This is a genomic window from Plastoroseomonas hellenica (genome assembly GCF_018129085.1).
Taxonomy (GTDB): domain Bacteria; phylum Pseudomonadota; class Alphaproteobacteria; order Acetobacterales; family Acetobacteraceae; genus Plastoroseomonas; species Plastoroseomonas hellenica.
Genome location: NZ_JAAGBB010000027.1, coordinates 1 through 56,766, shown reverse-complemented (window position 1 = coordinate 56,766; position 56,766 = coordinate 1). Strand labels below are relative to the sequence as shown.

Below are 56,766 nucleotides of genomic sequence, written 5' to 3'. Positions count from 1 at the left end.
GATGCGCTCGACATCCTGGGGTGTCGCCTGGTCGCCGGCGATCACCGCGGCCGGATCGCCCGGCGCGAGATAGAGCAGCGAGAACACGAAGAGAGCCACGATCGCCATGACAGGGATCGTGGCCAGCACACGACGGACGGTATAAGCGAACATCAGATCAGGACTTCGTCACGCCCCAGAAGAAGGGCAGCGGCCCCTTCTGGATGCCGGAGACGTTGCGCCGCCAGGCGGTGTAGCCAAGGAAGAAGCCAGTCGGTGCATAGACCACGTGTTCGATCGCCTCTCTATTGATCTTGTCCATCGCTATCTTTTCGGCGTCCGGGTTCGGTGCGTCAAACCACTCCGTGACGCCGGCTTCCACCGAGGGGATGTTCGGCCAGCCGAACCAGGCACCGTCGCCATTGGCACGCACCGCGTTGTAGGCGGCGGGATTCACGCAATCCGCGCCGGCATGCCAGGTGTGGAACATGCTCCAGCCGCCCTGGCCCGGCGGGTTCTTCATGGCGCGGCGCTGGCCCGTCGTGCCCCAGTCGGTGGCGACGAAATCGACGTTCATGCCGAGCCGCCGCAGCAGGTCGGCCGTGACGTCGCCCTGCGCCTTGGTGATCGGCTGGTCCTGCGCCACGATGCAGGTCACCGGCTGGCCGGAATAGCCGCCTTCGGTCAGCATGCGCTTCGCGGCATCGAGGTTGCGCGGCCCCTTCAGGATATCCCCGCCCGCCTCCGTATAGGCCGGCGTCCCCGGCGTGAAGAAGCCGGGCAGCGGCTTCCACAGGGCATCCTCATTGCCGACCAGGGCGCGCATGTAATCTTCCTGGCTCATCGCCATGAGGATCGCCTGCCGCACCTTCTGCGAGTTGAACGGCGCATGCAGGTGGTTCATGCGGAAGCTGCCGATGTTGCCGAGCGGATCGGCGATGTCGACCGCGATGTTCCGGTTGCGCCGCATCAGCGGAATGAGGTCGGAGATCGGGTTCTCCCACCAGTCCACCTCGCCATTCTGCAGCGCCGCCGCCGCGGTCGCCGCATCCGGCATCACCACCCATTCAACGCGGTCGACCGAAACATGCTTGCCGCCGGCGAGCCAGCTCGCGGCACCCTGGCGCGGCACGTAGCGGTCGAACTTCTGGAACACCGCCTTGGCACCCGGCACCCATTCGTTGCGCACGAAGCTCAGCGGGCCGGAGCCGACATAGTCGGTGATCTGGGTGAAGGGATCGGTGCGGGCGATGCGCTCCGGCATGATGAAGCAGATCGGCGTGTTGGTCTTGCCGAGCGCGTATTTCAGCTTGGGATAGGGGCGGCGGAGCACCCAGCGGAAGCTGCGGTCATCGACGGCGACGAGTTCCTGCTGGATCGCGCGCACCATCTGCCCCATCGGGTCGCGCGGCATCCAGCGGGTGATCGAGGCGACGACATCCTTCGCGAGCACCGGCTCCCCGTCATGGAAGCGCAGCCCCTCACGCAGCCGGAAGGTCCAGGTGAGACCATCCTGCGACACCGTCTCGCCTTCGACCATCTGCGGCTGCGGATCGAGCTTGTCGTCCACGCCATAGAGCGTGTCCCACACCATGGCGGCGGCATTGCGCACGACATACTGCGTGCCCCAGATGGGATCGAAATTCGCCAGATTGGCCTGCGGGACGAAGCGCAGGGTACGCGCCGCCCCCTGCGACAGCGCCGGCGCGGCAACGCCGCCCGCGCCGAGGACGGCACCCGAGGCGGCTGTCGCCTTCAGGAAGCTCCTGCGGTCCATCATCTAGTCCCCCTCTCCCCGCGGACCGTGCCGCCTTGATTGATGACAGGCTGCCCGATTTTTAGGCGCCACGCCAACCCTTCGCAGCGCCGGCTCACGATTGCCGCCGCGCCAGGGCCATCCCGCGGCCATGTTTGCACGTGCCGTGCCAGGGCGACGGCGGCACCTGGATGCGAATCCCGGCTCAGGTCCGGCGCACACCCCAGAACAATGCGGGCCCGCCCTTCACGATGCCGGTCAGCGTGCGGCGATAGGCCATGGGCGGCAGCACTTGCCCCAGCGGAATGAAGGGCACCTCCTCCCATACCAGCCGCTGCATCTCCCGCGCGATGCGCTGCTCGGTGGCGAGATCCGGCGCCTCGAACCAGGCGTCGCGGAGCGCTTCGAGGCGCGGCGAAGTCGGCCAGCCGGACCAGGCATTGGCGCCATTGCCGCGGAGCGGCTGATGGCTGCCCGGCACCGAAACGTCGAGCCCTTCCCAGGTCGTGCAGAAGGCGCTCCAGCCGCCCTGGTCCGTCGGGTTGCGGCTGGTGCGGCGCTGGATCTGGGTGCCCCAGTCCATGGCCTGGAAATCGAGGTTGAAGCCCATGCGCCGCATCAGGTCCGCCGCCACTTCCGCCAGGTTCTGCAGCACCGGCAGGTCGGTCGACGACATCATCACCACCCGCTCCCCCCGATAGCCGGAGGAAGCAAGCGCGGCGCGCGCCGCGTCGAGGCTGCGGGAGCCCGAGAGCACCGAGAGGCCTTCGTCATTCGCCAGCGGCGATCCCGGCGTGAAGGCGCCCGCCGGCACCGCCGAGAGCACGCGGTCGGTGCCGATCGCCGCATCCATGAAGGCGCGCTGATCGATCGCCGGCAGCAGGGCGCGCCGCACCGCCGGATTGTCGAAGGGCGGGTGCAGGAAGTTGAACCGCAGCACGCCGAGATTGCCGAAACCATTGACCCGCTCAACCAGGATGTCGCGGTTGCGCCGCAGCACCGGCAGCAGGTCCGGCAGCGGGTTCTCCCACCAATCCGCCTCGTTGTTCTGCAGCGCAGCGGCGGCGGTGCCGGGATCCGGCATCACCCGCCATTCGACGCGGTCGAAATGCACGGGCTTGCCGCCGGCCAGGAAGTCGGAGGGCTCGTCCCGGCTCTGATAGGCCTCGAAGCGCTCATAGACTGCGACATCGCCTGGCCGGAACAGGTCGCGGCGGAAGCGGAAGGGACCGGAGCCCACGGGATCGGCGATCTGGGTGAAGGGGTCGGTGCGCGCCACGCGCTCCGGCATGATGGCGCACATGTTGGCCGAAGGCTTGCCGAGCGCCCAGGCGAGGCCCGCCCAGGGCCGCTTCAGCCGGATGGTGAAGCGCTGGTCGTCCTCGGCGCGCATCTCCTCCAGCAAGGCGTCGAGGCGCTGGCCGAGCACGTCCCGCTTCGACCAGCGCGCGATGGAGGCGATGCAGTCGCGCGCCCGCACCGGCTCCCCGTCATGGAACTTCAGCCCTGGCCGCAAGGCGATGGTCCAGAGCAGCCCATCCGCGGAGACCTCATGCCCGGCCGCCATCTGATGCCGGGGCGCAAGCCCGGCATCCAGGCCGAACAGCATGTCGTAGATCATCAGCCCGTGGTTGCGGACAATGACCGCCGTGCTCCAGACCGGATCGAGGCTCGCGAGGTTCGACTGCGGCACGAAGCGCAGCAGCCGCGCCGCCGCCTGGGCCGATGCCAGGCGCGGCGCGGCGAGCGCTGCGGCGGCGGAACCCAAGGGGATGCCCAAGGCGGCGCGGCGGGTGATCATGCCTTGCCGATGTTCCAGAACACCGTCGCCGGCGCGCGGAACACGCCCGTGAGGTTGCGGCGCCAGGCGCTCGGCTGCCAGTAGTAGCCGAGCGGGACATAGGCCATGACCTCCATCGCGCGGCGGTTCAGCGCCTGCGCGATCCGCACTCGGTCGGGCTCCTCCGCCGCTTCCACCCACTCGCCGCGCAACCGCTCGATCTCCGGGTCATCCGGCCAGCCGAACCAGGCATTGGGGCCGTTGGCGCGCAGGAACAGGTGGAAGACCGGCATGGTCAGCGACTGGCCGGAGGAGGTGGTGTGCACGATGCTCCAGCCGCCGCGCTCCACCGGCTCCTTGCTCGCACGGCGCTGGATCACGGTACCCCAGTCGGCCGAGACGAGCTCGAGATTCATCCCCAGCCGCTGCAGGATGTCGGCGGTCACCAGCGACAGCGCGTTGATCTGCGGATAGTCGCTCGGCGCGATCAGCACCACCTTTCCCCCGGCATAGCCGGCCTCGCGCAGCGCGGCACGGGCGCGGTCGATGCTGTGGGTCTTCAGGATCTCGCTGCCCACCTCATTCGCCATTGGGGTGCCGCAGGTGAAGACGCCTTCGCAGACGCCCCAGCCATCCCGTTCATTGCCGGCGACCGCGCGCAGGTAGTCGCGCTGGTCCACGGCCATGGCAACCGCCCGGCGGATCGCCGGATTGTTGAAGGGCGGCTGCAGCGTGTTGAAGCGGCAGACGCCATAGGTGCCGTCGAGCAGCCGCTGCTCCACCACCACCTCGCGGTTCCGGCGCATCAGCGGCAGCAGGTCGTGCAGCGGATATTCCCAGTAATCCTGCTCGCCCTGGTTCATGGCGTTGGCGCTGGTCGCGGGGTCGCTGATGATGGTCCATTCGACGCGGTCGATCCGCGGCGCGCGGCCACCGGCGAGCCCGTCCACCGGCTCGCCCCGCGGCACGTAGCGCTCATTCTTCGCCCAGACCGCACGCTGGCCAGGGTTCCATTCGTTCGGGACGAAGCGGAAGGGCCCGCTGCCCACCGCGTCGCGGATCTGCGTGAAGGCATCGGTGCTGGCGATCCGTTCCGGCATCACGAAGCAGGGGAATTGCGTCTGGCCGAGCGCCTGCAGCAGCAGCGGCACCGGGCGATGCAGCCGGAAGCGGAAGCGGCGGTCATCCATCGCCTCGACATCGGCGACGCTCGGCCACAGCACTTGCATGAAGGGATCGCGCCGCGCCCAGCGCTTGATCGAGGCGACGACGTCCTTGGACAGGACCCGTTCCCCGTCATGGAAGGCGAGCCCTTCGCGGAGTGTGAAGGTCCAGCTCAGGCGGTCATCCGCCATGGTCCAGCCTTCCGCCATCTGCGGCCTGATCTCGCCCGCCGCGTTCTGGGCGCAGATCTGGTCGTAGATCATGAAGGCGTGGTTGCGGGTCACCACCGCCGTCGTCCAGACCGGGTCGAGGCTGGTGAGGTTCGCCTGCGGGATGACGCGCAGGCTGCGGGCGGCGGCTCCCTGCGCGAAGGCCGGCGCGGAGAGCGAAGCCGCGGCGGCGACGCCCCCCTTCAAGATCGTGCGTCGCTGCATGGCAGCCTCCCCTATGATGGCCGCTTCAGGCGCGGCGCAGGTTCCAGAACAATGCCATGCCCTTCACGCGGCCAGTGAGGTCGCGGCGGATGGCGGTCAGCGACTTGTAGGCGCCGACCGGGATGTAGGGCAGCTCATCCATGGCGATGGTCTGCATCTCGCGCGCGATGACCTGCTGAGCCGCCAGATCGGGCGCCAGGAACCAGGCGTCGCGCAGTTCCTCGAGGCGCGGGATGGTCGGCCAGCCCGGCCAGGCCTGCGTGCCATTGCCGCGCAGCGGGAAATGCGCGGCGGGATCGACGAAATCGAAGGAGGAGAAGCTGGTGAACAGCATGCTCCAGCCGCCGCGCTCCACCGGCTCGCGCGAGGTGCGACGCTGCACCACGGTACCCCAATCGGCGAAGACGGCATCCGTGTTGAAGCCGAGCCGCTGCACCAGATCGGCACCGACCTGGCTCATCGCCGAAGGGGCCAGGATGTCAGTCGGCGCGATCAGGCGCATCGGCTGGTTGGTGTAGCCCGCCTCCCGCATCAGCGCCTTGGCGCGGTCGAGGCTGCGCGGCCCACGCAGCGGCGCCAGCCCGGCATCGTTCGCGAGCGGCGTGCCCGGCGTGAAGAGGCCGACATCCACCCCATAGACGCTGGGGTCGGGACCGACCACCGCGCTCATGAAATCCGCCTGGGAGATGGCCGGCAGCAGCGCCTGGCGTAGTTTCTTGTCGTTGAAGGGCGGGTGCAGGTGGTTGAAGCGCAGGATGCCAGTCAGCGGCAGCGGATCGATCTCCTCGATCACGAGTTGCCGGTTGCGGCGCAGCATGGTCTGGATCTCGGGGTTGGGCTGCTCGTACCAGTCGATCTCACCGGTCTGCAGGGCGGCGGCGGCGGTCGCCGCATCCACGATGATCTCCCATTCGACGCGGTCGAAATGCGGCGTCTTCGGGCCGGCCGTCAGGCTCGGCGTGCCGGAGGCGACCGGCACGTAGTTCGCATTCTTCTCGTAGACGACGCGGCTGCCGGAATTGAACTCATCCGCCTTGAAGCGGAAGGGACCGCTGCCGATCGCCTCCCGGATCTGGGTGAAGGCGTCGGTGTTGGCCAGCCGCTCCGGCATGATGAAGGGCGGACTGTTGCTGACCTGCGCCAGCGCCTGGATCAGCATCGGGAAGGCGCGCTTCAGCCGGAAGCGCAGGCGGCGGTCATCCACGGCCTCCACGGCGTCGGTGAAGGTTTCGAGCTTCTGCCCGATCGGGCTGCGCTTCATCCAGCGCTTGACGGAGGCCGCGCAATCGGCGGCGCGCACCGGCTCCCCGTCATGGAAGCGCAGGTTCGGGCGCAGCGTGATGGTGACCGACTTGCCGTCATCCTCGATCACATGGCCTTCGGCCATCTGTGGCGTCGCCTGGAAATCGGCAGTCATGCCATAGAGCGTGTCGAACACCATGTAGCCGTGGTTGCGGGTGATGTTCGCGGTGGTCCAAATCGGGTCCAGGCTGGTGAGATTGGCCTGCGGCACGAATTTCACGACGCGGTTGCCGGCCGGCTGCGCGATCGCGAATCGCGGCAATGCAGCAGCTGCGGCGCCAATCGCCGCACTCTTCATCAGATCCCGTCGTTGCATGGCCCAGCCCCCTTGGTTGGGCGGGATGGGATCATCGGCCCGCCCTTCCCGCAACCCGAAAAAGCCCTGCCATCGTCTCGCCGGCGCCCAACCTGCCCAGCCGGGAAGCGCCCTGCCTGCGCGACGGCCATCAAAGGAGAAAGGCCACGCGCCCGACCTCGCCGATGTCGTAGCCGCCCATCGCGGCGGCGCGGCGCCGGAAGGCCTCGCCCTGCGCGAAACGGAGCAGGGCCTGGAAGGCAGGCCCGAAATAGCTCCTGAGCCCCATGACGAGATCGAAGCGCTCCCGCAGCAGGGGCACGAAGTCGAGCCCGCGCCGCGCGGCTTCGGCCAGGATGCCGAAGCCCGCATCGGCCCGCCCTTCGGCGACCGCGGCCGCCACCTCATCCTCCGCCATCGCCGGGTCCGGCAGCAGGTTGATCTGGTCGAGGCGGAGGCCCGCCTCGGTCAGCAGATGGACCATCAGCACATGGCTGCCGGCGCGCGGCTGGCGGCCGATCACCCGGATATCGCCGGCCACGAGGTCTTCGACGCGCGCCAGCCGCCGCGGATTGCCGGCCGGCAGGATCATGCCCTGGTCGCGCCAGGCCCAGACGATGCCGACCGTAGGCCGCGCACCCAGGGCATCGCGCGCCGCGGCTTCGTTGAATCCGCCGCTGTCGGGGTCCAGCACATGGGTCGCTGCGATGATCGCGCGGCCTTCGGCCAGCGCCTCCAGCCCCGCGAGGCTGCCGCCGCTCAGGACCGCCAGCCGGCTGCCCGATTCGCGCACCGCCCAGTCCAGCAGGGGATCATGGCTGCCGGCCACGATCGGCGGCGGCGCCAATGGCGCGCCCGCGGCCGGCTCTGCCTGCAGCGCCAGCCAGCGCGCCAGCGACGCGCGCGGGAAGATCCATTTGCCGCCGACCTGCGCGGCGGGGATCCGGCCGGCACGGGCCAGCGCATAGAGGGCACGCTCCGAAAGCCGCAGCCAGAGGGCGGCTTCCGCCAGGGTCAGGTTGTCCGTCATGCCTGGCAAATTTCGGCAAATGCTGCCCGTCATGCAAGGTCAAACGCGTTGACGCCCCTCAGCACGCTCCCGCAGGGTCCCCCGGAGGGAGAACCGCGTGTCCGATCTGAGCCTTGCCTTCGACGCCGCGCTGACGCTCGTCGCGACGGGCGACGAGACGCTCAGCCGCATCATCCTGCTGTCACTCCAGGTCAGCATCAGCGCGGTCCTGGTCGCGGCCCTGGTGGGGCTGCCGCTCGGCGCCCTGCTGGCCGTCGCGCGCTTCCCGGGGCGGCACGGCATCATCATCACGCTGAACGCCTTGATGGGCCTGCCCCCGGTGGTGGCGGGGCTGGTCATCTACCTGCTGCTCTCGCGCTCAGGGCCGCTGGGCAGTCTTGGGCTGCTCTTCACGCCCGGCGCCATGGTGATCGCCCAGGCGCTGCTGATCGCGCCGATCCTGGCCGCCCTCTCCCGCCAGGTGCTGGAAGGGCTCTGGGAGGAATATGCCGAGCAGCTCCGCTCCTTCGGTGCCGGCACATGGCGCGCGGTTCCGACCTTGCTCTGGGACGGGCGCTTCGCGCTGCTGACGGTGCTGCTGGCCGGCTTCGGGCGGGCAAGCGCCGAGGTGGGTGCCGTGATGATCGTCGGCGGCAACATCGAAGGCTTCACGCGGGTCATGACCACGGCGATCGCGCTGGAGACCAGCAAGGGCGACCTGCCGCTGGCGCTCGCACTCGGCCTGGTGCTGATGGCGATCGTGCTGGCCGTGAATGCCGCGGCACAGGTGGCGCGCGATGCCGCGGTGCGCCGGGCCGGCTGATGCGCGCACCCGTCAGCCATCTGCCCCTGGTCGCGACGCAGCTTCGCTACGCCGCCGGCGGCGTCGCGATTCTGCACGGCCTCGACCTGGCCATCGAGGCCGGGCCGCCGCTCGTCATCCTCGGCCCCAACGGCGCCGGCAAGAGCGTGCTGCTGCGCCTGCTGCATGGCCTGATCGTGCCGACCGGCGGCAACGTCACCTGGAGCGGCGAGCCTGGCCGGCCGCGGGGCGCGATGGTGTTCCAGCGCCCGGTCATGCTGCGGCGTTCCGTCCTCGCCAATGCCGCCTATCCGCTGAAGCTCGCGGGCCAGCCGCGTGCGGCGCGACACGCGGCTGCCATGGCCGCGCTGGACCGCGTCGGCCTGGCGGGGCTCGCGACCCGCGCCGCGCGGCGCCTGTCCGGCGGTGAGCAGCAGCGCCTGGCGCTGGCGCGCGCGGAGGCGACGGGGCCGGAGGTGGTGTTCCTCGACGAGCCCTGCGCCAGCCTCGACCCCGCCGCGGCGCGGGCGGTGGAGGCGATCATCGCCGGCATCGCCGGGCGCGGCGCCAAGGTCGTCATGACCACGCACGACCTCGCCCAGGCCCGCCGCCTGGCGGGCGAGATCGCCTTCCTGCATCGCGGCAGGCTGCTGGAACAGGCGCCGGCCGCCACCTTCTTCTCCGCCCCCAGCACGCCCGAAGCCGCCGCCTTCCTGCGTGGCGAGCTGCTTGCCTGAACCACAAGGACCAAGCCGATGATCCGCCGGATCCTCATCCTCCTCATCATGCTGCTGCCGGCGATGCCGCTCCAGGCGCAGGAGCGCAGCATCACCATCGCCAGCACCACCAGCACGGAGCAGTCCGGCCTCTTTGGCCACATCCTGCCGGAGTTCGCCCGCGCCACCGGCATCGCGGTGCGCGTGGTCGCACTCGGCACCGGCCAGGCGCTCGATGTCGGCCGGCGCGGCGATGCCGATGTGGTCTTCGTGCATGACCGCGCCGCCGAGCTGCGCTTCCTGGCCGACGGCTTCGCCACCCGCCGCGACCATGTGATGTTCAACGACTTCGTGCTGGTCGGCCCCGCCGCCGATCCGGCCGGCATCGATGGGCTGCGCGACACGGTGGAGGCGCTGCGCCGCATCGCCGCGGCGGGGGCGCCCTTCGTCAGCCGCGGCGACCGCAGCGGCACCCATGCGGCGGAGCTGCGCCTCTGGCAGCAGGCCGGCATCGACCCCGCGGCCGGCCGCGGCGCCTGGTACCGCGAGATCGGCCAGGGCATGGGGCCGGCGCTGAACACCTCGGCCGCGCAGGGCGCCTATGTGTTGACCGACCGCGGCACCTGGCTTTCCTTCCGCAACCGCCAGGAGCTCAGGATCCTGGTCGAGGGCGATGCGCGGCTGTTCAACCAGTATGGCGTGATGCTGGTCAATCCGCAGCGCCACCCGCATGTGAAGGCCGCCGACGGCCAGCGCTTCATCGACTGGATCCTGTCCGAGGCCGGGCAGCGCAGCATCGCCGGCTACCGGATCAACGGCGAGCAGCTCTTCTTCCCGAACGCGACCCAGCCCGAGCCGGTCTCCTGATTCAACGCCCCAGGAAAACCGGCTTGCGCTTCTCCCGCCGCGCCACACGCCCTTCGACGTAGTCGGCGCTGGCATAGCAGCGATCGGCGGCCTCCTGTGCGCGGGCCAGGTCGGCCGGTCCATCACGGCGCGTGACTTCCTGAAAGGCGATTTTCGCCGCCATCAGGCTGAGCGGCGCATTCCCCGCCAGCTCCCGCGCCATGTCCTCCACTGCCGCGGCCAGCGCCGCGTGATCGGCGACCAGGCGCTGCACCAGGCCGAGCTGCAGGATCTCCTCGCCGCCATACTGACGCCCGAGCAGCACCATCTCCCGCGCCCGCGCCGGGCCGACGACATCGACCACCTTGATGATGTCCTCGAGACGGTAGGGCAGGCCGAGCTTCACCGCCGGCACGCCCATGCGGGCATCGGCGGTGCAGATGCGGATGTCGGACATCAGGGCGAATTCGAAGCCGGCGCCCAGGCAATAGCCATGGATCGCCGCCACCACGGGCTTAAGCATGCCCTGCAGGGCCTCGGCCACCGCGCGCTGCCAGGCATTGTAGCGCGCGGCGGCTTCGGGGTGGGCGCGGATCGTGTCGAATTCGCTGATGTCATTGCCGGTGCAAAAGGCGCGCTCGCCCTCGCCGGCCAGGACCAGCACCCGGATCGCCGGATCCTCCGCCACCCGCGCCAGCAGACCCGGCAGCGCCTGCCACATCTCGGCGTTGACAGCGTTCAGGCGCCGCGGGTTGTCGAAGACGAGGCGCGCGACCCCGTCCGCGACACCGAACCGGATGAGCTCCGTCACAGCGCCTTCACCGCCCGCAGCGAGGCGATTTCATCCGCCGAAAAGCCGAACTCGGCGAGCACGGCGTCGGTGTGTTCGCCGCGTTCCGGCGTCGGGCGGGCCGGCGGCGTCACACCCGGCATCTGGATTGGCGAGCGGACCAGGTCGATGCTGCCGAGCTGCGGGTGCTGCACCGGGAAGGCAAGCTGCAGGTGCTTCACCTGCTCGTCGGCGAAGACCTGGTCCATGGCATAGACCGGCCCGGTCGGCACGCCGGCGCGGTTCAGCCGCTCCACCCAATTGGCGCTGGTATCGTGCAGCAGCTTCGCCTGCAGGGTCGCGTTGACCTTGGCGCGGTTGGCCGAGCGCGCCTTCTCGGTCGCGAGCTCCGGCGCCTTCGCCTCCTCCGCGATATCGAGTGTTTCGACGATGCGGCGCCACATCTCGTCGCCGCCGGCCGCCAGGTTGATGACGCCGTCCGCGGTGTGGAAGAGACCGGTCGGCACCGTGGTCGGGTGGTCATTGCCGACCTGCTGCGGCACATCGCCCTTCATGGTCCAGCGCGTCGCCTGGAAATCCATCATGGCGATCATGGATTCGAGCAGCGAGGTATGGACCCAGCGGCCCTTGCCCGTCCGTTCCCGCTCATAGAGCGCGATCAGTATCCCGATGGCGCAGAACATGCCGGTGGTGAGATCGGCGACCGGGATGCCGGCCCGCACCGGCCCCTGGCCCGGCAGGCCGGTCACGCTCATCAGCCCGCCCATGCCCTGCGCGATCTGGTCGAAGCCGGGGCGCTTGGCATAGGGTCCGTCCTGCCCGAACCCTGAGATCGACCCCAGGATGATGCGGGGATTGATGGCGCTCAGCGCCTCGTAGTCGATGCCGAGACGCGTCTTCACGTCGGGGCGGTAATTCTCCACCACCACATCCGCCTGCGCCACCAGGCGGCGGAAGGCGGCGAGCCCGTCCGGATGCTTCAGGTTCAGCGTGATGCCGCGCTTGTTGCGATGCACATGCTGGAAATCCGGGCCATGCCGGGCGCCGCCCATGCCCTTGCCGGTATCGATCTCGTCGGGCGCTTCGATCTTGATGCAGTCGGCGCCCCAGTCGGCAAGCTGGCGGACACAGGTCGGGCCCGAGCGCACGCGCGTCAGGTCCAGCACCTTGAGGGAGGACAGAGGAAGCATCAGGCCGTCTCCTTGACCGTCTCGACAGCGCCTGCGATCAGCGCCCCGAGGGTGATGACGATATTGCCGCTGGCATCCACGATCGCCTCCGCGCCGGGCGGCACCAGCAGCGTCGACATGGTCTCTTCGATAATCGCCGGCCCGGCGATCGCGCTGCCGGCGGCGAGCCGGCGGCGATCCAGGACCGGGGTATCCAACCATTGCCCGCCGAAGCGCGCCGGGCGCCGCCCGGTCTCGGCGCTTCCGGCCGCGACGGCCGGCATGTCCGGCCGCAGCACGCCGTCATCGCCGGCACCGGTGACCGAGACGCGGATATTGATCACCTCGACGATCGCCGCCGGCGGCCGACGCGCGAAGATCCGCTCATACCCGGCCTCGAAAGCGGCGCGAATGGCCGGTGCCAGGGCGGCATCGAAGGGGCCGGGCGGCAAGGTGGTGATCAGCTCGTAGCCCTGCCCCACGAAGCGCATATCGGCTGCCCGCGTCACGGTGACGCGTGCATCCGGGCCGAGCGTCGCCGCAATCACCGACCGCGCTTCGGATTCGAGGGCCTGGAACTGCCCTTCGAAGGCATCCCAATCGAGGCGGTCGATCCGCTGCGCGACAGTGCTCACCCGGTCGACGCGCGCCGGCGCCAGCAACAGGCCGAGCGCCGAGGCGACGCCCGCACCCGGCGGGCAGATCACCCTGTTGATGCCGAGCCGACGCGCCAGCTCGCAGCCATGCAGCGGCCCGCCGCCGCCGGTGACCAGCAGCGCGAAGTCGCGGGGGTCATGACCCTGCTCCGCGATATGCACGCGCGCCGCGGCGGCCATGGTCTCGTTCACCACGGCATGGATGCCGGACGCGGCCGCGTCGCGGTCGAGGTCCGCCGCCCGTGCCAGCCCATCCACCGCACGCTCGGCGGCGCCGGTATCGAGCCGCATGGTCCCGCCGGCGAAGGTCTCGGCATCCAGGTAGCCCAGCAGCAGATTGCCGTCGGTGACGGTCGGTTCGGCGCCGCCGCGTGCATAGCAGGCCGGCCCCGGCGCCGAGCCCGCGCTGCGCGGGCCGACCTTGAGCAGGCCCAGCGCATCGAAGGCCGCGATGCTGCCGCCGCCGGCGCCGATCTCGATCAGCTCGACGGTCGAGATGGTCAGCGGCAGGCCGCTGCCGGTGGTGAAGCGCCGCTCGCGGCTCGCCTCGAAGCGATGCACCACCTGCGGCTGGCCATCCTGCACCATGGCGAGCTTGGCGGTGGTGCCGCCCATGTCGAAGGCGAGCAGGTCGGGCGCCCCGGACCGCTCCCCGAAGAAGGCGGCGGAGAGCGCGCCGGCCGCCGGGCCGCTTTCCAGCAACTGCACCGGCACCCGCTTCGCTTCGTCCAGATGCGTCAGCCCGCCATTGGAGAGCATCATGAACAGCGGCGCGGCGAGGCCGAGCGCCGCCAGATCGGCCGAGAGCCGCCCGAGATACCTCTCGGCGAGCGGCTTCACATAGGCATTGGCGACAGTCGTCGAGCTGCGCTCGAACTCCCGGATCTGCGGCGAGACCTCGCTCGAAAGAGACAGCGGAATGGCGGGATGCGCTTCGGCGATGATGCGCGCCGCCTCCCGCTCATGCGCCGGGTTCGCATAGGCGTGCAGGAACACGATGGCGATGGAGCAGACGCCCTGCGCCACCAGCCGTTCCGCGGCCTTGCGCACGCTCCTTGGATCCAGCGCAATCTCCACCGTGCCATCGGGCGCCAGGCGCTCGATCGCTTCCGCCCGCAGCGCGCGGCGCACCAGAGGGCGCGGCAGCGGCAGATGCAGGTCGTAGAGCTCGTACTTCCGCTCGTGCCCGATCTCCAGCGTGTCGCGGAAGCCCTCCGTCGTGATCAGGCCGGTGCGGGCGCCGCGGCGCTCGATCAGCGCGTTGGTGAAGAGCGTGGTCGCATGCACGACGCGGCCCACATCGGCATAGGCCAAGCCCTCGCGCTCGAAGAGGTGGCGCACGCCGGCCACCACGCCGCGCGCCGGATCGTCCGGCGTCGTCAGCTCCTTATGCGCGGTGTAGCGGCCCTGGGCAGGGTCGTAGACGACGACGTCGGTGAAGGTGCCGCCGATATCGATGGCGAGCCCGAGCGTCGCGCTCATGCCGCATCTCCTTCCAGCAATCCGTCTTCCCGGTCCGTGGCCTCGGCCGCCGCATCGCGCGCCGCGGGCGGGCCGAAGCCGCCGCCCCCGGGCGTGCGCAGCGCCACCCGGCTGCCGGGCTCCAGGATGTGCTGGCGCTTCGGATCGACGAGCACGCCATCGATCAGCACCGCCCCCGGCGCGCCCGCCTCCCCGCCGGCCAGGCCCGGTGCCGCGGCTTCCAGCTTGGTGCGTTCCGCCATGAAGGTGATCGCGACCGGCCGGGCCGAGCGGTTCTCGAACAGCCATTCCTGGCCGGTGCCGCCGCGATGCGCCCCGCGCCCGCCGCTGCCGCTGCGCAGCCGCCGGTGATGCACGCGGAAGCCGGAATTCTGCTCGATCATCTCGATCGGCGCGGCGGACACGTTGGACGGCCAGCTCAGCACGTTCGGCCCGTCCCGCTCCGCGCTCGCGCCGTAGCCGCCATTCATGAAAAAGTGGTCGGCGACCGACGATCCGTCGTCGCGCGTGCCGGCATAGTTTAGGCTCCAGAGCGGGGAGCCGACGCCCGCGATCACCTTCCGGGGGATCGCCTGCGCGAGCGCCGAGAGGATCAGCGGCGGCAGGAAGTGGCCGGTGAGCGCGCGGTTCGCGCCCGCGGCCGGCGGCGTCGAGTTCAGAATGCAGCCCAGTGGCGCGTCGACGGTGATCGGCCGGAAGGCGCCTTCGTTGTTCGGCACCTCCGGGCAGAGCGCCGCCTTCAGGGCGAAGGCGGTATAGGCGAAGGTGTAGGAGAAGCAGACATTGATGCCGCGCGGCACCTGCGGATCGGTGCCGGCATAGTCGGCGTGGATCGCGTCCCCTTCCTTGCGCAGCGCCACCATCAGCCGGATCGGCTCCGCCAGCCCGTCGGTCAGCACCTCCGCGCGATAGAGCCCGTCCGGCACCTGCCGGATCGCTGCCCGCGTCGCGCGCTCGGAGCGTCCCTGGATCTCGTCGGCCAGCGCTTCGATGCTGTCGAGGCCGTGCTCGGCCATCAAGGCCAGCAACCGCCGCTCCATCAGGTCGAGCGCGGTGAACTGGGCGAAGAGGTCGCCCATCACCTGGTCTGGCACCCGTGTGTTCTTGCGCAGGAAGCGCGCGAAGGTGTCGTCCAGCACGCCCGCCCGCATCACCTTCATCGGCGGGATCTGCAGACCCTCCTCGAACACCTCGCGCGATTCGGCGGTGCGGATGCGCCCGCCGATATCCGGCGCATGCGCGGCCGATCCCGCGAAGCCGACCAGTCGGCCATGGAGGAAGATCGGCTTGGCGACGGTGATGTCCGGCAGGTGGCCGGTACCCATCCAGATGTCGTTGGTCGCCAGGATATCGCCCGGCGCCAGCGTCTCCGGCGGATATTCGTCGAGGAAGTGCCGGATGGTACGCGGCACGGTGCATAGGAAGGACGGCACGCCATCCGTCGCCTGCACCAGCGAATGCCCGCGAGCATCGGCCAGCACGCAAGCGAAGTCGTGCGATTCCCGGACGATGGTGGAGAACGACGTCCTGAGCAGCGCCGCCGCCGCCTCATCCACCACGGAAATGAGACGCGTCCAGAGCAGCTCCAGCGTCACAGCATCGAACGTCGTTCGCATGGTTCAGTTCACCCGGATATCGGCGGCGCTGATCACCGCGTTCCATTTGGTCGTCTCGGCGGCAAAGAAGCGCCGGCTCTCCTCGACGGTGCCGCCGACCGGAATGGCGCCGAGGGAGGCGAAGCGGGCGCGCACTGCGGGGTCGGCGAGCACCGCCCGGGCATCGGCGTTCAACCGCTCCAGCAGCGGCGCGGGAACCGAGGCGGGGGCCGCCAGCGTCATCCAGGCGGTCGCCACGTAGCCCGGGGCCCCGGCCTCCTGCGCCGCCGGCACGTCCAGCACGCTGACGCGCTCGCTGGAGGTCACCGCCAGCACCCGCACCACATTGGCCTGGGCCAGAGGCGGCACGGTCGGCACGTTCTCGAACATCACCTGGATATTGCCGGCGGCCAAGTCGTTCAGCGCCGCGGCGCTGCCGCGATAGGGCACATGGGTCATGCGCAGGCCGGTCGAAAGCAGGAAGAGCTCGCCGGCGAGATGGGTGGAGCTGCCGTTGCCCGCCGAGCCGAAGGTGAGCTCGCCCGGCTTTTGCCGCGCAAATGCGATCAGCTCCTGCAGCGTGCGCGCCGGCACCGAGGGATGCACGATGATGGCGTTCGGCATGTCCGCCAGCACCGTAATCGGTGCCAGATCGGTGGACGGGCTATAGGGCAGGTTCGCGTAGATCGCGCTGGCCGCGTGGATGCCGATGGTGCCGAGCAGCAGTGTGTGCCCATCCCCCGCCGCGCGGGCGACGACCTCGGCGCCGATATTACCGCCGGCGCCAGGACGATTCTCCACCACCACCTGCTGACCCCACCGCGGCGTCAGGCGCTCGGCCATGATGCGCGCCAGCACATCGGCCGTGCCGCCGGCGGCGAAAGGCACGATGAGGCGGATGGGGCGCGTCGCCCAGGGGGTCTGCGATCGTGCCGCGCGGGATGCGGTCCATGCGCCGGCGAGGGCGATCACCCCGAGATCACGACGTTTCATACGGGTCTCTCCTGAAGCCGATGGGGCCGTGTGTCTTTGGCGAGGGTCGTCCCGTTCTGGGCAGCGTCTTCGAAAGGACGCTTGCATAGATGTCGCGGCCGGCGGCGATGTGCCGCCGCATGGCCCGCTCGGCGGCCGCGGCGTCGCCCGCTTCGATCGCCGCCACCACGGCGGCATGCTCCGCGAGGACGTGCTCCGGCCGCTCGGCGGCGCCACGGGCGAGATGGCGGTAGCGTTCGAAGGCGAGCAGCACCTGCTGGTGGCAGGCCGCCGCGGCGCGGTTGTCGGCGAGGCGCCGCAGCGCTTCATGGAAGTCTAGCCCGGCGGCGAGCGTCAGGTCGGCATCGGCGATTCGCATCACGCGCGCCAGGCGGTCATGCGCGGCGCGGAGCGGCGCAGCATCGGCTTCCCCGGCCGCGACCCGGCGCGCCGCCTGGGCGGCGAGGAGCCCTTCCAGCACCTCCCGCGTCGCGGAAAGCTGGGCCATCTCGTCGAGGTCGAGGGGCGGAACGCGAAGCCCGCGCGCCGGCTCCCGCACCAGGAGGCCGAGCGCTTCCAGGCGCTGCACGGCGTCGCGCAGCGGCGTGCGGCTGATGGACAGCCCCGCTGCCAGCCCTTCTTCGGTGACCAGCTCGCCGGGCGCGATCGCGCCCTGGCTGATCGCGCGCCAGACATGGCGGAAGGCGCGCTCCGCCGCGCTGAGGCCGGCATCGGAGCCGTCGAACGGAAAAGGCCGCTCTATCATGCATCCATGTATACATGGATTCGTGAGGATGCAACACCGCTTCCACGGTGCTGCATCGCGCCCTGCCTACCCCAGGTAGCCCGCGGCACGATCGGCGCCGATCGCGGCTTCGGCCCGTTCCGCCGCCGGCCCATGCCCACCGCCGCCCGGGGTCGCCAGCGACACCGTGTCGCCCCGCTGCAGCACGTATTGCCGCTTGGGATCGACCTTCTCGCCGTTGATCTTGAGCACACCCGGCGCGCCCGCCTCGCCGCCTTCGATGCCGAAGGCCGGGAAGATGGTGCGCTCCGCGAGGAAGGAGACGGCGATCGGCGTCTCCGACCGGCTCTCGATCAGCACTTCCTGCCCGAGGCCGCCACGATGCCGCCCCGGCCCGCCGCTACCTGGCCGCAGTCGCTTGTGGTGGACGCGGATGGGCGCGATGTGCTCGCTGATCTCGATCGGCGTCGAGGAGACATTGGACGGCCAGGACAGGCAGGAGATGCCGTCGCCGCGCATGTTGGCGCCCATGCCGCCATTGAAGAAGAACATGTTGGCATAGGGCTTTCCCGCCGCGTTCACGCCCGACTGGTTCATGCCCCACATCGGCGATCCGCAGGCGGCCATCACCCGCTCCGGCACCACCTGGCCGAGGCAGCCGAAGACCAGCATTGGCAAATAGTGGCCGATCAGCATGCGCGACCCGCCGGAGGCCGGGAAGACCGGGTTCACGATGCAGCCCGGCGGCGCCACCACCGAGATGGGGCGCCAGGCGCCCTCATTGTTCGGCAGGTTGGGGCTGGTGCAGACCTTCACCCCGTACATCACCATGGCATAGGTGTAGCAGAGCGCGCAGTTGATGGCCCGATCGACCTGCGCATCGGTCCCGGTGAAGTCGGCGGTGAGCTGATCGCCCGCGATGGTCAGGGACAGTCGGATGGTGATCGGCTTGTCCATCAGCCCGTCGGTCTGCAGCTCGCTGCGGTAGACGCCGTCCGGCAACGCCGTGATCGCGGCGCGCATGGCGGTCTCGCAGCGGCTGTGGATCTCGGCGGCGAGGTCGCGCAGATGGTCGAGCGAGGCCTGCTCCATCAGGATCAGCAGCCGCTCCTCCATCAGGTCGAGCGCCACCACCTGGGCCCAGAGATCGCCCAGCGTCTGCTCCGGCGTGCGCACGTTCTGGCGGATCATCGCGAGCAGCGTCTCGTCCGGCTTGCCGGCGCGCAGCAGCTTCAGCGGCGGGATCTGCAACCCCTCCTCGAACACCTCGCGCGGCTCGGGGCTGCGGATCTTGCCGCCGATATCCGGCGCATGCGCGGTCGAGGCGCTGAAGGCGACGAGCTTACCGTTGCGGAAGATCGGCTTGGCCACGGTGATGTCGGGCAGATGCCCGGTGCCGAGCCAGAGGTCGTTGGTGATCAGCACGTCACCGGGCTGCAGCGTCTCCTCCGGGAAGAAGCGCAGGAAATGCTTCACCGTCTCCGGCAGGGTGCCGATGAAGCTCGGGATGCTCTCGGTCGCCTGCACCAGGGACTGGCCGGTCGCGTCGGTGACGACGCAGGAGAAGTCGTAGCTCTCGCGGACCAGGGTCGAGAAGCTGGTGCGCACCAGCGCCGCCGCCGCCTCGTCGACGAGGGAGATCAGGCGCCGCCACAGCAGCTCGATCTCGACGGCATCGAAGCGCCGCGGCGCGGTTTCATTCGCGGTCATCGCCTATATTCCTTGTCAGTGGGGCGTCCGATTCAGACCTCCGGGCCTTTTCGGCCCTCCGGTCATCGGACGCTCAGATCACGCGTTCGGCGAGGATGGAGCCGTCGGGCAGCACGGTGATGCGCGCACCCGGCCCGACGACGAAGGTGCTCTCATTCTCCTCGAAGACCGCCGGGCCTTCGAGGGTGGCGCCCGGCGCCAGGGCGTAGCGGTCATAGACCGGTGTCTCGACCTCACCCCCGGCATCCGGGAAATGCACCCGCCGCCGGCCTTTCAGTGCCGCCGCCCCCGCCTTGCCGCTGGCGATGCGGAGCGTCCCGCCGGCGCCCGGCATCGGTGCCGCGACGGAGAGCCGCAGCGCCACGAACTGCGCGGCCGCACCGGGCGGCGTGCGGCCGAACAGCACGCGATAGGCGGCCTCGAAGGCGCCGAGCACGCTCGCCGCATCCAGCGTCTCCGGCAGCGCCACGGTGATCTCCGACCCCTGCCCCACGTAGCGCATGTCGGCGAGCCGGCGGACACTGCGCCGTGCGAGGTCGGCGCCGGTGTCGCGCACCACGGCCAGCGCATCCTTCTCCAGCGCCTCGAACATGCCGGAGACCTCGGGCCAGGCCACGGATGCGAGCGGTCTGTTGAAGGAGGTGACGCGGTCGATGCGCGCCGGCGCCATCAGCATGCCGATCGTGCTGCCCGCGCCCGCGCCCGGGGGGCAGACGACGCGGGAGACACCGAGCTTGCTACCGACATGCCAGGCATGGACCGGCGCCGCACCGCCGGTCGCGAGCAGCGCATAGTCGCGCGGCACGCGGCCCCGCTCCGCGATCGCGACGCGCGCGGCGCCGGCCATGTTCTCGTTCACGACGTCATGGACACCGAAGGCGCCGCGCTCGCCGTCGAGGCCAAGTGTGGCGGCCAAGCTTGCCAGCGCTGCCTTCGCGGGCCCGGTGTCGATCTGCATCGCGCCGCCCAGGAAGAAATCCGCGTTGAGGTAGCCGAGCGCCAGATCGGCATCGGTCACCGTCGGCTCGCTGCCGCCACGGCCGTAGCAGACGGGCCCGGGCTGCGCGCCCGCGCTCTCCGGCCCCACTTGCAGCGTGCCGAGCTCGCTCCGCCGGGCGATGGAACCGCCGCCGGCGCCGATCTCGATCAGCTCCACGGTCGCGATCTGCACCGGTAGGCCGGAGCCGCGCAGGAAGCGCTTGGTACGCGCCGCTTCAAAGCCCCAGGCGACCAGCGGTTCCCCGTCATCGACGAGCGCGAGCTTTGCGGTGGTGCCGCCCATGTCGAAGGCGAGCACGCGGTCGAGGCCGGCATGCCGCCCGAACCAGGCGCCGGCCAGCGCACCCGCCGCGGGCCCGCTCTCCAGCAACTGCACCGGCGCGCGCTTGGCCTCGGCGACATGGGTCAGGCCACCATTGGAGAGCATCAGGAACAGCCCGCCTGGTACGCCGGCGCGCTTCAGCGCGGCTTCCAGCGTGTCGAGATAGGTCTCCGCGATCGGACGCACATAGGCATTGGCGACCGTCGTCACCGCCCGCGGATATTCCCGGATCTCCGGTGCGATGTCGCAGGAGAGCGAGAGCGAGAGCTTCGGGAAGCGCCGCGCCACCGCTTCCGCCACCGCGCGCTCATGCGCCGGATTGGCATAGGCATGCAGGAAGCAGATGGCGAGGCTGGTGACGCCCTCGCCGACCAGGGCCGCCACCTCCGCCAGCGCGCCCTCGACATCGACCGGCACCTCCACGCTGCCGTCCGGCGCCAGGCGTTCGCGCACCTCGCGCCGCCAGGGACGCGGCACCAGCGGCTTCGGCATCTCCAGGAACAGGTCGTAGAGCTCGTATTTCCGCTCCCGCCCGATCTCCAACACATCGGCGAAGCCGGCGGTGGTGAGCAGGCCGGTTGCCGCACCCTTGCGTTCGATCAGCGCATTGGTGAAGAGCGTCGTCGCATGCACGACGCGGCCGATCGACCCCGCCGCGATGCCGCTCTGGTCGAGCAGCCGCGCCAGGCCCTGCATGGCACCGCGGGACGGATCGTCCGGCGTGGTGCTTTCCTTCCAGATGGCCGCACCCCCATCGGCGGGATCGAGGATGACGAGATCGGTGAAGGTGCCGCCGATATCGATGCCGAGAGAGAGGGACGCCGTCATGATGGTCCTTGCCTGAGCGTCCGATGACCGGAGGGCCGAAGGGCCCGGAGGTCTGAAGCGGACGCGCCACTTAAAGGGCTGCTTGCGGTCAGCCGGATGGGAAGGGGAAGGTCAGTCGCCGCGGATGTTGTTCGCCTGGACGACCTGCGCCCACCGCGCGCGGTCACGGCGGATGCGCTCCGCGAAGGCGGCGCCGCCCTCGCCGATCGGGATCAGGCCGCGCTCCATCAGGATGCGCGCGGTCTGCGGATCGCGCACCGCCGCGGCGAAGATCTCGGCGAGCCCGTCGCGGACCTCGGCCGGCAGGCCGGCCGGACCCGCGACGCCAAACCAGTTGTTGATCTCGAGTGCCGGGATGCGTGCCGCGAGCGGCGGCAGTTCCGGCATCAGCGGCGTCGGTTCCGCCGCGGTGACGCCGAGGCCCTTGAGCTGCCCGCCGCGGATCTGCGGCGCCACCTCCGCTACGTTGGCGACCATGATGTCGATCCGCCCGGCCGAGACATCGAGCGTCGCCGGCGCGCCGCCGCGGTAGGAGACATGGGTCATGGTCACGCCGACCGCCCCGCAGAACAGCGCCGCACCGAGATGGTTGATGGAGCCGTTGCCAGAGGAGGCGTAGGTCGCGGCACCGCCGCGCTGCCGCGCATAGGCGATCAGCCCTTCGACGTCGTTGAAGGGCGCGGCAGGCCGCGCGACCAGCGCCATCGGGGTGCCGGCGAGGACGGAGACCGGCGTCAGCTCCCGGTCGAGGTCGAGCGGCACCGGGATGCCGGGGATCGCCGGCAGCACCGACATCAGGCCCATGATGGCACTGGCCAAGGTATAGCCATCGGGCGCCGAGCGGGCGGCCGCCTGGGCGGCGATGAAGCCATAGGCGCCGCTGCGTACCTCCGCCACCACGGCGACGCCGCGCACGCGCTGCATGCCCTCGGCGACCACGCGCACCAGGATGTCCACGGCGCCGCCGGGCGGATAGCCGATCAGGATCCGGATCGGCTGCTGCGGCACCCAGGCCGCCTGCGCGGCAGGCGCCAAGGCGGCAGTCGCGGCGCCGGCCAACAAGGCACGACGGGGCATGCGGAACACGGTCATCTTTCACCTCCTGGCTTGGCCGGGGTGGCTGCGATCATCCCTGTGCCGCCGGGTGCACGGCCCGCACAGCGTCTTCAACCACCCCAGATCATGCGCACAATGCATGGTCTGAGGCAGATCGCGCTACCGTGAGCATCGACAATCCAGAGGTTCCCTGGAAACAGAGGGACTCGCAACTGAAACTCCCTCATGCCTTCATGATGGTTCGGAATGAAGTTCGGGTCCCGACCATGCGCCGCCACGTGCCTGCCACCGCCGCCCTCCAGGCCTTCGAGGCCTGCGCCCGCCATCTCAGCGTCTCCCGCGCGGCGGAGGAGCTGCGGCTGACCCAGAGTGCGGTCAGCCGTCAGCTCGCGGGGCTCGAGGCGCAGCTCGGCCTCCGGCTGTTCCAGCGGGTGCGGCAGCGCCTGGTGTTGACCCCGGCCGGCGCCGCCTATGCGCCGCAGGTGCGCGGCAGCCTGGCGCGCATCGAGGGTGCGACGCTGGAACTGCTGGCGCATCGCGGCGGCGGCGGCACGCTGACGCTCGCGATCTCGCCGACCTTCGGCGCGCGGTGGTTGATGCCGCGCCTGCCGGGGTTCCGGAAGATGCACCCAGCCGTGATGCTGAACTTCCGGAACTACACGACGCGCCTCACGCGGCTCGATTTCGCCGCTGAGGATGTCGATGCCGCGCTCTTTCTCGGCGAGGAGGATCGGCCCGGCATCGTCACCCATCGCTTGATCGAGGATGCACGGGTGCCGGTTTGCGCGCCTTCTCTGCTGGCGGAGCTGCGCATGCCCCGCGACCTCGCGCGGCAGACGCTGCTGCAACAGACCACGCGGCCGCGCGGCTGGGTGGAGTGGTTCGCCGCCGCCGGCCTTCCCGGCATCGACGGGCTGCGCGGCCCGCAATTCCACCATATGGCGATGGTGGCGGAGGCCGCCGCGGCCGGGCTTGGCATCGCGCTGCTGCCGCGTTTTTTGATCGCCGCCGATATTGCCGCCGGCAGGCTCGCCACGCCCTTCGATGTGCCCTTGCACGGACGCGAGGCCTATCTTCTCGCCTATCCGGAAGCCGCGGCCGAGGTGCCGGCGCTGCGCGGCTTCCGCGATTGGCTGCTGGAGCAGATCGCCGCAGGGCGAGACCGCCCGGAGGCGTGAATCTGCTCACAGTACACGGTGTTCTAATGGAGGCGCCGCCGCCGCTGGCCATCGCCGCCAGCCAGGTCTAGGATTCTGCCAGTACCCGCGCCGGAGAGCGCGCGAGCAGGAGGAAGCATGGGCCAAGGCCTGCGCGCGATCGATTGCGATCTGCATCCCTGGGTGCCCGGCATGCAGGCGCTCGCGCCTTATCTCGATGAATTCTGGCGCGACCAGATCACCGAGCGCGGCATCACGCAGCTCGACAGCCAGAGCTATCCGTTGAACGCGCCGCTCACCACCCGCGCCGATTGGCGCGGCGCACGGGGCGAGGCGCCGCACAGCATCGAGGCGCTGCGCGCCCAGGCGCTCGATCCCTGGGGCACCGAGATCGGCATCCTGAATTGCCTCTACGGCGTCCAGCTCGTGCTCAACGAGGACATGGCGGTCGCCTTCACCCGGGCGCTGAACGACTGGGTGCGCGCCGAATGGCTGGACCGCGATCCACGGCTGCGGGCCTCCATCGTGCTGCCGCTGCAATCGGTGGAGCGTGCGGTCGAGGAGATCGAGCGCCTGGCCGATGATCGGCGCTTCGTGCAGGTGCTGACGCTCGCGATGGGCGAGCAGCCGCTCGGCCGCCGCCAGTACTGGCCGGTCTGGGAGGCCTGCGTGAAGCATGGGCTGCCGCTCGCGATCCATGCCGGCAGTGCCTATCGCAATCCGGTCACCTCGATCGGCTGGCCGTCCTGGTATCTGGAGGACTATGTCGCCCAGGCCCAGGGCTTCCAGAGCCAGCTCGCGAGCCTGATCACCGAAGGCGCGCTGACGAAGTTTCCAGAACTGAAGGTGGTGCTGCTGGAATCCGGCGTCTCCTGGCTGCCGGGCTTCCTCTGGCGGCTGCAGAAGACCTGGAAGGGCGTGCGCTTCGAGGTGCCCTGGGTGAACCGCCCGCCGGCCGAGATCGTGCGCGACCAGGTGCGCCTCAGCGTGCAGCCCTTCGACGTGCCGGAGGATGCCGCGACGGTCGCGCGCCTGCTCGATCACCTGCGGTCCGACGCCATGCTGCTCTGGGCGAGCGACTGGCCGCATGCGCAGTTCGAAGGCGATGCGCGCATCCCGGCCGGCCTGCCGCCGGCGCTGCTGCCGAAGCTGATGTGGGACAATCCGCTCGCCACCTATGGCCGCATCCGGGCCACCGTCACGGAAGGGGTATCGGCATGAACATCCTGGTCTCCCCCGGTCATACCGAGGGCCTGGCGCCGGGCCGCCCGCCGCAGGCGGTGCTCGGGTTGATCGATGTCGACATCCATCCGCGGGCGCATTCGCTGACGGCCTTCAAACCCTATCTGTCGCAGCGCTGGTGGGACTACCTCCTAACCTACGGCCTGCGGGCGCGGCACGGCTTCGCCGGCGGCCAGCCGCCCTTCCCCAAGGCGCAGCCCATGGCCTCCCGCCGCGACGCCTGGCCGCCTGGGGGTTCGCCCGCCTCCGATCTCGGCTTCGTTCGCGCCCAGCATCTCGACCACTACGGCATCGATGCCGGCGTGCTGAACCCGCTGCAGCCTTCCGGCCAGGGCGACCAGAACAACCTGTTCTCGGCCGCCATGGCGCGCGCGGTGAATGAGTGGCAGGTCGAGGAATGGACGCGGCCGGAGCCGCGCCTGCATGCCAGCATCGTCGTGCCCTATGAGGATGGCGAAGCCTCCGCTGCCGAGATCCGCCACTGGGCAGGCCACAAGGATTTCTGCCAGGTGCTGATGATGAGCCGCACCGCGGAGCCGGTCGGCAAGCAGCGTTACTGGCCGATCTACGAGGCGGCGCAGGAGGTGGGGCTGCCGGTCGCCTTCCACGCCTTTGGCTATAGCGGCTGGCCGATGACCAATGCCGGCTGGCCGAGCTTCTATATCGAGGAGGTGTCGGAGCACGCCACCTCCTGCCAGCCGCAGATGACGAGCCTGGTCGTGGAAGGCGTCTTCGAGCGCTTCCCGAAGCTGAAGATCATCCTGATCGAATGCGGCTTCGGCTGGCTGCCGGCGCTGGCCTGGCGGCTCGACAGGCATTGGAAGACTTTGAAGGCGGAGGTGCCGCACCTGAAGCGCGCGCCGTCCGAGTATCTGCGCGAGCATGTCTGGGTCTCGACCCAACCGATGGAGGATCCGGAGAAGCCCGAGCATCTGCTCGACATCATCGAATGGATCGGGCCGGACCGCATCCTCTTTGCCAGCGACTACCCGCACTGGGATTTCGACGACCCGCGCCTCGCCATCCCCTCGATCATCCCACTGGAGCAGCGCCAGGCGATCTGGGGCGGCAATGCCCGCCGGGCCTACGGGTTCTGACATGGCGAAGCATGTCGTGGCGCCGCTCGGGGAGATCCCGCCGGGCGGGCGCAAGCTGGTGGAAGCGTCTGGCCGGCGGATCGCGGTCTTCAACCTGGACGGCGAGTTCTTCGCGCTGCTCGACCGCTGCCCGCACCAGGGCGGCTCGCTCTGCGGCGGCATCGTTACCGGCCATGTCGAGAGCAGCACGCCCGGCGAGTACCGCTATTCCCGCCGCGGCGAGATGATCCGCTGTCCCTGGCACGCCTGGGAATTCGACATCCGCACCGGCAAATCTTGGTTCGACCCGCGCCGGATGAAGGTGCGCAGCTTCCCCGCCGCGGTCGCGAAGGGTGCCGAGCTGGTGGAGGGCCCCTTCGTCGCGGAGACCTTCCCGGTGCGCGTGGAGGATGACTACGTGGTCGTGGAGGCCTGAGCGCGGCACCACGCGCAAAGGCAGGGAGGAGAACGGGATGATGGCGCGTCACCCGATCGGCCGGCGAGCCCTGCTGGCCGCTTCGGCGGGGCTCGCGGCGCCGCGGCTGGCGCGGGCGCAGGCCTGGCCGGAGCGGCCGGTGCGCATGCTGATGGGCTTCCCGCCCGGCGGCCCCACCGATGCCGTCGGCCGCCTGATCGCGGCCGGCCTGCAGGCGGCGATCGGCCAGCCGGTGGTCTTCGAGAACCGGCCGGGCGCCAATTCCGTCCTCGCCGCCGAGGCCGTCGCCCGGGCGGCGCCGGATGGCTACACGCTGCTCTTCGCGTCCAATGCGCTGGTCATGAATGCCAGCGTCTATGCGCGGCTGCCCTACGACCCCGCGACCAGCTTCGCCCCGATCAGCATCGTCGCGACATCGCCGAACGTCTTCTGGTGCGGTACCAGCCAGCCCTGGCAAAGCCTGGAGGAGGTGGTGACCGCGGCGAAGGCCCGCCCCGGCCAGCTCGGCTATGCCAGCACCGGCAATGGCGGCAACGGGCATTTCGGTGGCGAGACGCTGCGCCAGGCGCTCGGCATCGACATCACCCATGTTCCCTATCGCGGCACCGCGCCGGCGTTGCAGGATGTGATCGCCGGCCGAGTGCCGCTGATGCTGCAGACCCTGGTCGGCGCGATCGGCCCCTACCGTGCCGATCAGCTCAGGCCGCTGGTGGTGTTCGGCCCGCGGCGGGCGCCGGAGCTGCCGGAGGTGCCGACTCTTGCGGAACTCGGCCATGACGTCGCGGATTCCGGCGTGTGGTTCGGGGTGCTGGCGCCGGCCGGGACCGGCGCGCCGATCATCGAGCGCGTCTCCGGCGCCCTATCGGCGCTGCTGCAGCGCCAGGACACGCGGGACCGGCTGGCGACCCAGGCCTCGGTCCCGGCCTTCGCCGGACCCGAGGCCTTCGCCGTCCGGATCCGGAGCGATGTCGGTGCCTGGGCCGAGGTGGCGCGACGCGCGGGTATGCGGCCGGAGTAGGCACAAAGACGACGGGCCGGAAGACCGGCCCGAGGCCGCGAATGCGGCCCGCGCGAAGTCGCGCGTCATGCGAAGAGCGTGCTTCTCGCACGACGCCAAGCCACCCGGACGCGCGGCGCGTCACGCCACAGGCGTGCCTTTGGCACGACGCGTCTGAGGGGGCCTTCGTCGATCTCCGACGAAGGCCACTCAAATCAAGGCGCGTCGTCGAAGAGGTGCGCGATCCGCGCCCGGAGGCCGACCCGCGTGCCCGGCGCGATGCGCCCTTCCGCTTCATGCGCGTCGCCGCGGGCGATCTCCGCCTCAATGCGGTTGCCGTCCTCGAGTTCCAGCTCGACCAGCAGCGCGCCGCCGCGGGACGCGGTGCGGCGCACGATCGCCGGCACGCCGGGCCCGCCGGGCGGCAACAGCTCGATATCATGCGGCCGCACCATCGCGAGCCCGCCATGCGGCCGGTCCGGCACCAGGGCCCGGCGAAGCCGCGGCGGCACGCGCAGCGCATCGCCCAGGAATTCCGCGACGAAGGGCGTCGCCGGGCTGTCATAGACCTCATGCGGCGTGCCGAGCTGTTCCAGCCTGCCTTGGTTCAGGATCGCGACGCGGTCCGCGAGCTCCAGCGCCTCCTCCTGGTCATGGGTCACGAAGACGGTCGAGAGGCCGAGCCGGTCATGGAGCTCCCGGAGCCAGCGGCGCAGCTCGCGCCGCACCTTGGCGTCCAGCGCTCCGAAGGGCTCGTCCAGCAGCAGCAGCCGCGGCTCGATCGCCAGCGCACGCGCCAGCGCGACGCGCTGCCGCTGCCCGCCAGAGAGTGCGGCCGGCTTGCGTTCCGCGTATTCCTCCATCTGCACGGTGCGCAGCAGGGGCAGCACGCGGTCGCGGATCTCCGCCTCGGTCAACCGCAGGCGGCGCGGCCGGGCACGCAGGCCGAAGGCGACATTCTCGAAGACCGAGAGGTGGCGGAACAGCGCGTAGTTCTGGAACACGAAGCCGATGCGCCGCTCCCGCGCGGTCAGCGCCGTGGCGTCGTCGCCATCGATCAGGATGCGGCCGGCATCGAGGAATTCGAGGCCGGCGATGGCCCGCAGCAGGGTCGTCTTGCCCGACCCCGACGGCCCGAGCAGCGCAAGCAGCTCTCCCGGTCGGGTCTCCAGCGTGACGCCGTCGATCGCGGCGACCTTGGGTCCGTAGCGCTTCACCGCGCCTTCGATGCGGATCGCCATCTCAGCTCCCCTCGCCCGCGCGGAGCCGCATGCGCCGTTCCAGCCACAGCTTCAGCACGAGGGTGACGATGGCGAGCAGCGCCAGCAGGGATGCACAGGCGAAGGCGCCGACCTCGTCATATTCGTTGTTCAGGATCTCGACATGCAGCGGCAGCGTATTGGTCTCGCCCCGGATATGGCCGGAGACGACGGAGACCGCGCCGAACTCCCCCATCGCCCGGGCATTGGTGAGCAGCACGCCGTAGAGCAGCCCGAGCGCCGCATTGGGCAGCGAGACGCGCAGCAAGGTGGTGACGGCGCCGGCACCGAGCGTCGCCGCCGCCTCCTCCTCCTCCACACCCTGGCGGCGCATGATCGGCACCAGGCTGCGCGCGACGTAGGGCAGCGTCACGAAGATCGTCGCCAGCACCATCCCTGGCAGGGCGAAGATGATCTTGATGTCGTGCCGCTGCAGCCAGGGGCCGAGCCAGCCCTGCGCGCCGAAGATCAGCACGAAGACCAGGCCGGCGACGACCGGCGAGACCGAGACCGGCAGGTCGATGAAGGCGGCCAACAGGCCCCGGCCGTAGAATTCATGCTTGGCGATCGCCCAGGCGGCGGCGACGCCGAGCACCAGGTTGACCGGGACAGAGATGGCCGCGATGACCAGAGTGAGGCGGATGGCGGCGATCGCGTCCGGCTCCTGCAGCGCCGCGATGAAGCGCGGCCAGCCGCGCGCGAAGGCCTCCGTCACCACGACCACCAGCGGCAGCACCAGGAAGACGCCGACCCAGAGCAGGGCGAAGCCAACCAGCGCCCAGGCGAGCGGTGCCGGATCGCGCAGTGCGGGCCGTGTATGGCCGCTCATGCCACCCGGTCCCGCTCCAGCCGGCGCTGCAGCACCACGCAGACCAGCAGGACCGCCAGGCTGGCGCCGAGCAGCACCGTCGCGATCGCCGTCGCGGCGCCATACTGGAACTGCTCGAGCTGCACGACGATGAGCAGCGGCGCGATCTCGCTCACCATGGGCATGTTGCCGGCGATGAAGATGACGGAACCATATTCGCCGACCGAGCGGGCGAAAGCGAGCGCGAAGCCGGTCGCGGCGGCGGGCGCGATCGCCGGCAGCACAACGCGAAGAAAGGTCGAGGCGCGCCCGGCGCCGAGCAGGGCCGCCGCTTCCTCGAGCTCCGGCTCCAGGTCCTGCAGCACCGGTTGCAAGGTGCGAACCACGAACGGCAGGCCGATGAAGAGCAGCGCCAGGAACACGCCGAAGGGCGTGAAGGCGAGCTTGATGCCGAAAGGTTCCGCGATCCGGCCGAGGATGCCGTCGGGTGCGGCGATGGTGGTGAGCGCCACGCCGGCAACCGCGGTCGGCAGCGCGAAAGGCAGGTCGATCAGCGCATCGACGATGCGGCGGAAGGGAAAGCGGTAGCGCACCAGCACCCAGGCGAGCACGGTGCCGACCACCGCATTCACGCCGGCGGCCAGCAGCGAGGCGCCGAAGGACAGGCGATAGGCCGCCATGGCACGCGGCGAGAATGCGGCATCGACGAAGGAATCGAAGCTTTGCCCCGCGGCGCGCAGCAGCAGCGCCGCGAGCGGCAGCAGCACCAGCAGGCCGGTGCCCAGCATCGCGATGCCGAAGGCCGGCCCGAAGGCCGGCACTGCGGTGGGCCTGTGGAAAGTGAAGCCGCCGCTCATACCGGCCAGCCTGTCGGCTGACCCGGTATGAGAGTCCTTGTTGCGTGCGCGGCCGCCCCACCAACCCCGCGCACGATACCGCCGAGCCTCTCCACGGAAAGGGCAACAGCGAACCGGTCAGCAACAAGGCTCGGCGGTATCACCTGGCCGCCCCGGTGATCTGGTCGAACACCGCATTGTCGGCGAAATGCGCCGCCGTCGCCTGGGCCCAGCCGCCGAAGACGTCGTCGATGGTGAAGAGCGGGATGTCGCGGAGCCGGGCCAGGTCCTCGGCCGCCGCATGCTGCGGCGCGACCGGGCGATAGAAGTGCTTGGCGATGATGCCCTGCACCTGCGGCGTATAGAGGAATTCCAGATAGCTCCGCGCCAGCGCCTCGGTGCCGCGGCGGCGCGTCACGCTGTCGACCACCGCGACCGGCGGCTCCGCCAGGATCGAGCGCGTGGGATAGACCACCTCGAAATTCGCGGCCCCGAACTCCGCCAGCACCAGATAGGCCTCGTTCTCCCAGGCCAGCAGCACGTCGCCGATGTTGCGTCGCGCGAAGGTGAGCGTCGATCCGCGCGCCCCGGTGTCGAGCACCGGCGCGTTGCGGTAGAGCGCCTGGACCAGGGCGCGCGCCGCCGCCTCGTTGCTGCCCGGCTGCGCCAGGGCCCAGCCCCAGGCGGCCAGGTAGTTCCAACGGGCGCCGCCCGAGGTCTTCGGGTTCGGCGTCACCACCTGGATGCCTGGTCGGGCGAGATCGCCCCAGTCGCGCAGGTTCTTGGGATTCCCCTTGCGGACCAGCAGCACGATGGTACTGCGGTAGGGGGCGGAGCGTTGCGGGAAGGCGTTCCGCCAGTCGCGCGCGATCAGCCCGGCCTGGGCGATCACGTCGATGTCGCCGCCAAGCGCCAAGGTCACGACATCGGCTTCCAGCCCGTCGATCACCGAGCGCGCTTGGCGGCCGGAGCCGCCATGGGACTGGCGGATATTGACCGCGCTGCGCCCCGCCGCCCGCTCGGCGGCGGAGAAAGCGGCGTTGATGTCGCGGTAGAGCTCCCGCGTCGGGTCATAGGAGACATTGAGCAGGCTGCGCTCCTGCGCCGCCGCCGGACGATATCCGGCCAGGGAAAGCGCGGCCGTGGCGCCGATGACGGATCTGCGTCGCATGTCTGCCTCCGTTGTGCCGATCTGAGGACCTTCGATCTGCCGCGCCCGAATGGCGACAGGCAGACTACTTCACACATTGCGCCGCCGACGCTCACGAGATGGCGCGCACCCGGAAGCGGGGCGGATCAGAAGCTCTCCTTGAAGGGTCGGAGATCCAGCTCCTGCGTCCATGCCGAGCGGTGCTGGCGGTGCAATTGCCAATAGGCTTCGGCGATGGCGTCGATATCGAGCAGCCCGTCCTCCCCCGCTTCCGCTACGCGCTGGGGCGCGCGGCTCTCCAGCCGCTCCCCGGCGATGCCGCCATCGATCACGACATGCGCGACATGGATGCCGAGCGGCCCGAGTTCCCGCGCCATGGATTGCGAGACGGCGCGCAGCCCGGCCTTGGCGGCGGCGAAACCCGCGAAGCCTGCGCGGCCGCGCAGGCTGGCACTGGCGCCGGTGAAGAGGATGCTGCCGCGCCCGAGCGACACCAGCCGCCGCGCCGCCTCCCGCCCCACCAGAAAGCCGCCCAGCGTGCCGACGCGCCAGGCGGCCTCGAAAACCTCCGCCTCCAATTCGCGGATCGGGGCGCGGACATTGTTGCCGGCGTTGAACACCACCAGCTCCGGCACCGCATCGCCGGTGAAGGCGCGATCGAAGAGCGCCACGACATCCGCCTCGCGCGTGGTGTCGGCCGCGATGCCCTCCGCGCTGCCGCCGCCAGCGCGGATGCTGGCGGCGACCTGGTCGAGACGGGTCTGGGTGCGCCCGGCGACCACCACATGCAGTCCTTCGCGCGCGAAGCGGCGCGCCAACGCCGCGCCGAGGCCACGCTCGGCGCCGACGCCCACCACGATCGCGGCCCGCTTCGGCTCAGGCATCGGCCGGGTGTTCCGCGTCCCAGAAGACCAGCGTGCGCACCTCGATGCTCTCGCGCGGCGGGGCGTCCGGCGGCGAGGTCGGATCGTCGAAGGCGCCATGCGCCGAGAGCCGCGCGCGGCCATCGATCGCGCTGTCGTAGCACTTGATCAACAGGGCCTCCTCCGGCTGCTGGTGGGGAAAATAGACCCAGCGATGCGCCGGATTCCAGGTTACCGAGAAGGTCTCCCCGATACGGCCGGCATAGATCAGATCGGAGGCGACCAGATCGCGCTCCGCGATGCTCAGCCCTTCGGCGAGCGCCAGCGGGCTCTCCAGCACCGGCGCGATCGGGCGCCAGAGGTTCACGATCGCGAAGCGCCGCGTCAGCAGCCGCTCCGCCTCCTCCGGCAGCACGTCGCGCACGCGTTGCGGGGCGGAGCGGTATGTATAGTCGTTGTGCACGCGCTTCGCCGGCTCCCGCAACGCGGCGTCGATGGCGGCGCGCCGGGCATTGCGGACATTGTGATCGAAGGCGACGACCCGCGATGCGCCCAGGGCCTGCTTCAGCACGGCCTCCACCTCCGGCAGATAGCGGTCCCGGATCGCATCCTCGTCATAGAAGTCGGTGAAGCGCGTCGGCGCCCTGAGCAGCGCGAAGCCATGCGCATCCAGAGTGAAGCTGTGCTCACGCAGGCGCCCGTTCTCGATCGTGACGCGGTGCGGCTCGCTTTCGATGTTGGTCCGCGGCACGCCGGGCGGCGGATCAGTGACATAGCGCGCCGGCCGGCCGGCGACCGGACGCAGGAAGTTCAGCGTGGCTTCGATGTGCGATGACTGTGGCATGGCAGCGTCCTCCTCCGTTGTGGAACACGCAACGCACGGCATGCTCGTTCCGAGCGCTCTTACTCCGCCGCGACCGGCACCGGCCCGGCCGCGATCGCGGCGCGAGTCGCGGGCAGCAGGGTGTTGCCGTATTCCACCGCATCCTCCAGCGGATCGAAGCCGCGGATCAGGAAGGTGGAGACACCGATCGCGTGATAGGCGGCGAGGCTTTCCGCCACCTGTTCCGGCGTGCCGACCAGGGCAGTGGTATTGGCGCCGGCGCCGACCGCCGCCGCGACTTCGGTCCAGAGCCGCTTGTCGCGCACCGCACCGCCGGCGGCTGCGTCCAGCAGCCGCTTCGACCCGATGCTCTCCGGCTTCGGATTGCCCTTGCCGAAGGTATCGCCGCGGATCGCCCGGATGCGCCCCAGGATGTCCTTGGCGCGCTTCCAGGCGGCTTCCTCGGTGCCGGCCAGCACCGGGCGGAAGCTCAGCGAGAAGCGGATCGCGGCCGGGTCCCGCCCGGCGCGCGCGGTGCTGGCGCGGACCTTGGCGATGCTCTCCCGCGCCTGTTCCAAAGTCTCGCCCCAGAAGGCATAGATGTCGGCATGCCGGCCGGCCGCGGCGATCGCGGCATCAGAGGAGCCGCCGAAATAGATCGGGATATGCGGCTTTTGCACCGGCTTGATCTCGGAGAAGGCGCGTTCGAAGCGGTAATAGGTGCCCGCGTGATCGAAGGGTGCCTCGCTGGTCCAGACTCGGCGCAGCAGCCCGACATACTCGTCCGAGCGCGCATAGCGTTCGTCGTGCGACAGGAAGTCGCCATCGGCGCGCTGCTCGGTCGGGTTGCCGCCGCTGATCACATGGATCGCGGCGCGCCCGCCGGTGAGCTGGTCGAAGGTCGCGAATTGCCGCGCCGCGAGCGTCGGCGCGATGAAGCCCGGCCGGTGCGCGATCATGAAGCCAATGCGCTTCGCGTGCACGGCGGCGTGTGAAGCAACCAGCAGCGTATCGGGATGCGAGGAGTGCCAAGCGACCAGGATGCGGTCGAAGCCGGCATCCTCATGTGCGCGGGCGAAGCGCGCGACATAGTCCGGATCGAGAATCGGACCCTGGGCCGGATGAATCTCCGAACCGTGGCGATGGGAGATCATGCCGATGAATTCGGGGGCGTGCAGCGTCATGGGGCATTCCTCCTTCAGGCGATGCCGAGGCGGTGGATGGCGGCGCCGCTCGCCGCATGGTCGGCGACGACGCGCCTCGCGACCGCTTCGGGCGAGAGCGCCAGGGGACGCAGGCCGAAGCGGCGCAGCGCCGCCGTCACCTCGGGCTCGGCCAGGCTGTCATTGAAGGCGCGGTTGAGCGTGGCCACGATCTCCGGATCCGTGCCGGCCGGCGCGAAGAGGCCGAACCAGCCGCCGGACGGCCAGTTGTCGCCGACCCCGTGCTCGGCAACGGTCGGCAGGTCCGGGAAGGCGTCCCAGCGATCCTCGCCGACCGTCGCGATGCCGCGCAGCCGGCCGGAGAGCACCTGCGGCGCCGCGATCGGATCGAGGATCAGATGGCAGTCGCCGGCGATCACGCTGTTCGCCGCCGCGGCGCTGCCCGGGAAGGGCACATGCACCGCCTCGGCGCCCGCCGCATCCATCAGCAACGCGCCGCGCAGATGCCCGGCCGAACCGATGCCGGCCGAGGCGTAGTTGAGCCGGCCGGGATTGGCGCGCGCATAGGCGAAGAGCTCGGGCAGCGTGCGCACCGGCAGCGAGGGATGCACCGCAACGACGCTATAGGCTTCGCCGGCATAGGCGACCGGGGCGAAGCTGCGCAGCGGGTCGTAGCCGACCGGGTTCAGATGCGGCGCGATGGTGAGATTGCCGGCCGAGGCATTCAGCAGCGTGTGGCCGTCCGGCCGGCTCTCCGCCACGAAGCGCGCGCCAACGCCGCCACCGGCGCCCGCCCGGTTCTCCACCACCACCGGCACCCCGAGCCGCGCCTGCAAGGCGCGCGCCATGGTGCGGGAGACATTGTCGTTCGTCGCCCCCGGCGGGAAAGGGCAGACGTAGCGGATCGGACGGGCGGGAAAGCCATCCTGCGCCCGGGCGATCGCGGGGGCGGCGAGAAGCGCGCCGAACAGCGCGCGGCGTGTCGTGGTCATCGCATCAATCCACTCATGGCGATCAAGGACAGCAGGGTGCCGAGCCCGAGCACGGCGCGGAGCGTCAGGCCGATCATCCGGCTGTCCCTCCCGCCGCCAGTGCCGCGCGCCCGGCCGCGAGATGTGCGGCGTCCGCGGTCGGCACATGCACCCGCGCGCATTGCACGTCCCGCCAATGACGCTCCAGCGGGTAGGCGCGGTCATGGCCGTGATTGCCTGCGAGCGCGACCGCGATCTCCACCGCGCGCACGGCATTCTCTGCGAGCGTCACCTTGACGAGACCGCTCTCGGTCTGCGCGGGCACCTGCCCGGCATCGACGGCCTCTCCCACCGCTTCGGTCAGCCGCGCATTGGTGGCGAGCAGCCCTTCGATGACGCCGACCTGTTCCTGCACCCGCTCGAGCGTCGCCAGCGGGCGGCCGAGACCCGAGGGCACCCGGCGGTTGAGGAAGCCGATGATCCAGCGGCGCGCCGCCTGCGCGACGCCGGTATAGACGGCCCCCACCAGCAGCGCGTTCCAGGCCGCCTGTGCGGGATTGCCCGGCTTCCACTCCGGCGCCGGCACCAGGGTCGCGACATGCGCATCGGGGACGAAGACATCCTCGAACACGACGTCATGGCTGCCCGAAGCACGCAGGCCCAGGTGATTCCAGCTTTCGCGGATGGTGATGCCGCGCGCCTCGCCATGGACGTAGAAGCTGCCGAGCCGCGGCGCCTCCTCATCGGTGCGCGCCAGCACATCCATCCAGCGCAGCCCCGGCGCGCCGGTCGCGTAGCGCTTGCGCCCGCTGATGCGCCAGCCGCCCGGCGCGCGCCAGGCGGTGGTCGCCGGCAGCCCGCCGCGCGAGGGCGAGCCGAGCTCCGGCTCCACCCGCAACGCATTGAGCAGTGCGCCTTCAGTCACCGCTTCCCGCCCGATGCGCTCGCGCAGTGCCGGGGGTGCATCGTCATGCCGCGCCAGCGCCGCCTGCTTGGTGAGCTGCATGGCGAGGATCAGAGCGGTGGAGGGACAGGCTTCGCCCACCTGGCGCACCGCCTGGGCTGCGAGCGCCAGCCCGGCGCCGCCGCCGCCAAGCGCGGTCGGCACGGTCAGCGCCAGCACGCCCGCGGCCTGCAGCCGCGCCAGGCTGGCGAAGGGGAAACGCGCGTCGCGGTCGCGCAGCACCGCCTCCTCCGCGATGGCGGCGAGCAGCGGCGGCAGCGTGGCGAGCGCCGCACCGTCCTGAACGGGGGCGGACGGCCGGGTGATCGCGTTCACGGCTCAGCTCTCCGCGCGGATGCCGGTGGCGGATGCGAGCGCCGACCAGCCGCCAATCTCGGACTCCAGGAGCTCGCTCAGGGCCTCCGGCGGGCCGGGGATGAAGCGCGTCGCCTGGGGCGTGAAGAGCGTCGCCAGGGTCGGGTCGGCCAGCGCCTCGTTCAGTGCCGCATTGAGCCGCGCGACGATCGCAGGCGGCGTGCCGCGCGGCGCGAAAAGACCGTTCCAGGAGCCGGTGTCGAAGCCGGCGACGGTCTCGGCGACCGCCGGCACCTCGGGCAGCACGTTGCTACGATCCGCCGTGCTGACCGCGAGCGCCCGCGTCTCCCGCCCGCGCAGCAGCGGCAAGGCCTCGATCGCATGCTGGAACATGCCGTGCACGCGCCCGGCCGCGATGTCGAGCGCCGCCTGGGCACCACCGCGATAGGGCACATGCGTCACGCTGATGCCGGCGCGATGCGCCAGTAGTGCGGCCGAAAGATGCGTCGCCGTCGCAGTACCGGAATTGGCGAAGTCGAGCCGGTCCGGGTTGGCGCGCCCCCAGGCGATGAGATCGGCCAGCGTCGCGAAGCCGCGCCCCGCCGGCCCGACATGCAGCACATAAGGCAGCGTCGCGATGCGCCCGATCGCGACCAGCGCGCCGCGCGGGTCGCCCGGCGGCAGCGCGGGCTGCAGCACCGGGTTGATCGAGAGCGCCGGCGTGCCGATCAGCAGCGTGCGCCCATCCGGCTCCGCCCGCGCCACCAGCCCGGCGGCGAGCGAGGTGGAACCGCCCGGCCGATTGTCGATGACGACGGGCACGCCGAGGCGCGGCGCCAGGCGTTCGCCCACCGCACGCGCCAGGGCGTCGACGCCGCCGCCAGGTGGAAAAGGCACCACCAGGGTGACCGGCCGAGCATCGGCGCGGGCCGAGAGCGCCGGCAGCAGCGCCGGCGCAGCAAGCAGGAGGCGGCGCGAGATCACCGCGGCAGCTCCGCGCCGATGCTTTGTCCGGTCTCACGTGCGTAAATGCGGCGGGCCATCCGCTCGGCGTCCTGGGCGTCCCGGAAGCGGGCGCCGTGCAGGTCCTCGATGCGGGGGTCGATGGCGATCAGGAACCACTCCCGGTCGTCGCTGGCGGCGACACCGATCAGATGGCCGGATTCGGTGATGGGGCGCGATTGGCGCATGGGATGGTGCTCTCTCTGTCCCGCGGCGCGCCGCGCGCGCTGGGGCGATGTCTGTGGAAGCTCGGATGCAGTGTCGCGTTTACATGCGCCGACAACGCATCCCGCCGCGCCGCAGGGGGCGGGGAGAGACGGTCTCGGTCGCGCGGCGCGCAGACGGCATCGTCGGGGTCTCCAACAGGAAGCCACCCAATTACCGAATCAATGGCGCTGTTTGTCAATTTCAAACTATGAAATTATGTGAAACAGGAAAATCAACGAGAAATACGTCGCGCCGGGGAACGGAGCCCGCATGCTCGGCTGCTTCCGGAGAAAGTCTCCGCCTGGATTTACCGCCTGGCCGCGCGTGATTCAGGCGGAGGCGCGCCGGATCAGGCTGCGGCCGATGCTGACCAGCATCGGCACCTCCGTCCCCGCTTCCGTATTCTCGAGCGCGGAGCGGAGGGCGGCGGCGACGGCGTCGTGGTGGACGCTCAGCGTCGTGAGCGCCGGGCGCGTATGCGCGGCCCAGTCGATGTTGCCGAAGCCGATTACCGCAACATCCTCCGGCACGCGGCGGCCGTGGTCGTGCAGCGCGGCCATGGCGCCGAGCGCGATCTCGTCGCTGCTGGCCTGCACCGCGCCGAATTCCGTGCCGGCCTCGATCGCGCGCTGCACCGCGTCATAGCCAGCCGAGTAGCGATATGCGGTAGCGGTGTCGAAGATCAGGTCCCGCCGCAGCGACAGCCCCGCCCCCGCCAATGCCGCGCGATAGCCGCGATAGCGGTCGGCGCCGATCGCGGATCCGGTGATGCGCCCGGCGAAGAGCACGGGATGGCGGCCACTTTCGATCAGGAAGCGGACCGCGCGCTCGCCGGCCGCCTGCTCCTCGTGCACGATCGAGGGGATGCCGCGCTCATCGAGGCGCTGGCCGAGGGAGAGCAAGGTCAGGCCGCCACGCTGCAGCCCCTGCAGGACCGGGTCGAACGCCGCCGGGATCGCATCCGTCGTCGCCAGCGCCAGGCCGCGCAGCCCGAGCGACGGCGCCATGGCCAGGAAGCTCCGCAGCCGGTCCGGGCTGTGGTCGAGATTGTAGAGCAGCAGGTCGAGGCCGATCTGACCCAGCACCGCCTGCACATGCTTGGTCAGCGCGGAATAGAGGTTCTGCTCGATATCACCGACCAGCATGGCGACGGTGCGGCCGCGGCCGCTGCGCAGGCTCTGCGCCATGCGGTTGGGCTGGAAACCGAGCTCGGCCGCGGCCGCCAGCACGCGCAGCCGCGCCTCGGCATTGACGGTGGCCTGCCCGTTCAGCACGCGCGAGACGGTGGCCGAGGAGACGCCGGCGCGGCGCGCCACATCGAGGACGGTCGTCATAAGTTCCAGTAAACGTTTTCCTTCGGCAGCTGCAAGCGCACGGCGCGCTCTGAGCCAGCGGGGCTGATGCAATCGACCGGAGAGAGGGTGCTTGACACGTCTCCACCCCGGCTCCCATGCTCCAATCAAGAAAACGATTTCTCCGGGCTTCGGCTCTGCGCTCCGGCGCAGGACCGACCGGTGAGGGGAAGGCAGCGGATGCTGATCGACGGGTTGCAGTGCGGTCATTTCGACCGTGACGTGTTCAACGAGCTGCGTCTGGCGGATATCGGCTGCGTCACCGTCACCTGCGGCTTCTGGGAGGACACGGTCGAATCCCTCGACAGCCTCGGCCGCTGGCGCGACCTGGCGCGCGAGAACGCCGATCTGGTCGGCGAGGCGCGCAGTGCCACCGATATCCGCGCCATCGTGGCGAGCGGCCGCACCGCCCTGCTGATGGGCTTCCAGAATTCCGACCTGTTCCAGGGCCGCATCCGGCTGGTCGAGATGTTCGCCGAGCTCGGCGTCAGGGTCGTGCAGCTCACCTACAACAACCAGAACGCGCTCGGCGGCAGTTGCTACGAGGAGCATGATTCCGGCCTCGCCCGCTTCGGGCGCGAAGTGGTGCGGGAGATGAACCGCGCCGGCATGCTGGTGGACCTGTCGCATGTCGGCGACCGCACCACCCTCGACGCGATCCGCCATTCCGAGAAGCCGGTCGCCATCACCCACGCCAATCCGAAGCGTCTCTTCGACCACAGGCGCAACAAGTCGGACGAGGTGATCCGCGCACTTAGCGACCAGGGCGGCGTGATCGGCTGCGCCACCTACCGCAACATCACCGGTGACGACTATTGCGGCTCGGTCGAGAAATGGTGCGAGATGGTCGCCCGCACGGTGGACCTCGCCGGCATCGACCACGTCGCCGTCGGCACCGACCGCAGCCACAACTTCGTCAAGCGCGACTACGACTGGATGCGCATGGGCCGCTGGACCCGCGGCGTCGACCTCGGCGCCTCGCCGCCCTCGCGCCCCGGCAAGGCACCGCCACCCGACTGGCTGTTGCAGGTCCGCGACATCGGCAAGATCGAGGGCGGACTCGCCGCCGTCGGCTTCAGCCAGGACGAGATCACCGCCCTCGCCCATGGCAATTGGCTGCGCCTCTACGCCGAGGTCTTCGGGCATTGAGCGCGGCCGGCATCCGCATCGAGGAGGTGTCCCGCACCTACGCCGCGCGCGGACGCCAGGTGCACGCCCTCGGCCCGATCTCCGCGATGCTGGAGGCCGGGCGGACGACGGCGATCGTCGGTCCCAGCGGCTGCGGCAAGAGCACCTTGCTGCGCATCTTGGGCGGGCTTGACCGGCCGAGCGGTGGGCGCGTGCTGCTGGGCGGCGCGCCCGTGCGGGAAGGCATGCCCGGCGTCGGCGTGGTCTTCCAGCGTGACCTGCTGCTCGACTGGCGCAACATCCTCGACAATGTGCTGCTGCCGGCGCAGCTCCAGAAGCGTGACCTCACCCATGCGGTGGCGCGCGCGCATGCCCTCCTCGGCGAACTCGGCGTCGGGGACTTCACCGACCGCCAGCCCTGGGAACTCTCGGGGGGCATGCGCCAGCGTGTCGCGATCGCCCGCGCGCTGCTCTGCGAACCGTCGCTGCTGTTGCTAGACGAGCCCTTCAGCGCACTCGACGCGCTGACGCGCGACCAGATGGGGGTACTGCTGCAGCGCGTTCAGGGCGACGGACGTACCACCGCGGTCCTGATCACCCACAGCATCCCCGAGGCGGTCTTCCTCTCCGACCGCGTGCTCGTCATGTCCGCGCGCCCCGGCCTGATCCTGGACGATATCCCGATCGAGCTGCCGCGGCCGCGCACGCTGGCCATGCGGGAGGAGCCGGCGTTCGCCGGCCTTACCCGGCGCATCCGCATGCATTTCGAACGCACCGGAGTCCTGACCGGATGAGCCAGCCACGTGCGGCATCCCGTTCCATCGGGGCCACCGCAGCGGAAGGCGCGCCGGGCGCCAGCCGCGGCGCAGGCATCCTGCTGCCGCTGCTGAGCGGCATCGGCGGCCTCGGCCTCTGGGAGCTCGCGGTGCGCGGCTTCGACCTGCCGTCCTATCTGCTGCCAGCGCCCAGCGAGATCGCCGTGGTCATGGCGGAGAAGGCCCATCTGCTGCTCGACCAGCTCCAGTACACGGCCTTCGCGGCGGTCACCGGCTTCGTCATCGCACTCATCATCGCCCTGGTGCTGGGGGCACTGATCGCCGCCTCCCCGGCGGTCGAGCGGGTGCTCTATGTCTGGCTCGTCGTCTTCCACGCCATCCCGAAGGTGGTGGTGGCACCGCTGCTGCTGGTCTGGATCGGCTTCGGGCTGAAGAGCAGCATCATCTTCGTCGTCGTCTTCACCTTCTTCCCGATGCTGGTGAACACGGTGACCGGGCTGCGGTCCGCCGATCCGGACCTGCTGCTGCTGACCCGCTCCATGGGCGGCAATGCCTGGCAGACGCTGCGCACCATCCGCCTGCCGAGCGCGATGCCGAGCATCATCTCCGGCATCAAGATCTCCATCACCCTGGCACCGCTGGGCGCCGTGATCGGCGAATTCGTCGCCTCCAACAAGGGGCTCGGGCACATGCTGATCCAGTCGGTCGGCAGCCTTGAGGTGCCGACGGCCTTCGCCGCGGTGGTGGTGGTCTCCGTCCTCGGCATCATCACCTGGTACCTCGCCGAATATGTCGAGCGCATCGCCATCCCCTGGCACGCCAGCCAGCGCGGTCGCGCCGAGGAATGATCCCCCACGACCGCAGAGGAGCCGCAGCATGACCGCCCCGAGATTTGCGATGTCCCGCCGGGCGCTGGTCGCCGGCGCCGCGACGCTCGCCATGCCCGCCATCGCGCGCGCCCAGGCGGAACGGCTGCGCATCCTGCTCGACTGGGGCTGGCTGCCCTACCATTCCTCTTTCTTCGTCGCGCAGGAGCGCGGCTACTTCCGGGATGCGGGAGTGGAGGTGGAGGTCGAACAGGGGCGCGGCTCCAACACCACCGCCATCATGGTCGGCCAGCGCGCCTATGACCTCGGGCATGTGAACATCACCAATGCCGCGGCGGCGATCGCGCGCGGCGTGCCGCTGAAGGCCGTCGCAGTCTATCAGCACCGCACCTCCGCCTCCTTCGTCGGCATCAAGGGCCGCGTCACCTTGAGCGGACCAGCATCGCTGCGCGGGTTGCGGATCGGCAGTACGCCGGGCGGCTCGGACGGGCTGAGCCTGACCATCTTCCGCCGCGCCAACAGCATTCCCGACAACGCCCTGAACATCATCTCGCTCGATGCCTCCTCGAAAACCGCGGCGCTGCTGACCGGGCAGGTCGATGCAGTCAGCGGCGACAGCCACGCCTACGGCGCCATCGTGCGCGGCGCCGGGCAGGAGCCGGAGGTGATGGAGCTCGCCAATTTCGGCGTGCCGCTGCTGGGCTTCGGCTTCGCCGCCAGCGAGCAGGCGATCCGCGAGAAGCCGGAGGCGATCCGACGCGCGCTGACCGCGATCCGACGCGCCATGGCCGATATCGTGACCGACACCGAGGCTGCTTGCACGCTGATCCGGTCCCGCGTGCAGATCGCCGGCAACATGGCGCAATGCCTCGACTACACGAAGGGCCTGCAGGCGCTCAGCACACCACCCGACGACCCCGGCTGGGGCCGCTCGACATCCGAGGAATGGCGCGCGCTGATCGACACGCTGCAGGCCGCGGGCGAGATCCGCCAGCAGCGCCCGCTCGACGCCTACTACACCAACGACCTGCTGCCGCGCTGAACCCATGAGCGCCAGCCACTTCGATGCCATCATCTTGGGCGGCGGGCATAGTGGCCTGGTCGCCGCCGGCTACCTGGCCGGCGCCGGGCTGCGTGTGCTGGTCCTGGAACGCAGCGCGCGTTTCGGTGGCCCGGCGGCGACGGTGGAGTTCATGCCGGGCTACCGCACCACCATCGCGAATTCACCGGGCTCGCTGGAGCCGAAGATCGTCCAGGACCTGCGGCTGGAAGCGCATGGGCTGCACTTCCAGCCGATCGACCCGACGCTGGTGCATCCGCTGGCCGATGGCTCGCTCTTCGTCGGCTGGCGCGACCGCGCGCGCAGTGCCGCGCAGATGGACGCCTTCGCGCCGGGAGAAGCCGCGCGCTACGACGCCTTCTTCGCTTATCTCCAGGCCTTCGCGGAGAAGCTCGGCATCTCGGTCTTTCGCGAGCCGCCCACCCTGCAGGAACTGGTCCGCAACCTGACCAGCCTGGACGACCAGGAAGCCTTCAGTCGCATCTTCCTCGGCAGCGTCCGCGATCTGATGGCGCAGTTCGACCTTGCCTGGCAGACGCAAACGCTGATCGGGCCGATGGCGGTGGTCGGCGGCAGTTGCACGCCTTCTACCCCCGGCACGCCGGTCAACCTGCTGACCCGGCCGCTCTCGCTGGCTTCGCTACGCGCGGAAGCCGCGGACGACCCGCGCCGCATGCCGCTGCGCGGCTCCACCGGCATGCCGGTCGGCGGCATGGGCGCGATCGTCGACAGCATGCTCGCTTCCGCCCGCGCGCGCGGCGTCGTGCTGCGTGCCGAGGCACCGGCCGACCGTATCCTGACGGAGCACGGCGCGGTCAGCGGCGTCGTCACGCATGCCGGCGACGAATTCCTGGCACCGCTGGTGATCGCCGCGATCAATCCGCGTGTCACTGTCGTCGACCTGATGCGCGACGACACCGAATGGCAGCCCTGGCGGGAGCGGATGGGCAAACGCCCGATGGCCGGCAAGGCCTTCAAGGTCGTGCTCGCCCTCGATGGCATGCCGCGCTACGCCAATGCCCCCGTGGATGCCGATCCGGCCATGCTGGCGGCGGCGCAGTTCCGCATTGCTCCCTCCCTCGACTATCTGGAGGAGAGCCATGCCGAGCTGATGCTGGGCCGCATCGCCGAGAAGCCGGTGGTCTGGGGCCTCTGCCCCTCGCTGAGCTCGCCCGGGCTGGCGCCGGAGGGCAAGCATGTGCTCAGCCTCAATATCGGCACCGCGCCCTATCACCTGAAGCAAGGGAGCTGGGCGACGGAGCGTGAGGTACTGGCGAAGCGCAGCATCGCCGCGGTCGCCGAATGGATGCCGAGCCTGCCCGACCTCATCACCGACTGGCGCTGTATCGACCCCGAGGAGTTCGAGCGCGAGTACGGCCTGGTCGAGGCCAACATGACGCATGGCGACTTGGCGCCCTGGAACCAGTTCTGGATGCGACCGCTGCCCGGGCTGCATGCCTATCGCACGCCGACGCGGGGCCTCTATCTCAGCGGCAACGGCACCTGGCCCGGCAATTTCATCTCCGGCCTGTCCGGCCACAACGCCAGCCAGGCGGCGCTCGCGGATCTGCGCGCCGGGCTGATCGGATGAGAGATCGCATGGAGCCCATCGCCCTCGACTGCCATGCGCATCTGGCGCCGATCCTGCCCGACCGCATCGCTGACCTGCCCGGCGTTGCCTGGTTCCCGGAGGAGCCGCGCCTGGTGCTGGACGGCAGTGCGTCCCTCGCCTCGCCGTCGGTGTTCCGACCGGAGGCCCTGATCGCCTGGATGGATGCGCAGCGTATCGCGCGGGCCTGGATCTCGGTACCGCCACCGCTTTACCGCGCCGGACTCGACGAGGCGGGCGCGCGGATCTGGTGCGGCTACGTGAACCCTGCCCTCGCGGAGGTGGCCAGGCGCTTTGTCGATCGCCTGGCACCTAGCTTCCTGCTGCCGGTCCGCCATCCCGCGCTCGCGGCGGAGATCGTGGCCGGCTTTGCCCCACGCGGTGCCCGCTTCGCGATGGCGGCGGGGCATGCCGCCTCAGGCCTCGTGCTCTCTGATCCCACCTATGAGCCGCTCTGGACGGTCCTGGATGCGGCAGGGGCTTTCCTGTTGCTGCATCCGACGGCGGGCAGCGACCCGCGCCTCGATCATTTCTTCCTGCACAACCTGCTGGGCGGGCCGGGCGAGACCGCGCTCGCCGCGGCGCATCTGGCAATGTCGCGCGTGCTGGAGCGCTTCCCGCGCATCCGCTTCATCCTTTCCCACGGCGCCGGCAGTGCCGCGATGATCGCGGGCCGGCTGGCCCATGGCCAGGCGGTGCGTCGCCCCGGCGCCGACACCGGCGCGCGTCCGATGACCGAGGCTTTCCGCGATTTCCATGCCGACTGCATCACCCATTCCGCGCCGGCGCTGGCCCTCGCTGCCGCGGTGCTGGGGCCGGAGCGGATCCTGTTCGGCTCCGACTGGCCCTTCTCCATGGGCCTGATCGAGCCGCATCGGCAGCTCGCCGATGTCGATCCGGCGCTGCGCGCGCGCATCTTCGCCGCGACACCGGAAGGCTGAGGCAGGGCAGGACAACGATGCGCATCCGATCCCGCCTGCAGCATGGCCTCCTGCTGCTCCTGCCCCTGCTCGGCCTGCACGGGGCAGCGCGGGCCGCCGACCTCGCCATCGGGTTACAGACCGACGTTCGCGCCATGGATCCACATGTGGCGCCGAGCTTCGTCAGCTCCGCCCTGCACCAGCACATCTTCGACACGCTGATCGCCGTGGATGCGGAGCTCCGTCTGGTGCCGGGCCTCGCCACCGCCTGGCGCGCCGTTGGCGACACCGCCTGGGAATTCGACCTGCGAGAGGGCGTCCGCTTCTCGGACGGGTCCCCCTTCACGGCGGAAGATGTGCTCATCACCTTGCAGCGCGTGAACAGCGTGCAGCATGGCGCCGGGACCTATGCCCCCTATGCGCGCGCCATCACCGCAGCCTCCTCACCCACTCCGCTGCGCATCCGGCTGGAGACCGCCGCACCCTATCCGCAACTGCCCTTCGACCTTTCCCGTATCCGCATCGTCTCCGCGCGTGCGGCGGAGGGCGCCGACACCGCCGCCTTCAACCGTGGCGAGGCGGCGATCGGCACCGGGCCCTACCGCATGCTGCGCTGGACGCCGAATGACCGGCTGGAGCTGGTGCGGAACCCGCTCTACTGGGGCGCGCCGGCGGCCTGGGACCAGATAGCCATCCGCCCGATCCCGAACGACGCGGCGCGGCTCGCGGCGCTGCTCAGCGGCGATGTCGGGTTGATCGATAAGGTGCCGCTCAACGACGTGGCCCGATTGCGTGGCGATGCGCGCATCCGCCTCTTCGTCCACGACGGCAACCGCAGCATGTTCCTGGTGCCGGATGTGGCGCGTGAGACCAGCCCCTTCGTCATGGGCGCCGATGGCCGACCACTGCCGGATAATCCGCTGCGCGATGCACGCGTTCGTCGCGCCATCTCGCTCGCCATCAATCGCCGTGCCCTGGCCGAACGCGCCATGGAAGGCTTCGCCTCGCCGGCTGACCAGCCGGTGCCGGCCGGCATGTTCGGCTGGGCTGGTGAGACGGGCGTCGGTGCCTACGATCCCGCGACGGCGCGACACCTGCTGGCCGAGGCGGGCTATTCGCAGGGCTTCCGTATGACCTTGCACTGTTCCAATGGCCGCTACGTCAATGACCGGCAGACCTGCCTCGCGGTCGTGCAGATGCTGAGCCGCATCGGCATCCAGGCGCAGGCCGAGGCGGAGCCGCAATCGGTCTTTTACACCCGCATGGCACGCTTCGACGCCAGCCTGATGCTGAACGGCTGGGGCAGCTACGGCGACAGCCTGCAGGTGCTGCGCCAGGCGTTGCACAGCGTCGATGCCGCGCGGGGCTACGGCGCCTTCAACCGCGGCCACTACGCGAACCCCGAGGTCGATCGCCTGATCGAGACGGCCGCCCGCACCATCGAGGACGGTCCACGCGAGCGCTTGCAGCAACAGGCGATGCGGATCGCCATGACGGATCTCGCCGTCATACCGCTCTACACTGCGTCCTGGGTCTGGGCGGCGCGTCGCGGCATCAGCTACGAGGCCGGCTTCGATGAAGGCACCTTCGCCATGCGCGCCACGCCCGGGCCGTAGCGCTGGCGGAGGTTCAGGCGTCGGGCTCCTGCATGGCCGCTGCCTGGCACTGCCGAGCCACTCCATATGCTCAGGCAACGCCGGCTGTACGGTCCCTTCGCGAGGATCCGCCGCCCATGAATCGCCGTCGTCTGCCAGACCTTTCGGCGATTTCGCCTCAAGTCGTCGCGCTCTAATGCTCCGGCCGCGATCGCTCGATCCCGGGGATGGCGCCAATCTGCTCCGCCAGGAAGTCGACCAGCAGCCGGACCCGAGCGATGCCCGCACGCTCGGGGACGATCAGCATGCTCAGCGGGACGGAAGGCAGCGAATAGTCCGGAAGGATCGCCTCGAGCCGGCCAGCCGTCAGGAGATCGTCGACAAGCCAGCGATGGGCAGGCGCGATGCCGCGCCCAGCGACAAGGGCCTCACGCGCGGCAAGCCCATGGTCGACCCGGAAGCGTCCTCCGAAGGGCACCGCATGGCGTTCGTCGCCTGGCCCCTGCAAAGCGAGCATGTCGCTTCCCGCCACGTTCGACATCCGGATGCCCTCATGACCGGCGAGGTCCCGCGGGACGGTCGGCCTGCCGCGCGCCGCCAAGTAGCCCGGCGCCGCCACGAGCAGGCGCCTGCTCTGGCCAAGGGCCCGCAACTTCATGGCGCTGTCGGTGAGCGGGCCCAGCCGCAGCGCGATATCGACGCCCTCGCGCACCAGATCGACGCGCTCATCGGTGAGGCTGAGGTCGACCCCGATGTCGGGATAACGGTCCTGGAAGGCGAAGATCAGCCGGCTGATGTGCAGCACCCCGATCGCCGCCGTGCAGGAGATCCGGATCGTGCCGGCCGGCGCGCCGCGCGTGCCTCGCGCCTCATCCGCCGCCTGCTCGACCAGGCGCAGGATCTGCACGGCCTTGGCGTAGTAGCGACTGCCTTCGTCGGTCATGGTGACGCGCCGGGTGGTCCGGCTGAGCAGCGGCACGCCGACCGCCGCCTCCAGCTCCCTCAGATGCCGCGTGATCGTCGATTGCCCGACGCCGAGCTCCCGCGCGACGGCGGAAAGGCTGCCGCGCTCCGCCACCCGGACGAAGCTGCGCATGCGCTCCAGCGTCGCATCCGAATTATCCATAATTCGGCATAATCCTATGCATTACCCAGGTGTAGTGGATCGCTCGCACAGCGCCTAGCTGGAGGGCCGGTTTCCCAAGCATCGGAACGCTGCCCCATGAAAATCCTGCTCGTCTTCGCCCATCCCGAGCCGCGCTCGCTCAACGGCGCGCTCCGCGACGTCGCCATCCAGGAACTCGAGGCCCAGGGCCATGAGGTGCGGGTGACGGACCTCTATGCCGAGGGCTGGAAGTCCGAGGTCGACCGGGCCGACTTCCCGGCGCTGGCGCCGGAGGCACGGCTGCGGCCGGCCGCGGCGTCCGGCGAGGCCTTTGCCGCGGGCGCCCTGACCGCGGACGTCCGGGCCGAGCAGGAGAAGCTGCTTTGGGCCGATGTCCTGATCCTGCAGTTTCCGCTCTGGTGGTACAGCATGCCGGCGATCCTCAAGGGCTGGGTCGACCGGGTCTATGCCTATGGCTTCGCCTATGGCGTCGGCGAGCACAGCGACAGCCATTGGGGCGACCGCTTCGGAGAGGGGACGCTGGCGGGGAAGCGCGCCATGCTGATCGTCACCACCGGCGGCTGGGAGGAGCACTACGCTACCCGCGGGGTGAACGGCCCGATCGAGGACCTGCTGTTCCCGATCAATCACGGGATCCTCTACTACCCCGGCTACGACGTGCTGCCGCCCTTCGTGGCCTACAGGGTCGATCGCTTCGATGCGGCCGGCTTTGAGAGCGCGGCCGAGCACCTGCGCGAGCGGATGCGGACGCTCGCGACCACGCCGCCCATTCCCTATCGGCGGCAGAATGGCGGGGACTATCTGATCCCGAGCCTGCAGCTCCGCTCTGGCCTGGGTGATCCGGGCGCGACCGGTTTCGCGCTTCACCTGAACGGCGAAGGTGCAGCCGGCTAGAGCGTGATGACTTCAGGCGGAATCGCCAAAAAGTCTGAATCACGCGATCAAACAAGGGCTGGAGCATGAGGCGTGAGCGCTTGCGAACGCATCATGCTCTAGACGGCCCCGCAGGGCTTCAATCCACCGGCAGATCACTCGCCAGATGAAACAGGCAATCGCCTCGCTTCGTCCGCGCTGGGATGCGCTTGCACATCACGATGCCCGCCGCGTTGAAGGCGAGTTCCACGGGCGCCCGCCAGGGCGTTTCCGGCGTGTGGATGCGCGCTGCCGGCTGCCCTGCCACCACCACGTCGCCCAACTCCACCAGCGGCTCGAACACGCCGTTCTCAGGCGCATAGAGATAGTAATCCTGCCCCCGGACATCCAGGAAACGCGTGGGCAGCGGCGGCTCCTGCCAATGCTCGCGCGGCAGGATGCCGAGATGCACAAGCAGGTTGCGCAGGCCGCGCTCGGCAATCGCCAGCCCTGCCGGGTTCACCGTGCCGCAGCCGCCGAGCTCCGTGCCGAGCGCGATACGGCCGCGCCGATCCGCCCCGCTGCCCAGCGTCTGGTCCCCGCCCTGGCCCTGCGCGCCGCCCTGGATATAGGTGTAGGGCGCACCGAACGCCCGTAGCGCCGCCAACTGCTTCTGGTACAGCGCGGGATCGGCCGATTGCCTGGCCAGCGCGCAGGGGATGTAGTTCAGCGAGGAGCCGCCCGAATGCAGGTCGATCACCAGATCGGCCAGTGGAATCAGGTGGCTGTCGATGAAGTGGGCGATCTGCCGCGTCACCGTGCCATCGGGGTCGCCGGGAAAGATGCGGTTGAGGTTCAGGTCGTCGATGGGTGATACCCGCCGCCCCGCCAGTGCCGCCGGGTAGTTCGCCATCGGCAGGATGATGACCCGGCCCCGGATCATCCCAGGCTCCAGCCATTGCGCCAGATTGGTCAGCGCCACCTGGCCCTCATACTCATCGCCGTGATTGCCGGAGGTGAAAAGCGCGGTCGGCCCCTCGCCGTTCTTCACCACCACGATGGGAACGGGCAGGAAGCCATAAGCCGATTCATGGGTGGAGTGGAACAGCCGGACATAGCCGGTCTGCTTGCCGTCGCGGGCGAAATCCACCTCGGAGACGAGGCGCGAGGGGCGTGGTGTCTCGGGCATGGTTTCCTCATCCAGGCGGGATTTCTGTCAGGTGGCAGGCCACCTGGTGGCCGGGGGCGGTTTCGAGCAATGCCGGCGCGCGCTCGCGGCACACGGGCATCACATGCGGGCAACGGGTGTGGAAGCGGCAGCCGGAAGGTGGGTTGATGGCGCTCGGGATATCGCCCGCGATGCGCACCCGCCGCCCGCGCGAACGCAGGGACGGGTGACTGGCCGGCACGGCCGCGATCAGCCCTTTGGTATAAGGGTGCAGCGGCGCGCCGTAGATGGCCTGCTTCGCCGCCACTTCGACCACCCGGCCCAGATACATCACCGCCACCCGGTCCGAGATATGCCGCACCACGGAGAGGTCATGCGCGATGAAGAGATAGGTCAGCCCCATCTCGCGCTGGAGGTCCTGCAGCAGGTTCACGATCTGCGCCTGCACCGAGACATCGAGCGCCGAGACCGCCTCGTCACACACGATCAGCCGGGGCTTCAGGATCAGCGCCCTGGCGATGCCGATGCGTTGGCGCTGGCCGCCGGAGAATTCGTGCGGAAAGCGCTCCATGGCGCGCGCCGGCAGGCCCACGCGGTCCAGCATGGCGCGCACCTCGCGCCGGGTCGCCTCGCCGGATGGCTTGCCGTGGATGACCAGCGGCTCGGCCACGATGTCCTCCACCGTCATGCGCGGGTTCAGGGCGCCATAAGGATCCTGGAAGACGATCTGCATGCCGCGGCGCACCGCGCGCATGGCGCCGCGGCCGAGGGTGGTGATGTCCTGACCATCGAAGCGGATCTTTCCGGCCGAGGGCTCGATCAGCCGCAGCAGCAAGCGGCCGAGCGTGGATTTACCGCAGCCGGATTCACCGACCAGCCCCAGGGTTTCGCCCGGCATGATGCTGAGCGAGACGTCATCCACCGCGCGCAGTTTGACGGCCGGCGTGAGGCCGAAGAACCCGCCGCCGCCCACCTCGAAGTGTTTCTCCAGGCCCTCGGCCTCGAGCAGCGGCTGGGTCATCGCGAGAGCTCCCGCGCCCGGAAGCATGCGGCGGTATGGCTGGGCTCCAGGCTTTCGAGCGCAGGCACGGCCTGCGTGCAGGAGGGTTCGGCATGGGCGCAGCGCGGCGCGAAGCGGCAGCCGGCCGGGCGCCGCGCGGGCTCGGGCAGGGTGCCAGGAATGGCCACCAGGCGGGCGCGATCCTCGGTCAGCGAGGGCACGCATTCCAACAGGCCGCGGGTGTAGGGATGCCGCGGATGATCGAAGATGCGCGCTGCCGGCGCCTCCTCGATGACGCGGCCGGCATACATCACCAGCACCCTGTCCGCCGTCTCGGCGATCACGCCCATGTTGTGGGTGATGATGATGATGGCCATGCCGAACTCGTCGCGCAGATCCATCAGCAGATCGAGGATCTGCGCCTGGATAGTGACGTCGAGCGCGGTGGTGGGTTCGTCCGCGATCAGCAGGCGCGGGCGGCAGGCCAGCGCCATGGCGATCATCACGCGCTGGCGCTGGCCGCCGGACATCTGGTGCGGATAGTCGTCCAGCCGGCGCGCGGCAGCGGGGATGCCCACCTTGTCCAGCATGGCGACGGCGCGGGCACGGAGCTGCGCCTGGGGCAGGCGTTCATGCGCCCGGATGGTCTCCATGATCTGATCGCCGATCGAGAAGACCGGGTTGAGCGAGGTCATCGGCTCCTGAAAGATCATGCCGATGCCGGGGCCGCGGATAGGCTGCATCTGGCGCTCGGAGAGGCCCGTGAGCGTCTGCCCGGCGAAGCGCACCTGGCCCGCGGCGATGCGCGCGGGTGGCGAGGGCAGCAGCCCCATGATGCTGAGCGCGGTGACCGACTTGCCGCTGCCGGATTCGCCGACAATGCCCAGGATTTCGCCCTCATTGAGTGAGAAGGACACATCCTCGACGGCGTTCACCTCGCCGCGCCCGGTCATGAAGGCGGTGGTGAGGTCCTGGACCTCGAGCAGGCTCACTGCTGGATCCGTAGACGCGGGTCGAGCACGTCGCGTAGGCCGTCGCCCAGCAGGTTCAGGCCCATCACGGTGACCATCAGCGCGATGCCGGGAATGGTGATGATCCAGGGGGCCTCGCGCATGAAGTCCCGCCCCTCGGACATGATGTTGCCCCAGGTGGGGGTGGGCGGCACGGCGCCCACGCCGAGGAAGGAGAGTGTCGCCTCCGACAGCACCGCATAGGCAAAGAGGAAGGAGAGCTGCACGATCATCGGCGCCATCGCATTGGGCAGGATGTGGTGGCGCAGGATGCGCCAATGCCCGGCCCCGGCGGCGACCGCCGCCTGCACATACTCCATCTCCCGCAGCACGATGACTGAGGAGCGCACGATGCGCGCGGTGCGCGGGATATAGACGATGCTGAGAGCCAGGATCACGTTGAGCGTCGATGGCCCGAGCACCGAGGTGACGGCGATGGCGAGCAGGATGGCAGGGAAGGCCATCAGCGCGTCATTCACCCGCATCAGCATGGTGTCGAGCCGGCGGAAATATCCCGCCGCTGCGCCGATCAGCGTGCCGAAGATAGCGTTCAGCGCCACGACCGAAGCGCCGATGATCATGGAAAGCTGCGCGCCCCAGACGACACGCGACCAGAGGCTGCGGCCGAAACCATCGGTGCCGAACACCCAGTTCCCGCCGGGCGCCAGGAACTTGTTGCGCATGGATAGCCGGTTCGGATCGACATCGGTGATGAAGGGCGCCAGTGCCGCCACCACGGCCACGATGCCGAACAGGAACAGGCCGCTGACAAACAGCCTGTGCCGCAGCAACCGCCGCAGCGTGGCGCGGTGCTCGCGGCGCTCGGGGATATCCTCCGCCTCAATCATAGCGCACCCGCGGGTCCAGCACGGCGTAGAGCATGTCGACGGCGATATTCACCGCCACCAGGAAGCCCGTCACCAGCAGCAGCCCGCCCTGCACCATGGGATAGTCCCGGTTCAGTACCGCCTGGGTCAGCAACAGCCCCATGCCGGGCAGCGAGAACAGAGACTCGGTCACCACGGCGCCCGATAGCAGCAGCGAGACGATGATCCCCACCACTGTGACGATGGGGATCAGCGCATTGGACAGCGCGTGCTTGAAGATGACGACGCGCCCCGGCAGGCCCTTGGCACGGGCGGTCCGGATATAGTCCTGCCGCAGCACCTCCAGCATCGAGGAGCGGGTGATGCGCGCCAGCAGTCCCGCCTGCAGAAGCGCCAACGAGAAGGCCGGCATGGCGGTGCTTTGCAGCCAGCCCCAGGGGTTCTCCGTGAAGGGGATGTAGCCGCCGCTGGGCAGCCAGCCGAGCTTCACCGCGAAGAGGATGATCATCAGCAGCCCCAGGAAGAAATTGGGCACGGAGATGCCGATCATCGCGAACATCATCGCCGCCTGATCCACCCAGCTATTCTGCCGGAGTGCGGCGATGATGCCGCAGCCGATGCCGATGATCAGCGTGAAGATCATGGCGTAGAGCGAGAGGCCGATGGTGACCGGCAGCCGCTCCGCCGTGGCGGCCAGCACGCCCTTGCCCAGCAGCAGCGACCGGCCAAAGTCCCCCTGGAACAGCCCCTTGTAGTATTGCAGCAGTTGGAACAGCAGCGGCTCGTCCAGCCCGAGGTCCTGGCGGAGCTGCGCGATCTGCGCGGGCGTCGCCGAGATGCCGGCGATCGCCGCCGCCGGGTCGCCCGGGATCAGCCGCATCAGCCCGAAGCTGATCAGGCTGACGATCAGCAGCACCGGTATCGCGCTCAGCAGGCTGCGGGTGGCGAGCCTGATCAATTTCGGCCCGGCCTCAGCGCTGCAGCCAGACGTTGGAGAAGCGGGGTATGCGGAAGGGTGTGAAGCCCTGGAGATTGGAACGCACGGCCTGCACCTTGGTCAGCGAGCCGAAGGGGTAGGCATAGGCGCGTTCCAGGATGAGCCGCTGCATGGTGGCGAAGGCGGCGTTGCGCGCGGCCTGGTCGGGCAGGTTGTTCATCGCGTTCCAGGCGGCCAGCACCTCGGGGTCGTCGCGGTCGTCGCGCGGGCGATAGGCGGCATTGGGCGAGACCAGGAACTGCATGGTGGCGAGCGCACCCAGCGCCGGCTGCGTGCCCCAACCGCTGTGGAAGAAGTGCCATTCATCGTTGTTCAGCCGCTGCGACATCTGCACCGAGGTGGGCCAATCCACCACCCGCAGGCTGGCGTTGATCCCAACCGCCTTGAGCTGCTGCTCCATCACCAGGGCCGCGTTGTACATCGGCGGATAGTCGCGGTTGGTCAGGATGATGATGGGCTCGTTGCGGTAGTTTGCCTCGCGCAGCAGGGCGCGTGCGCGCTGCGGGTCGTTGATGTTGTAGGTCTCGCGGCCCGCATCCGTGTAGGTCGCCTGGTTGGGGAACTGGAAGCCGATGTTGAGGCGGAAATTGCCATCCGTCGCGGCATCCATGATGTCCTCCACGCCCAATGCAGCCTGCACGGCGCGGCGGAAGGCCAGGTTGTTGGTGGGCGGGATCGCGGTGTTGGGCAGCGCGATCTGGATCCACCAGTTCTGCAAGGGCAGCACGGTGATGGCGCTGTTGCGGCGCAGCCCTTCCAGAGAGCGGGTGGGCACATCCTCCACCGCCTGCAGCGCACCGGTCTCGAGGCCGGCCACGCGGGCGGAGGCTTCGGTGACGATGCGGAAGGTCACGGTGTCCACGCAGGCCACGCGATAGCCGCCGAAGCCGGTCCGCTGCTCGAAGGCGGGGTTGGGGCTGTAGCCGTCGTAACGGCCGAGACGCGCATGGCTGCCGGGGGTGAATTCCAGCAGGCGGAAGGGACCGGTGCCGATCGTGCGCAACTGCTGCCGCTCGTCATTCTCGAGCTCAGCGGGGATGATGACGATGGGGACCGAGAAGGAGGAGAGCGCCTCGATGAAGGTGGGCTGCGCCTGCTTCATGCGGATGACGAAGGTCATCGGATCGGGCGTGTCCCAGCCCGCCACATTGTCGAGCGTGCTGCGCTGCAGGCCGATGCGGTTGTAGCGATTGAAGGACGCCGCGACATCGGCCGAGGTCAGCGGCTTGCCATTGTGGAAGGTGACGCCGGAACGCAGACGGAAGGTATAGGTCATCCCGTCCGGCGCCGCGGTCATGCTCTCCGCGAGTTCCAGGATGGGATTGTTGTTCTCATCGCGCGTCATCAGCGTTTCGAAGATGTTCATCGCGATATTGCGGGTGGAGATGGTATTGGACGTCATCTGGTCCAGCGAATTCACATTCGCTTCCTGGCCGAAGACGATGTCGCCACCGCGGGCGGGACAGGTGAAGCGTTCCGCGTGCAAGGGTCCGGCGATGACGGCGGAGGCGAGGCAGGAGGCGATCAGCAGGCGTTTCATGCTGGAATCCCTTCCGAGGCGCCAAAACTCTCGGCCGCGTGCGGCGGGCCGTCAACCGGTTGTGAAACGGGCCGCCGCGTAGCCGGAGGCCGCGTGGCGCCAGCACATGTGGCGCCGGTCGACGGCTCCTGCGGGAGTGGAAGCTCGGCGCTGGCATGGCATGCGACAACGCGGCAGGATGGCGCGGCGCTTGGAGAGAAGAGCATGGCGAATGTCCTGGCCAGCCTGAGCAGCAGCGAGGTCGAGGCGCGCGAATGGGCGCAGCGCTGCGACATGGCGGCGGTGTTCCGTATCGGCGCGCGGCTGGGCTGGAACGAGCATATCGGCAACCACAACAGCCTGATGCTGGCGGGCGAGGAGCCGCTGTTCCTCATCAATCCCCGCGGCTTCCTGTTCCAGGAATTGCGCGCCAGCGACCTGATCGTCTGCGACCTGGCGGGCCGCGTGCTGCGCGGCAGGGGCGAGCTGCGCAAGGTGGCCTTCCACATCCATGCCCGCATCCACATGGCCAACCCCAAGGCGGCCTGCGTGGTGCATGTGCACCCGCGCTACCTCACGGCGTTGTCGATGATTGAGGGCGCGGAATTCTCCCTCTCGCACCATAACAGCCTGCTGCTGAACGATCGCACCGTCTACGACGACGAGGGCAGCGAGCCGGTGCATGACGACACCGAGGGCGACCGCATCGCGCGCTTGATGGGCGACAAGACCATCATGCTGATGCGCGGCCATGGCGTGACGGTGGTGGGCCCCACCGTGCATGACGCCTTCGACGAGACCTACATGGCCGAGCGCACCTGCATGTACCAGATGACGGCGATGCAGACCGGCCAGCCCCTGCACAAGCTGCCCGAAGGCCTGCGCCGCAATCACACCGGCCCCTGGGGCGAGCGGCTGGATGCGCGGCTGCACCTCGATGCCTGGCGCCGCGTGCTGGACCGCGAGGAGCCAGACTACGCGCGCTGAAGTCGGGGGGTGGCTATCCAGGTGGGCGTGGAACGCATGATCACGGAAAGGTCATTCGAAAGACTCTTCCCTCGGAACAGTTATTTCGGTATCAGATCGGTCGAGGGTGAGCGCCTAGCCGCCTCCCGGACACCGCAAACTTCCTGATCAGGAACCGCCATCATGGCCATCATGCTCAACTACGACGGCGTCCAGGGTGAGTCGAACATCCAGGGCTACGAGAAGTGGATCAACCTCGAGAGCTTCCAGTTCGGCATCGGCCGCGGCATCGCCTCGGCCTATGGCAACTCCACCCGTGAGAGCTCCATCGTCTCGGTCAGCGAAATCACCGTCACCAAGCAGACCGACGGCACCACCG

Annotated in this window: 52 protein-coding genes (1 of these 52 only partly in view); 18 read left to right on the top strand and 34 right to left on the bottom strand. The window is 69.8% G+C overall.

Going from position 1 to position 56,766, the window contains the following annotated elements; translation table 11 throughout:
• From GXW71_RS21175 to GXW71_RS21150, 6 genes are all read right to left on the bottom strand, one after another.
• Positions 1-153, bottom strand: partial view of an ABC transporter permease gene (locus GXW71_RS21175; RefSeq protein WP_211854669.1) — the 5' portion only. The gene continues 789 nt to the left of window position 1, outside the view; the window shows 153 of its 942 coding nt (coding positions 1-153); the start codon lies at positions 151-153; the stop codon falls past the left edge of the window.
• Between the two features lie 4 nt (positions 154-157).
• Entirely contained in the window at positions 158-1,756 is a 1,599-nt protein-coding gene (locus GXW71_RS21170) for an ABC transporter substrate-binding protein (RefSeq protein ID WP_211854711.1), read from the bottom strand.
• Positions 1,757-1,940: 184 nt separating this feature from the next.
• Positions 1,941-3,536, bottom strand: a complete 1,596-nt coding sequence (locus GXW71_RS21165) for an ABC transporter substrate-binding protein (RefSeq protein ID WP_211854668.1) — start codon at positions 3,534-3,536, stop codon at positions 1,941-1,943.
• A complete protein-coding gene (locus GXW71_RS21160) occupies positions 3,533-5,113 on the bottom strand; it encodes an ABC transporter substrate-binding protein (RefSeq protein WP_211854667.1) in 1,581 nt (526 codons plus the stop codon). Before GXW71_RS21160 ends, GXW71_RS21165 begins: the two co-directional genes overlap by 4 nt.
• A 25-nt stretch (positions 5,114-5,138) precedes the next feature.
• Positions 5,139-6,731, bottom strand: a complete 1,593-nt coding sequence (locus tag GXW71_RS21155) for an ABC transporter substrate-binding protein (RefSeq protein ID WP_211854666.1) — start codon at positions 6,729-6,731, stop codon at positions 5,139-5,141.
• Positions 6,732-6,861: 130 nt separating this feature from the next.
• The gene (locus GXW71_RS21150) at positions 6,862-7,740 is read right to left on the bottom strand and encodes a helix-turn-helix transcriptional regulator (protein ID WP_211854665.1); all 879 of its coding nucleotides are present in this window, start codon (positions 7,738-7,740) and stop codon (positions 6,862-6,864) included.
• A 97-nt stretch (positions 7,741-7,837) separates the two neighbouring features.
• On the opposite strand from GXW71_RS21150, the gene GXW71_RS21145 reads away from it, so the two are divergent.
• The 3 genes from GXW71_RS21145 to GXW71_RS21135 are packed head-to-tail and all read left to right on the top strand — an operon-like array spanning position 7,838 to position 10,104.
• Positions 7,838-8,542, top strand: coding sequence for an ABC transporter permease (locus GXW71_RS21145; protein ID WP_211854664.1), 705 nt, complete (start codon positions 7,838-7,840; stop codon positions 8,540-8,542).
• On the top strand, positions 8,542-9,258 hold the full coding sequence (locus tag GXW71_RS21140) for an ATP-binding cassette domain-containing protein (RefSeq protein ID WP_211854663.1): 717 nt from the start codon (positions 8,542-8,544) through the stop codon (positions 9,256-9,258). The genes GXW71_RS21145 and GXW71_RS21140 overlap by 1 nt, the downstream gene beginning before the upstream one ends.
• An 18-nt stretch (positions 9,259-9,276) precedes the next feature.
• Entirely contained in the window at positions 9,277-10,104 is an 828-nt protein-coding gene (locus GXW71_RS21135) for a substrate-binding domain-containing protein (protein WP_211854662.1), read from the top strand.
• Position 10,105: 1 nt separating this feature from the next.
• On the opposite strand, the gene GXW71_RS21130 is transcribed toward GXW71_RS21135, so the two are convergent.
• The 9 genes from GXW71_RS21130 to GXW71_RS21090 all read right to left on the bottom strand — a co-directional run bounded on the left by GXW71_RS21130 (position 10,106) and on the right by GXW71_RS21090 (position 22,443).
• Positions 10,106-10,894: an enoyl-CoA hydratase-related protein gene (locus GXW71_RS21130; protein WP_211854661.1), complete on the bottom strand. Its 789-nt coding sequence runs from the start codon at positions 10,892-10,894 to the stop codon at positions 10,106-10,108.
• Positions 10,891-12,063 (bottom strand): CaiB/BaiF CoA transferase family protein, encoded by a 1,173-nt coding sequence (locus tag GXW71_RS21125; RefSeq protein ID WP_211854660.1) that lies wholly within the window; start codon positions 12,061-12,063, stop codon positions 10,891-10,893. The genes GXW71_RS21130 and GXW71_RS21125 overlap by 4 nt, the downstream gene beginning before the upstream one ends.
• On the bottom strand, positions 12,063-14,180 hold the full coding sequence (locus GXW71_RS21120) for a hydantoinase/oxoprolinase family protein (protein WP_211854659.1): 2,118 nt from the start codon (positions 14,178-14,180) through the stop codon (positions 12,063-12,065). Before GXW71_RS21120 ends, GXW71_RS21125 begins: the two co-directional genes overlap by 1 nt.
• Positions 14,177-15,796: a hydantoinase B/oxoprolinase family protein gene (locus tag GXW71_RS21115; protein WP_211854658.1), complete on the bottom strand. Its 1,620-nt coding sequence runs from the start codon at positions 15,794-15,796 to the stop codon at positions 14,177-14,179. The genes GXW71_RS21120 and GXW71_RS21115 overlap by 4 nt, the downstream gene beginning before the upstream one ends.
• Before the next feature lie 3 nt (positions 15,797-15,799).
• The gene (locus tag GXW71_RS21110; RefSeq protein WP_211854657.1) at positions 15,800-16,768 is read right to left on the bottom strand and encodes a Bug family tripartite tricarboxylate transporter substrate binding protein; all 969 of its coding nucleotides are present in this window, start codon (positions 16,766-16,768) and stop codon (positions 15,800-15,802) included.
• On the bottom strand, positions 16,755-17,513 hold the full coding sequence (locus GXW71_RS21105) for a GntR family transcriptional regulator (protein ID WP_211854656.1): 759 nt from the start codon (positions 17,511-17,513) through the stop codon (positions 16,755-16,757). Before GXW71_RS21105 ends, GXW71_RS21110 begins: the two co-directional genes overlap by 14 nt.
• A gap of 66 nt (positions 17,514-17,579) precedes the next feature.
• A complete protein-coding gene (locus GXW71_RS21100) occupies positions 17,580-19,202 on the bottom strand; it encodes a hydantoinase B/oxoprolinase family protein (protein ID WP_211854655.1) in 1,623 nt (540 codons plus the stop codon).
• A gap of 73 nt (positions 19,203-19,275) precedes the next feature.
• Entirely contained in the window at positions 19,276-21,351 is a 2,076-nt protein-coding gene (locus GXW71_RS21095) for a hydantoinase/oxoprolinase family protein (RefSeq protein WP_211854654.1), read from the bottom strand.
• 111 nt (positions 21,352-21,462) lie between these two features.
• Positions 21,463-22,443, bottom strand: coding sequence for a Bug family tripartite tricarboxylate transporter substrate binding protein (locus tag GXW71_RS21090; RefSeq protein ID WP_211854653.1), 981 nt, complete (start codon positions 22,441-22,443; stop codon positions 21,463-21,465).
• Between the two features lie 242 nt (positions 22,444-22,685).
• On the opposite strand from GXW71_RS21090, the gene GXW71_RS21085 reads away from it, so the two are divergent.
• From GXW71_RS21085 to GXW71_RS21065, 5 genes are all read left to right on the top strand, one after another.
• The gene (locus tag GXW71_RS21085; protein WP_367615929.1) at positions 22,686-23,585 is read left to right on the top strand and encodes a LysR substrate-binding domain-containing protein; all 900 of its coding nucleotides are present in this window, start codon (positions 22,686-22,688) and stop codon (positions 23,583-23,585) included.
• Between the two features lie 117 nt (positions 23,586-23,702).
• Positions 23,703-24,785, top strand: a complete 1,083-nt coding sequence (locus tag GXW71_RS21080) for an amidohydrolase family protein (RefSeq protein WP_211854651.1) — start codon at positions 23,703-23,705, stop codon at positions 24,783-24,785.
• Positions 24,782-25,903, top strand: a complete 1,122-nt coding sequence (locus tag GXW71_RS21075; protein WP_211854650.1) for an amidohydrolase family protein — start codon at positions 24,782-24,784, stop codon at positions 25,901-25,903. Before GXW71_RS21080 ends, GXW71_RS21075 begins: the two co-directional genes overlap by 4 nt.
• 1 nt (position 25,904) lies before the next feature.
• On the top strand, positions 25,905-26,318 hold the full coding sequence (locus GXW71_RS21070; protein WP_211854649.1) for a Rieske (2Fe-2S) protein: 414 nt from the start codon (positions 25,905-25,907) through the stop codon (positions 26,316-26,318).
• Between the two features lie 37 nt (positions 26,319-26,355).
• Complete coding sequence (locus tag GXW71_RS21065) at positions 26,356-27,336, top strand: Bug family tripartite tricarboxylate transporter substrate binding protein (RefSeq protein ID WP_211854648.1); 981 nt, start codon at positions 26,356-26,358, stop codon at positions 27,334-27,336.
• Between the two features lie 194 nt (positions 27,337-27,530).
• On the opposite strand, the gene GXW71_RS21060 is transcribed toward GXW71_RS21065, so the two are convergent.
• From GXW71_RS21060 to GXW71_RS21005, 12 genes are all read right to left on the bottom strand, one after another.
• Entirely contained in the window at positions 27,531-28,556 is a 1,026-nt protein-coding gene (locus GXW71_RS21060) for a sulfate/molybdate ABC transporter ATP-binding protein (protein ID WP_211854647.1), read from the bottom strand.
• A 1-nt stretch (position 28,557) separates the two neighbouring features.
• On the bottom strand, positions 28,558-29,403 hold the full coding sequence (gene cysW, locus GXW71_RS21055; RefSeq protein ID WP_211854646.1) for a sulfate ABC transporter permease subunit CysW: 846 nt from the start codon (positions 29,401-29,403) through the stop codon (positions 28,558-28,560).
• A complete protein-coding gene (cysT, locus tag GXW71_RS21050; RefSeq protein ID WP_211854645.1) occupies positions 29,400-30,239 on the bottom strand; it encodes a sulfate ABC transporter permease subunit CysT in 840 nt (279 codons plus the stop codon). Before cysT ends, cysW begins: the two co-directional genes overlap by 4 nt.
• 139 nt (positions 30,240-30,378) lie before the next feature.
• A complete protein-coding gene (locus GXW71_RS21045) occupies positions 30,379-31,389 on the bottom strand; it encodes a sulfate ABC transporter substrate-binding protein (RefSeq protein ID WP_211854644.1) in 1,011 nt (336 codons plus the stop codon).
• A 125-nt stretch (positions 31,390-31,514) separates the two neighbouring features.
• Positions 31,515-32,252: an SDR family NAD(P)-dependent oxidoreductase gene (locus GXW71_RS21040; protein WP_211854643.1), complete on the bottom strand. Its 738-nt coding sequence runs from the start codon at positions 32,250-32,252 to the stop codon at positions 31,515-31,517.
• Positions 32,245-33,075: a CmcJ/NvfI family oxidoreductase gene (locus tag GXW71_RS21035; RefSeq protein WP_211854642.1), complete on the bottom strand. Its 831-nt coding sequence runs from the start codon at positions 33,073-33,075 to the stop codon at positions 32,245-32,247. The genes GXW71_RS21040 and GXW71_RS21035 overlap by 8 nt, the downstream gene beginning before the upstream one ends.
• Positions 33,076-33,134: 59 nt before the next feature.
• Positions 33,135-34,238, bottom strand: a complete 1,104-nt coding sequence (locus GXW71_RS21030; protein ID WP_211854641.1) for an LLM class flavin-dependent oxidoreductase — start codon at positions 34,236-34,238, stop codon at positions 33,135-33,137.
• Between the two features lie 14 nt (positions 34,239-34,252).
• Positions 34,253-35,209: a Bug family tripartite tricarboxylate transporter substrate binding protein gene (locus tag GXW71_RS21025; RefSeq protein ID WP_211854640.1), complete on the bottom strand. Its 957-nt coding sequence runs from the start codon at positions 35,207-35,209 to the stop codon at positions 34,253-34,255.
• A 73-nt stretch (positions 35,210-35,282) separates the two neighbouring features.
• A complete protein-coding gene (locus GXW71_RS21020; protein WP_367617340.1) occupies positions 35,283-36,467 on the bottom strand; it encodes an acyl-CoA dehydrogenase family protein in 1,185 nt (394 codons plus the stop codon).
• Positions 36,468-36,470: 3 nt separating this feature from the next.
• Complete coding sequence (locus tag GXW71_RS21015; protein WP_211854639.1) at positions 36,471-37,430, bottom strand: tripartite tricarboxylate transporter substrate-binding protein; 960 nt, start codon at positions 37,428-37,430, stop codon at positions 36,471-36,473.
• Positions 37,427-37,636, bottom strand: a complete 210-nt coding sequence (locus tag GXW71_RS21010; protein WP_211854638.1) for a hypothetical protein — start codon at positions 37,634-37,636, stop codon at positions 37,427-37,429. Before GXW71_RS21010 ends, GXW71_RS21015 begins: the two co-directional genes overlap by 4 nt.
• Before the next feature lie 348 nt (positions 37,637-37,984).
• Positions 37,985-38,989, bottom strand: coding sequence for a LacI family DNA-binding transcriptional regulator (locus tag GXW71_RS21005; RefSeq protein WP_211854637.1), 1,005 nt, complete (start codon positions 38,987-38,989; stop codon positions 37,985-37,987).
• A gap of 198 nt (positions 38,990-39,187) precedes the next feature.
• On the opposite strand from GXW71_RS21005, the gene GXW71_RS21000 reads away from it, so the two are divergent.
• Genes GXW71_RS21000 through GXW71_RS20970 form a run of 7 tightly spaced genes read left to right on the top strand, consistent with a single transcriptional unit; the run spans position 39,188 to position 46,943 of the window.
• Entirely contained in the window at positions 39,188-40,156 is a 969-nt protein-coding gene (locus GXW71_RS21000; protein WP_211854636.1) for a dipeptidase, read from the top strand.
• Positions 40,153-40,929 (top strand): ABC transporter ATP-binding protein, encoded by a 777-nt coding sequence (locus GXW71_RS20995; RefSeq protein ID WP_246526753.1) that lies wholly within the window; start codon positions 40,153-40,155, stop codon positions 40,927-40,929. The genes GXW71_RS21000 and GXW71_RS20995 overlap by 4 nt, the downstream gene beginning before the upstream one ends.
• Positions 40,926-41,759 (top strand): ABC transporter permease, encoded by an 834-nt coding sequence (locus GXW71_RS20990; protein WP_211854635.1) that lies wholly within the window; start codon positions 40,926-40,928, stop codon positions 41,757-41,759. Before GXW71_RS20995 ends, GXW71_RS20990 begins: the two co-directional genes overlap by 4 nt.
• A gap of 28 nt (positions 41,760-41,787) precedes the next feature.
• Positions 41,788-42,780 carry an ABC transporter substrate-binding protein gene (locus GXW71_RS20985; protein ID WP_211854634.1) on the top strand — a complete coding sequence of 331 codons (993 nt, stop codon included), beginning with the start codon at positions 41,788-41,790 and terminating at the stop codon, positions 42,778-42,780.
• A 4-nt stretch (positions 42,781-42,784) separates the two neighbouring features.
• Positions 42,785-44,389, top strand: a complete 1,605-nt coding sequence (locus tag GXW71_RS20980) for a phytoene desaturase family protein (RefSeq protein WP_211854633.1) — start codon at positions 42,785-42,787, stop codon at positions 44,387-44,389.
• Positions 44,390-44,397: 8 nt separating this feature from the next.
• The gene (locus GXW71_RS20975) at positions 44,398-45,348 is read left to right on the top strand and encodes an amidohydrolase family protein (RefSeq protein ID WP_211854632.1); all 951 of its coding nucleotides are present in this window, start codon (positions 44,398-44,400) and stop codon (positions 45,346-45,348) included.
• 17 nt (positions 45,349-45,365) lie between these two features.
• Positions 45,366-46,943, top strand: coding sequence for an ABC transporter substrate-binding protein (locus GXW71_RS20970; protein ID WP_211854631.1), 1,578 nt, complete (start codon positions 45,366-45,368; stop codon positions 46,941-46,943).
• A gap of 172 nt (positions 46,944-47,115) precedes the next feature.
• On the opposite strand, the gene GXW71_RS20965 is transcribed toward GXW71_RS20970, so the two are convergent.
• Positions 47,116-48,048 carry a LysR family transcriptional regulator gene (locus tag GXW71_RS20965; RefSeq protein WP_211854630.1) on the bottom strand — a complete coding sequence of 311 codons (933 nt, stop codon included), beginning with the start codon at positions 48,046-48,048 and terminating at the stop codon, positions 47,116-47,118.
• Positions 48,049-48,144: 96 nt separating this feature from the next.
• On the opposite strand from GXW71_RS20965, the gene GXW71_RS20960 reads away from it, so the two are divergent.
• A complete protein-coding gene (locus GXW71_RS20960; protein ID WP_211854629.1) occupies positions 48,145-48,942 on the top strand; it encodes an NAD(P)H-dependent oxidoreductase in 798 nt (265 codons plus the stop codon).
• A 118-nt stretch (positions 48,943-49,060) separates the two neighbouring features.
• Here the strand turns inward: GXW71_RS20960 and GXW71_RS20955 are convergent, their stop codons facing one another.
• Genes GXW71_RS20955 through GXW71_RS20930 form a run of 6 tightly spaced genes read right to left on the bottom strand, consistent with a single transcriptional unit; the run spans position 49,061 to position 55,442 of the window.
• Complete coding sequence (locus GXW71_RS20955; RefSeq protein WP_211854628.1) at positions 49,061-50,089, bottom strand: succinylglutamate desuccinylase/aspartoacylase family protein; 1,029 nt, start codon at positions 50,087-50,089, stop codon at positions 49,061-49,063.
• A gap of 7 nt (positions 50,090-50,096) precedes the next feature.
• Complete coding sequence (locus GXW71_RS20950; RefSeq protein WP_211854627.1) at positions 50,097-51,089, bottom strand: ABC transporter ATP-binding protein; 993 nt, start codon at positions 51,087-51,089, stop codon at positions 50,097-50,099.
• On the bottom strand, positions 51,086-52,060 hold the full coding sequence (locus GXW71_RS20945) for an ABC transporter ATP-binding protein (protein ID WP_367617339.1): 975 nt from the start codon (positions 52,058-52,060) through the stop codon (positions 51,086-51,088). Before GXW71_RS20945 ends, GXW71_RS20950 begins: the two co-directional genes overlap by 4 nt.
• On the bottom strand, positions 52,057-52,926 hold the full coding sequence (locus tag GXW71_RS20940; protein WP_211854626.1) for an ABC transporter permease: 870 nt from the start codon (positions 52,924-52,926) through the stop codon (positions 52,057-52,059). Before GXW71_RS20940 ends, GXW71_RS20945 begins: the two co-directional genes overlap by 4 nt.
• Positions 52,919-53,863, bottom strand: a complete 945-nt coding sequence (locus GXW71_RS20935; protein ID WP_211854625.1) for an ABC transporter permease — start codon at positions 53,861-53,863, stop codon at positions 52,919-52,921. The genes GXW71_RS20940 and GXW71_RS20935 overlap by 8 nt, the downstream gene beginning before the upstream one ends.
• A 13-nt stretch (positions 53,864-53,876) precedes the next feature.
• Positions 53,877-55,442, bottom strand: a complete 1,566-nt coding sequence (locus GXW71_RS20930) for an ABC transporter substrate-binding protein (protein WP_211854624.1) — start codon at positions 55,440-55,442, stop codon at positions 53,877-53,879.
• 204 nt (positions 55,443-55,646) lie between these two features.
• On the opposite strand from GXW71_RS20930, the gene GXW71_RS20925 reads away from it, so the two are divergent.
• Both GXW71_RS20925 and GXW71_RS20920 read left to right on the top strand, forming a co-directional pair.
• Positions 55,647-56,408, top strand: a complete 762-nt coding sequence (locus tag GXW71_RS20925) for a class II aldolase/adducin family protein (RefSeq protein ID WP_211854623.1) — start codon at positions 55,647-55,649, stop codon at positions 56,406-56,408.
• Between the two features lie 162 nt (positions 56,409-56,570).
• Positions 56,571-56,766: type VI secretion system tube protein Hcp (locus tag GXW71_RS20920; RefSeq protein ID WP_211854622.1), on the top strand; the 196-nt coding region annotated here is incomplete at its 3' end.

Coding starts and splice junctions, on each gene's coding strand:
- GXW71_RS20925 (WP_211854623.1), top strand. CDS start 55,647: ATGGCGAATGTCCTGGCCAGCCTGAGCAGCAGCGAGGTCGAGGCGCGC.
- GXW71_RS20930 (WP_211854624.1), bottom strand. CDS start 55,442: ATGAAACGCCTGCTGATCGCCTCCTGCCTCGCCTCCGCCGTCATCGCC.
- GXW71_RS20975 (WP_211854632.1), top strand. CDS start 44,398: ATGGAGCCCATCGCCCTCGACTGCCATGCGCATCTGGCGCCGATCCTG.
- GXW71_RS21120 (WP_211854659.1), bottom strand. CDS start 14,180: ATGAGCGCGACGCTCGGGCTCGCCATCGATATCGGCGGCACCTTCACC.
- GXW71_RS20985 (WP_211854634.1), top strand. CDS start 41,788: ATGACCGCCCCGAGATTTGCGATGTCCCGCCGGGCGCTGGTCGCCGGC.
- GXW71_RS21035 (WP_211854642.1), bottom strand. CDS start 33,075: ATGCCACAGTCATCGCACATCGAAGCCACGCTGAACTTCCTGCGTCCG.
- GXW71_RS21075 (WP_211854650.1), top strand. CDS start 24,782: ATGAACATCCTGGTCTCCCCCGGTCATACCGAGGGCCTGGCGCCGGGC.
- GXW71_RS20960 (WP_211854629.1), top strand. CDS start 48,145: ATGAAAATCCTGCTCGTCTTCGCCCATCCCGAGCCGCGCTCGCTCAAC.
- GXW71_RS21070 (WP_211854649.1), top strand. CDS start 25,905: ATGGCGAAGCATGTCGTGGCGCCGCTCGGGGAGATCCCGCCGGGCGGG.
- GXW71_RS21095 (WP_211854654.1), bottom strand. CDS start 21,351: ATGACGGCGTCCCTCTCTCTCGGCATCGATATCGGCGGCACCTTCACC.
- GXW71_RS20955 (WP_211854628.1), bottom strand. CDS start 50,089: ATGCCCGAGACACCACGCCCCTCGCGCCTCGTCTCCGAGGTGGATTTC.
- GXW71_RS21135 (WP_211854662.1), top strand. CDS start 9,277: ATGATCCGCCGGATCCTCATCCTCCTCATCATGCTGCTGCCGGCGATG.
- GXW71_RS21065 (WP_211854648.1), top strand. CDS start 26,356: ATGATGGCGCGTCACCCGATCGGCCGGCGAGCCCTGCTGGCCGCTTCG.
- GXW71_RS21000 (WP_211854636.1), top strand. CDS start 39,188: ATGCTGATCGACGGGTTGCAGTGCGGTCATTTCGACCGTGACGTGTTC.
- GXW71_RS21080 (WP_211854651.1), top strand. CDS start 23,703: ATGGGCCAAGGCCTGCGCGCGATCGATTGCGATCTGCATCCCTGGGTG.
- GXW71_RS21100 (WP_211854655.1), bottom strand. CDS start 19,202: ATGACCGCGAATGAAACCGCGCCGCGGCGCTTCGATGCCGTCGAGATC.
- GXW71_RS21105 (WP_211854656.1), bottom strand. CDS start 17,513: ATGATAGAGCGGCCTTTTCCGTTCGACGGCTCCGATGCCGGCCTCAGC.
- cysW (WP_211854646.1), bottom strand. CDS start 29,403: ATGAGCGGCCATACACGGCCCGCACTGCGCGATCCGGCACCGCTCGCC.
- GXW71_RS20965 (WP_211854630.1), bottom strand. CDS start 48,048: ATGGATAATTCGGATGCGACGCTGGAGCGCATGCGCAGCTTCGTCCGG.
- GXW71_RS21155 (WP_211854666.1), bottom strand. CDS start 6,731: ATGCAACGACGGGATCTGATGAAGAGTGCGGCGATTGGCGCCGCAGCT.
- GXW71_RS21125 (WP_211854660.1), bottom strand. CDS start 12,063: ATGCTTCCTCTGTCCTCCCTCAAGGTGCTGGACCTGACGCGCGTGCGC.
- GXW71_RS21040 (WP_211854643.1), bottom strand. CDS start 32,252: ATGCCTGAGCCGAAGCGGGCCGCGATCGTGGTGGGCGTCGGCGCCGAG.
- GXW71_RS21060 (WP_211854647.1), bottom strand. CDS start 28,556: ATGGCGATCCGCATCGAAGGCGCGGTGAAGCGCTACGGACCCAAGGTC.
- cysT (WP_211854645.1), bottom strand. CDS start 30,239: ATGAGCGGCGGCTTCACTTTCCACAGGCCCACCGCAGTGCCGGCCTTC.
- GXW71_RS21030 (WP_211854641.1), bottom strand. CDS start 34,238: ATGACGCTGCACGCCCCCGAATTCATCGGCATGATCTCCCATCGCCAC.
- GXW71_RS21115 (WP_211854658.1), bottom strand. CDS start 15,796: ATGCGAACGACGTTCGATGCTGTGACGCTGGAGCTGCTCTGGACGCGT.
- GXW71_RS21090 (WP_211854653.1), bottom strand. CDS start 22,443: ATGACCGTGTTCCGCATGCCCCGTCGTGCCTTGTTGGCCGGCGCCGCG.
- GXW71_RS21025 (WP_211854640.1), bottom strand. CDS start 35,209: ATGACCACGACACGCCGCGCGCTGTTCGGCGCGCTTCTCGCCGCCCCC.
- GXW71_RS21170 (WP_211854711.1), bottom strand. CDS start 1,756: ATGGACCGCAGGAGCTTCCTGAAGGCGACAGCCGCCTCGGGTGCCGTC.
- GXW71_RS21045 (WP_211854644.1), bottom strand. CDS start 31,389: ATGCGACGCAGATCCGTCATCGGCGCCACGGCCGCGCTTTCCCTGGCC.
- GXW71_RS21140 (WP_211854663.1), top strand. CDS start 8,542: ATGCGCGCACCCGTCAGCCATCTGCCCCTGGTCGCGACGCAGCTTCGC.
- GXW71_RS20970 (WP_211854631.1), top strand. CDS start 45,366: ATGCGCATCCGATCCCGCCTGCAGCATGGCCTCCTGCTGCTCCTGCCC.
- GXW71_RS21005 (WP_211854637.1), bottom strand. CDS start 38,989: ATGACGACCGTCCTCGATGTGGCGCGCCGCGCCGGCGTCTCCTCGGCC.
- GXW71_RS21110 (WP_211854657.1), bottom strand. CDS start 16,768: ATGAAACGTCGTGATCTCGGGGTGATCGCCCTCGCCGGCGCATGGACC.
- GXW71_RS20990 (WP_211854635.1), top strand. CDS start 40,926: ATGAGCCAGCCACGTGCGGCATCCCGTTCCATCGGGGCCACCGCAGCG.
- GXW71_RS21160 (WP_211854667.1), bottom strand. CDS start 5,113: ATGCAGCGACGCACGATCTTGAAGGGGGGCGTCGCCGCCGCGGCTTCG.
- GXW71_RS21150 (WP_211854665.1), bottom strand. CDS start 7,740: ATGACGGACAACCTGACCCTGGCGGAAGCCGCCCTCTGGCTGCGGCTT.
- GXW71_RS20940 (WP_211854626.1), bottom strand. CDS start 52,926: ATGATTGAGGCGGAGGATATCCCCGAGCGCCGCGAGCACCGCGCCACG.
- GXW71_RS20950 (WP_211854627.1), bottom strand. CDS start 51,089: ATGACCCAGCCGCTGCTCGAGGCCGAGGGCCTGGAGAAACACTTCGAG.
- GXW71_RS21010 (WP_211854638.1), bottom strand. CDS start 37,636: ATGCGCCAATCGCGCCCCATCACCGAATCCGGCCATCTGATCGGTGTC.
- GXW71_RS20980 (WP_211854633.1), top strand. CDS start 42,785: ATGAGCGCCAGCCACTTCGATGCCATCATCTTGGGCGGCGGGCATAGT.
- GXW71_RS21165 (WP_211854668.1), bottom strand. CDS start 3,536: ATGATCACCCGCCGCGCCGCCTTGGGCATCCCCTTGGGTTCCGCCGCC.